Origin of the sequence: Microbacterium sp. CCH5-D1 (assembly GCF_001557335.1) — a bacterium.
Classification (GTDB): Bacteria; Actinomycetota; Actinomycetes; order Actinomycetales; family Microbacteriaceae; genus Microbacterium; species Microbacterium oxydans.
Genome location: NZ_LSJW01000056.1, coordinates 1 through 41,897, shown reverse-complemented (window position 1 = coordinate 41,897; position 41,897 = coordinate 1). Strand labels below are relative to the sequence as shown.

At 68.8% G+C, this 41,897-nt stretch carries 46 protein-coding genes, 1 tRNA gene and 1 pseudogene; 25 read left to right on the top strand and 23 right to left on the bottom strand.

From position 1 onward, the window contains the following. The coding region (locus AX744_RS03725) for a DNA recombination protein RmuC (RefSeq protein ID WP_061015437.1) at positions 1–916 on the top strand (916 nt) is incomplete at its 5' end. 32 nt (positions 917–948) lie between these two features. On the opposite strand, the gene AX744_RS03720 is transcribed toward AX744_RS03725, so the two are convergent. Together AX744_RS03720 and glpX are read right to left on the bottom strand one after the other, a co-directional pair. Beyond that, a complete protein-coding gene (locus AX744_RS03720) occupies positions 949–1,233 on the bottom strand; it encodes a hypothetical protein (protein ID WP_046749613.1) in 285 nt (94 codons plus the stop codon). 180 nt (positions 1,234–1,413) lie between these two features. Then, on the bottom strand, positions 1,414–2,400 hold the full coding sequence (glpX, locus tag AX744_RS03715) for a class II fructose-bisphosphatase (protein WP_045262743.1): 987 nt from the start codon (positions 2,398–2,400) through the stop codon (positions 1,414–1,416). Between the two features lie 185 nt (positions 2,401–2,585). Between glpX and fbaA the strand changes: the two genes are divergently transcribed. Then, the gene (fbaA, locus tag AX744_RS03710; protein ID WP_046749615.1) at positions 2,586–3,614 is read left to right on the top strand and encodes a class II fructose-bisphosphate aldolase; all 1,029 of its coding nucleotides are present in this window, start codon (positions 2,586–2,588) and stop codon (positions 3,612–3,614) included. A 93-nt stretch (positions 3,615–3,707) separates the two neighbouring features. Here fbaA and AX744_RS03705 read toward each other — a convergent pair whose 3' ends face one another. The 3 genes from AX744_RS03705 to AX744_RS03695 form a co-directional block, all read right to left on the bottom strand. Continuing rightward, complete coding sequence (locus AX744_RS03705) at positions 3,708–4,262, bottom strand: DUF6264 family protein (protein ID WP_061015435.1); 555 nt, start codon at positions 4,260–4,262, stop codon at positions 3,708–3,710. Between the two features lie 235 nt (positions 4,263–4,497). After that, a complete protein-coding gene (locus AX744_RS03700) occupies positions 4,498–5,289 on the bottom strand; it encodes an IclR family transcriptional regulator (protein WP_046749617.1) in 792 nt (263 codons plus the stop codon). Positions 5,290–5,291: 2 nt separating this feature from the next. After that, positions 5,292–6,344: a 4-hydroxy-3-methylbut-2-enyl diphosphate reductase gene (locus AX744_RS03695; protein WP_374168981.1), complete on the bottom strand. Its 1,053-nt coding sequence runs from the start codon at positions 6,342–6,344 to the stop codon at positions 5,292–5,294. Between the two features lie 93 nt (positions 6,345–6,437). Here AX744_RS03695 and xseA point away from each other — a divergent pair, with 93 nt between their 5' ends. From xseA to AX744_RS03670, 5 genes are read left to right on the top strand one after another with little or no spacing between them, the layout of a single operon-like run. Then, positions 6,438–7,715, top strand: coding sequence for an exodeoxyribonuclease VII large subunit (gene xseA / locus AX744_RS03690; RefSeq protein ID WP_061015434.1), 1,278 nt, complete (start codon positions 6,438–6,440; stop codon positions 7,713–7,715). 36 nt (positions 7,716–7,751) lie between these two features. Continuing rightward, a complete protein-coding gene (locus AX744_RS03685; RefSeq protein WP_046749620.1) occupies positions 7,752–7,991 on the top strand; it encodes an exodeoxyribonuclease VII small subunit in 240 nt (79 codons plus the stop codon). Next, the gene (locus AX744_RS03680; RefSeq protein ID WP_061015433.1) at positions 7,988–8,632 is read left to right on the top strand and encodes a DUF4245 family protein; all 645 of its coding nucleotides are present in this window, start codon (positions 7,988–7,990) and stop codon (positions 8,630–8,632) included. The genes AX744_RS03685 and AX744_RS03680 overlap by 4 nt, the downstream gene beginning before the upstream one ends. Before the next feature lie 36 nt (positions 8,633–8,668). Then, positions 8,669–9,907, top strand: a complete 1,239-nt coding sequence (locus AX744_RS03675; RefSeq protein WP_061015432.1) for a kynureninase — start codon at positions 8,669–8,671, stop codon at positions 9,905–9,907. Next, a complete protein-coding gene (locus tag AX744_RS03670; protein ID WP_061015431.1) occupies positions 9,897–10,718 on the top strand; it encodes a PaaX family transcriptional regulator in 822 nt (273 codons plus the stop codon). The genes AX744_RS03675 and AX744_RS03670 overlap by 11 nt, the downstream gene beginning before the upstream one ends. A gap of 5 nt (positions 10,719–10,723) precedes the next feature. On the opposite strand, the gene AX744_RS03665 is transcribed toward AX744_RS03670, so the two are convergent. Beyond that, the gene (locus AX744_RS03665) at positions 10,724–11,209 is read right to left on the bottom strand and encodes an FBP domain-containing protein (RefSeq protein ID WP_058630742.1); all 486 of its coding nucleotides are present in this window, start codon (positions 11,207–11,209) and stop codon (positions 10,724–10,726) included. 296 nt (positions 11,210–11,505) lie between these two features. Between AX744_RS03665 and AX744_RS03660 the strand changes: the two genes are divergently transcribed. From AX744_RS03660 to AX744_RS03650, 3 genes are all read left to right on the top strand, one after another. Beyond that, on the top strand, positions 11,506–11,853 hold the full coding sequence (locus AX744_RS03660; protein WP_046747716.1) for a hypothetical protein: 348 nt from the start codon (positions 11,506–11,508) through the stop codon (positions 11,851–11,853). 164 nt (positions 11,854–12,017) lie between these two features. Beyond that, a complete protein-coding gene (locus AX744_RS20510) occupies positions 12,018–12,359 on the top strand; it encodes a hypothetical protein (RefSeq protein ID WP_174799750.1) in 342 nt (113 codons plus the stop codon). A gap of 131 nt (positions 12,360–12,490) precedes the next feature. Then, entirely contained in the window at positions 12,491–12,697 is a 207-nt protein-coding gene (locus AX744_RS03650) for a CsbD family protein (protein WP_046747714.1), read from the top strand. A 76-nt stretch (positions 12,698–12,773) separates the two neighbouring features. Here AX744_RS03650 and AX744_RS20505 read toward each other — a convergent pair whose 3' ends face one another. Next, complete coding sequence (locus AX744_RS20505; protein ID WP_017201713.1) at positions 12,774–12,938, bottom strand: hypothetical protein; 165 nt, start codon at positions 12,936–12,938, stop codon at positions 12,774–12,776. A 123-nt stretch (positions 12,939–13,061) separates the two neighbouring features. On the opposite strand from AX744_RS20505, the gene AX744_RS03645 reads away from it, so the two are divergent. The 7 genes from AX744_RS03645 (at position 13,062) to AX744_RS03615 (ending at position 18,860) form a co-directional block, all read left to right on the top strand. Then, positions 13,062–13,328 (top strand): DUF7218 family protein, encoded by a 267-nt coding sequence (locus AX744_RS03645; protein WP_061015430.1) that lies wholly within the window; start codon positions 13,062–13,064, stop codon positions 13,326–13,328. Positions 13,329–13,336: 8 nt separating this feature from the next. Then, a complete protein-coding gene (locus AX744_RS03640) occupies positions 13,337–14,452 on the top strand; it encodes a carboxylate-amine ligase (protein ID WP_061015429.1) in 1,116 nt (371 codons plus the stop codon). Positions 14,453–14,495: 43 nt separating this feature from the next. Next, the gene (locus AX744_RS03635; RefSeq protein ID WP_061015428.1) at positions 14,496–15,893 is read left to right on the top strand and encodes an MFS transporter; all 1,398 of its coding nucleotides are present in this window, start codon (positions 14,496–14,498) and stop codon (positions 15,891–15,893) included. Between the two features lie 55 nt (positions 15,894–15,948). Then, complete coding sequence (locus AX744_RS03630) at positions 15,949–16,641, top strand: DUF899 domain-containing protein (RefSeq protein ID WP_061015427.1); 693 nt, start codon at positions 15,949–15,951, stop codon at positions 16,639–16,641. Continuing rightward, on the top strand, positions 16,566–17,456 hold the full coding sequence (locus tag AX744_RS03625) for an endo alpha-1,4 polygalactosaminidase (protein ID WP_082738390.1): 891 nt from the start codon (positions 16,566–16,568) through the stop codon (positions 17,454–17,456). Before AX744_RS03630 ends, AX744_RS03625 begins: the two co-directional genes overlap by 76 nt. A 133-nt stretch (positions 17,457–17,589) precedes the next feature. Next, the gene (locus AX744_RS03620) at positions 17,590–18,657 is read left to right on the top strand and encodes an iron-containing redox enzyme family protein (protein WP_061015426.1); all 1,068 of its coding nucleotides are present in this window, start codon (positions 17,590–17,592) and stop codon (positions 18,655–18,657) included. Continuing rightward, positions 18,654–18,860, top strand: coding sequence for a CDGSH iron-sulfur domain-containing protein (locus tag AX744_RS03615; protein WP_061015425.1), 207 nt, complete (start codon positions 18,654–18,656; stop codon positions 18,858–18,860). Before AX744_RS03620 ends, AX744_RS03615 begins: the two co-directional genes overlap by 4 nt. A 13-nt stretch (positions 18,861–18,873) precedes the next feature. Here the strand turns inward: AX744_RS03615 and AX744_RS03610 are convergent, their stop codons facing one another. Next, positions 18,874–19,749 (bottom strand): heme o synthase, encoded by an 876-nt coding sequence (locus AX744_RS03610; RefSeq protein WP_061015424.1) that lies wholly within the window; start codon positions 19,747–19,749, stop codon positions 18,874–18,876. 6 nt (positions 19,750–19,755) lie between these two features. Continuing rightward, entirely contained in the window at positions 19,756–20,535 is a 780-nt protein-coding gene (locus tag AX744_RS03605; RefSeq protein WP_058630683.1) for a YggS family pyridoxal phosphate-dependent enzyme, read from the bottom strand. A gap of 78 nt (positions 20,536–20,613) precedes the next feature. Here AX744_RS03605 and gabT point away from each other — a divergent pair, with 78 nt between their 5' ends. Beyond that, the gene (gene gabT / locus AX744_RS03600; RefSeq protein ID WP_061015423.1) at positions 20,614–21,951 is read left to right on the top strand and encodes a 4-aminobutyrate--2-oxoglutarate transaminase; all 1,338 of its coding nucleotides are present in this window, start codon (positions 20,614–20,616) and stop codon (positions 21,949–21,951) included. Positions 21,952–21,955: 4 nt separating this feature from the next. On the opposite strand, the gene AX744_RS03595 is transcribed toward gabT, so the two are convergent. Continuing rightward, entirely contained in the window at positions 21,956–22,636 is a 681-nt protein-coding gene (locus tag AX744_RS03595; RefSeq protein ID WP_061015422.1) for an HAD-IA family hydrolase, read from the bottom strand. A 51-nt stretch (positions 22,637–22,687) separates the two neighbouring features. Here AX744_RS03595 and AX744_RS03590 point away from each other — a divergent pair, with 51 nt between their 5' ends. Further along, the gene (locus AX744_RS03590) at positions 22,688–23,710 is read left to right on the top strand and encodes a type I glyceraldehyde-3-phosphate dehydrogenase (protein ID WP_061015421.1); all 1,023 of its coding nucleotides are present in this window, start codon (positions 22,688–22,690) and stop codon (positions 23,708–23,710) included. Further along, complete coding sequence (locus tag AX744_RS03585; RefSeq protein WP_058630687.1) at positions 23,707–24,438, top strand: glutamine amidotransferase; 732 nt, start codon at positions 23,707–23,709, stop codon at positions 24,436–24,438. The genes AX744_RS03590 and AX744_RS03585 overlap by 4 nt, the downstream gene beginning before the upstream one ends. Before the next feature lie 61 nt (positions 24,439–24,499). Here AX744_RS03585 and AX744_RS03580 read toward each other — a convergent pair whose 3' ends face one another. Beyond that, positions 24,500–25,045, bottom strand: a complete 546-nt coding sequence (locus AX744_RS03580; RefSeq protein ID WP_061015420.1) for a carboxymuconolactone decarboxylase family protein — start codon at positions 25,043–25,045, stop codon at positions 24,500–24,502. 123 nt (positions 25,046–25,168) lie between these two features. On the opposite strand from AX744_RS03580, the gene AX744_RS03575 reads away from it, so the two are divergent. Next, positions 25,169–26,020 carry an AraC family transcriptional regulator gene (locus AX744_RS03575; RefSeq protein WP_046747657.1) on the top strand — a complete coding sequence of 284 codons (852 nt, stop codon included), beginning with the start codon at positions 25,169–25,171 and terminating at the stop codon, positions 26,018–26,020. Between the two features lie 30 nt (positions 26,021–26,050). On the opposite strand, the gene AX744_RS03570 is transcribed toward AX744_RS03575, so the two are convergent. From AX744_RS03570 to AX744_RS03560, 3 genes are all read right to left on the bottom strand, one after another. Further along, a tRNA-Cys gene (locus tag AX744_RS03570) sits at positions 26,051–26,121 on the bottom strand. Positions 26,122–26,134: 13 nt separating this feature from the next. Continuing rightward, complete coding sequence (locus AX744_RS03565; RefSeq protein WP_061015419.1) at positions 26,135–27,382, bottom strand: aminotransferase class I/II-fold pyridoxal phosphate-dependent enzyme; 1,248 nt, start codon at positions 27,380–27,382, stop codon at positions 26,135–26,137. Continuing rightward, positions 27,382–28,743, bottom strand: coding sequence for an aminotransferase class I/II-fold pyridoxal phosphate-dependent enzyme (locus AX744_RS03560; RefSeq protein ID WP_061015418.1), 1,362 nt, complete (start codon positions 28,741–28,743; stop codon positions 27,382–27,384). Before AX744_RS03560 ends, AX744_RS03565 begins: the two co-directional genes overlap by 1 nt. 99 nt (positions 28,744–28,842) lie before the next feature. On the opposite strand from AX744_RS03560, the gene AX744_RS03555 reads away from it, so the two are divergent. Then, positions 28,843–29,628, top strand: coding sequence for a DNA/RNA non-specific endonuclease (locus AX744_RS03555; protein ID WP_061015417.1), 786 nt, complete (start codon positions 28,843–28,845; stop codon positions 29,626–29,628). A 15-nt stretch (positions 29,629–29,643) separates the two neighbouring features. Here the strand turns inward: AX744_RS03555 and AX744_RS03550 are convergent, their stop codons facing one another. The 4 genes from AX744_RS03550 to AX744_RS03535 all read right to left on the bottom strand — a co-directional run bounded on the left by AX744_RS03550 (position 29,644) and on the right by AX744_RS03535 (position 33,605). Continuing rightward, complete coding sequence (locus tag AX744_RS03550) at positions 29,644–30,732, bottom strand: alkene reductase (protein ID WP_061015416.1); 1,089 nt, start codon at positions 30,730–30,732, stop codon at positions 29,644–29,646. Between the two features lie 79 nt (positions 30,733–30,811). After that, positions 30,812–31,327 (bottom strand): MarR family winged helix-turn-helix transcriptional regulator, encoded by a 516-nt coding sequence (locus AX744_RS03545; protein WP_058630691.1) that lies wholly within the window; start codon positions 31,325–31,327, stop codon positions 30,812–30,814. Between the two features lie 66 nt (positions 31,328–31,393). Next, positions 31,394–31,849: a MarR family winged helix-turn-helix transcriptional regulator gene (locus AX744_RS03540; protein WP_061015415.1), complete on the bottom strand. Its 456-nt coding sequence runs from the start codon at positions 31,847–31,849 to the stop codon at positions 31,394–31,396. Position 31,850: 1 nt separating this feature from the next. Then, a complete protein-coding gene (locus tag AX744_RS03535; protein ID WP_218867287.1) occupies positions 31,851–33,605 on the bottom strand; it encodes an MDR family MFS transporter in 1,755 nt (584 codons plus the stop codon). Between the two features lie 93 nt (positions 33,606–33,698). Between AX744_RS03535 and AX744_RS03530 the strand changes: the two genes are divergently transcribed. After that, a complete protein-coding gene (locus tag AX744_RS03530) occupies positions 33,699–34,589 on the top strand; it encodes an alpha/beta fold hydrolase (RefSeq protein ID WP_231728730.1) in 891 nt (296 codons plus the stop codon). Between the two features lie 25 nt (positions 34,590–34,614). Here AX744_RS03530 and AX744_RS03525 read toward each other — a convergent pair whose 3' ends face one another. Continuing rightward, positions 34,615–35,385 carry a glycosyltransferase family 2 protein gene (locus AX744_RS03525; RefSeq protein ID WP_061015414.1) on the bottom strand — a complete coding sequence of 257 codons (771 nt, stop codon included), beginning with the start codon at positions 35,383–35,385 and terminating at the stop codon, positions 34,615–34,617. 85 nt (positions 35,386–35,470) lie between these two features. Between AX744_RS03525 and AX744_RS03520 the strand changes: the two genes are divergently transcribed. Next, positions 35,471–36,067: an HAD family hydrolase gene (locus AX744_RS03520; RefSeq protein WP_061015413.1), complete on the top strand. Its 597-nt coding sequence runs from the start codon at positions 35,471–35,473 to the stop codon at positions 36,065–36,067. 14 nt (positions 36,068–36,081) lie between these two features. Here the strand turns inward: AX744_RS03520 and AX744_RS03515 are convergent, their stop codons facing one another. After that, positions 36,082–37,890 carry an oleate hydratase gene (locus AX744_RS03515; RefSeq protein WP_061015412.1) on the bottom strand — a complete coding sequence of 603 codons (1,809 nt, stop codon included), beginning with the start codon at positions 37,888–37,890 and terminating at the stop codon, positions 36,082–36,084. A gap of 124 nt (positions 37,891–38,014) precedes the next feature. On the opposite strand from AX744_RS03515, the pseudogene AX744_RS03510 reads away from it, so the two are divergent. After that, a pseudogene (locus AX744_RS03510) lies at positions 38,015–38,365 on the top strand (SAM-dependent methyltransferase); the annotation flags it as partial. A gap of 29 nt (positions 38,366–38,394) precedes the next feature. Here AX744_RS03510 and trpS read toward each other — a convergent pair. The 3 genes from trpS to AX744_RS03495 all read right to left on the bottom strand — a co-directional run. Continuing rightward, entirely contained in the window at positions 38,395–39,435 is a 1,041-nt protein-coding gene (gene trpS / locus AX744_RS03505) for a tryptophan--tRNA ligase (protein ID WP_061015411.1), read from the bottom strand. Positions 39,436–39,624: 189 nt separating this feature from the next. Next, complete coding sequence (aspS, locus tag AX744_RS03500) at positions 39,625–40,926, bottom strand: aspartate--tRNA(Asn) ligase (protein WP_061015410.1); 1,302 nt, start codon at positions 40,924–40,926, stop codon at positions 39,625–39,627. A gap of 77 nt (positions 40,927–41,003) precedes the next feature. Further along, positions 41,004–41,897, bottom strand: an 894-nt coding sequence (locus tag AX744_RS03495) for a DMT family transporter (protein WP_231728729.1), incomplete at its 5' end; no start/stop codon positions are given.

The following is a 41,897-nucleotide window of genomic DNA, read 5'->3' as shown; positions in this document are numbered from 1 at the left end:
GACCACCGAGTCCCTCGCGGGAGCTCTGCGCTCCAGCGCCACGAGAGGCGTGTGGGGCGAGACGCAGCTCCGCCGTGTCGTCGAAGCCGCAGGCCTCACCCGACACATCGACTTCGACCTGCAGGCGACGATCTCCAGCGACCGGGGCCAGGGCCGTCCCGACATGGTGATCCGGCTCGCGGGTGGGAGCTCGATCGCGGTCGACGCCAAAGTGCCGCTCGACGCGTACCTCGAGGCATCTGCGCTTCCGGGCGGCGACGCCCAGGAGCCTCAGCGTCGAGCATTGATGCAGAAGCACGTGAAAGCAGTCCGAGCACACATCGACGCCCTGGCGAAGAAGGCCTATTGGGCGGGGCTCGATGCGAGCCCGGAGTTCGTGATCTGCTTCCTGCCGAGCGAATCGCTGCTGGCCGCCGCGATCGACGAAGACCCGACGCTGCTCGACTACGCATTCGGCCGACGAGTCGCGCTCGCCTCCCCCGTCAACCTCTGGGCCGTGCTCAAGACCGTAGCGTTCACCTGGACACAGCAGGAGGTCTCGACCGAGGCTCGCACATTGCTCGCGCTCGGCACACAGTTGTACGACCGGCTGGGAACCCTGGCCGGACACGCCGACGATCTGCGCCGCGCCCTGGAGCGCACCGTCGACAGCTACAACCGGTTCGCCGGTTCGCTCGAGACACGCGTGCTCGTGACCGCTCGCCAATTCCCCGGGGTCGACGCGTCGGCGCTCTCGACCGCCCCCGCGGTGACGACAGGGGCGGCCAGACGATTCACGGCACCGGAGCTGATCGCCTCTGAGGAGAGCACCCACGAACCGGAGTCAGGCGACGCGGTGGCTGACGCGGCGCGCGACGAGTCGGCACTCCGCGCAGACGTGGGCGACGTGCGGATCAGACTCGACGAAGAACGCTGATCCAGCGCTCACCGAGCAAGAGGGCGCCGTGATCAGGCGATACCGGGAACGCCGCTGAGCAGCAGGATCACCAGACCGCTGGTTGCCAGGAACGCGCCGATCATCCACCATGCGCTGAGCTCGTGCCCCTCATCGCGCCGGACGCGGAAGAGAACATCCGCACGTCGGGCCGGGTCTACTGCCGGTGCGACGGGGGCCACGGTCGGGGGCTTCGGAGCGGATTCCGCGTCCGCGCTCACCCGGAGGATGCGCCCTGTGTTCGTCGTGACGATCCTAGTCGCGGCGGCTTTCGAGCCGCTCGTATGCTGCGTTGTCATCTGTTCGCCCTCCTGTGCCTGCGGTGCCTGGCGGCTCCGTCGACGGCGACAAACCCAGTGACAATTGTGACACGGGGGGCCGGCGAACCGTGGATCGTCGGGGTGTGAGGCGATACCGGCTCGATAACGATGCCGACGGCCTCAGCGCCGACGATCACACGACGGCGAACACGAGAAGCGTCAGAGCCACTTCGAGACGAGGTGCTCGGACGCGATGCGACGGAGCGTCCCCGAGGCGCCTCTGAGCACGACGCTCTCGGTGTACACATAACCGCGCTCGCGCCGGACACCCGCGACGAGCTGGCCATCGGTGACACCGGTCGCGACGAAGATCGTGTTGTTGCCCTGCACCAGATCGTCGGCCTCGTACACCTTGTCCATGTCGAGCCCCGCGTCGATGCCGCGCTGGCGCTCGTCGTCGTCACGCGGCCAGAGCCGACCCTGGATGTGGCCGCCGAGCGCCTTGATCGCACAAGCCGTGACTATGCCCTCGGGGCTGCCTCCGATGCCGACGCACATGTCGGTGCGGGCGTCGTGGCGTGCCGCATTGATGCCGCCGGCGACGTCTCCGTCACTCATCAGACGGGTGCCGGCGCCGGCATCGCGGATCTCCTGGATGAGCTGCTCATGACGCGGACGGTTCAGCACCGAGACGACGATCTCGTCGACGGGCTTGTCGAGAGCGCCGGCGAGCTTGCGGATGTTCTCCCCGATGGGCAGACGGATGTCGACGACACCGACGCCGGCGGGCCCCGTCACGAGCTTGTCCATATAGAAGACGCTCGAGGCGTCGAGCATGGTGCCGCGGTCCGAGACGGCGATCACCGACAGGGCGTTCTGTCGACCGGCAGCGGTCAGTGAGGTCCCGTCGATGGGGTCGACGGCGATGTCGCACAGCGGCCCTCGGCCGGTTCCGACGATCTCGCCGTTGAAGAGCATCGGGGCGTTGTCCTTCTCGCCCTCACCGATGACGACCCGTCCCTGGAAGTCGACCGTGCCGAGGAAGGCCCGCATGGCGTCGACAGCCGCGCCGTCCGCAGCTTCCTTCGCGCCGCGACCGATGAACGGCACAGCGCGGATGGCCGCAGCCTCCGTCGATCGCACCAACTCCATCGCCAGGTTGCGGTCGGGACGAAGCGGGCTCAGATCAGCAGTAAGACTCACCATGCGGTCAGCCTAGCCATCGTGAGCTCCGAATCCGCCGCTTTTCGGGCACGATCCGCCGAAGGAATCGCTGTTCTTAACAGCTACGCAGAAGCGGACGTGCTCGCCCCCGGCCGCGACTGCGGTATCGGCGCGTGCGCCCCGATAGAGTGGCAGCTGTCCCGGCTTCCCCTATCGCAGGAGTTCTCATGCCCGTCGCCACCCCGGATCAGTACGCCGAAATGCTCGACCGCGCGAAGGCCGGCGGCTTCGCGTACCCCGCATTCAACGTCTCCAGCTCGCAGACGATCAACTCCGTCCTTCAGGGCCTGACCGAGGCCGGCTCCGACGGCATCATCCAGGTCACCACCGGTGGCGCCGACTACTTCGCCGGCCACACGGTGAAGGCTCGCGCCACGGGCGCTCTCGCATTCGCGCGCTTCGCCACCGAGGTCGCCAAGAACTACCCGATCACCGTCGCCCTGCACACCGACCACTGCCCCAAGGACGCACTCGCGGGCTTCGTCGAGCCGCTGATCGCCGCTTCGGAGGAAGAGGTCAAGGCCGGTCGCAACCCGATCTTCCAGTCCCACATGTGGGACGGCTCCGCTGTTCCCCTCGCCGAGAACATCGAGATCGCGAAGGATCTGCTCCCCCGCATGAAGGCCATCAACGCCATCCTCGAGGTCGAGATCGGCGTCGTCGGCGGCGAGGAGGACGGCGTACAGCATGAGGGGTCGAACGAAGCTCTCTACACGACCTTCGCCGACGTCGACCAGGCTGTGCAGGCGCTGGGTCTCGGTGAGCAGGGGCGTTACATCGCGGCCCTCACCTTCGGCAACGTCCACGGTGTCTACAAGCCCGGTGGAGTGAAGCTGCGTCCCGAGCTGCTCGGCGAGATCCAGGCGGAGGTCGCCGCGAAGTACAACACCGGCCCCAAGCCGCTCGACCTCGTGTTCCACGGTGGCTCGGGCTCGACCGATGAGGAGATCGCCCTCGCGGTCGCCAACGGCGTCATCAAGATGAACATCGACACCGACACCCAGTACGCCTACACGCGTGCCATCGCCGACTACATGTTCAAGAACTACGACGGCGTTCTGAAGGTCGACGGCGAGGTCGGCAACAAGAAGCAGTACGACCCGCGTGCCTGGGGCAAGATCGCCGAGTCGGCCATGGCCGCCCGCGTGGTCGAGTCGACCCGCCAGCTCGGCTCGTACGGCCAGTCCAAGAGCTGATCGGTCGCGAGACACAGAAGGGGCCCGGCATCCTGCCGGGCCCCTTCTCGTTCTCCGTGGAAGCTGCGCCCGCGCAGACCTCACGGAACGTCCTCAGGGACGCGTCATCTGCTCGAGGTGCGCGATGAACGCCGGATCGCCCATCATCGGCACGGCGATGCAGACCGACACCACACCCATGGTCACGATGGCCCCGACGATCGGAACCCACCACGTCACACGTCCACGGCGGAGGCGACGGATCGAGAGCGCGGCGGTGACCGACCACCCGACGGCGAGCAGGATCGCGGCGATCGTGCCCCAGGTCCTCGCGGACGCGAAGTTCGTGAACTCGCCTTCGATGCCGATGATCTTCATCGTCTGGTTCATGACGCTCGGCAGGTCCAGGTACGACAGCCCGGTGACGACGACATTGATCAGTCCGTACGCCAGCATGGCGATCGTGGCGAAACGATCGAGCGGGTGCGCCCGCTTCGCGGGGGAACCGCCCGAGGGGCTCGACGCCGCGACCGCTCCCGGCACGGCCGGCGGTGGTGACGCTGCAGCGGCTGGAGCGATCACAGGCTCATCGATCGGAGGCAGACCCGCGGCCCGTCGCTGCTCCTCCGGGGTCGCGAGTTCTCCGTACTGGGGCCGCTGATCGCTCATCTCGCCATGCTAACGGCATACCCTCATGCCGCCTCCCAGCAACTGCGTGCCGAAAACGATAGCGGCCCCGGAGAAGTGGGGACTTCTCGGGGCCGCGGACGTGAAGCGCTGGGGACGCTTCTCATCCAGGTCGACCGCCAGCGCTGGGGACGCTCGAGGCGGTCGGTAGCGCTCTTGTATGCCGCTACTCCCCCCATAGTAGGAAAACGCATGCCGCCGCGCCAGGGGTCTGACTTCAGATAGTGAAATCCTCGTCGGATGACCCGCTGTCCAGAGCATCCGCGCCGAGTTGCAGCGAGAGGCGCCTCGCGGCGACCTGCAGCTTCGACACCAGCTCCCTGTCGACCACATCGCGCTCGGCGTTCAGCGAGATCGCGAGCGACGCGGTGACGCCAGGGGCGATGACGGGCACAGCAAGGCAGGTCGCACCGATGGCGTACTCCTCGTGGTCGACAGCCCACCCCGGCGAGCGCTCCAGCTGTGTGAGCAATGTCCTGCGATCGGTGATCGTACGCGGGGTGAGCTCAGGCAGCCGATGGCGGGACAGGTAGTCGAGGCGATCCTCCTCCGAGAGGTCGGCGAGGATCTGCTTGCCCAGCGCAGTCGCGTGGGCGCTGGACTGCAGCCCCACCCAGAGCTCGATCCGAGGGTTCCGGACCGCGTCGACGATGTCGACCAGATGCATCTCCCCGTCGTCGAAGCGCGACAGGTAGGCCGTGGCTCCCACCTCCTCGGTCACCTCGCGCAGCGCCGCGCGCACTCGAGCGAGGAACACGCCCCTGGAGCCGATCTGCTGCTGGAACGACGGAAACCGACTGCCGAGCACCACGCCGTCCGGCTCCGACGACAGATACCCCTCATGCACGAGCGTGCGCACCAGGTTGTAGGTCGTCCCCGGCGTCAGTCCGGTGATCGCCGCGAGCATCTTCGGCGGAAGCGGGCGTGGGGAGTTCGCGACGATGTCGACCAGTCGCAGAGCGCGTTGCACCGACCCGATGAGGGTGGGCTCCGCCTCCGCGGCGCTCAACGCTACGCGCCTCCTCCGGATGCACGACCGCCGAGAGCCCGGGCGTCCCGCTGACCGGCAGCGTCCTGACGCAGTTCCTTGGGCAGGGAGAACATCAGATCCTCCTCAGCGGTCTTCACCTCTTCGACATCGCGGTAGCCGGCGTCGCCGATCGCATCGAGCACCTCGCGGACCAGTACCTCGGGCACGGATGCTCCGCTGGTCACACCGACCGTCTCGACGCCGTCGAGCCACTCCTGCTGGATCTCCTCGGCATAGTCGACGCGGTAAGCGGCCTTCGCTCCGTACTCGAGGGCGACCTCGACCAGACGCACGCTGTTGGACGAGTTCGACGAGCCGACCACGATCACGAGGTCTGCCCCGGCGGCGACCTTCTTGATCGCGACCTGACGGTTCTGCGTGGCGTAGCAGATGTCGTCCGACGGCGGATTCTGCAGTTCGGGGAATCGCGTGCGCAACCGGTTGACCGTCTCCATCGTCTCGTCCACCGACAGCGTGGTCTGCGACAGCCAGACGACCTTGTTCGGATCCTTCACCACGACGGTGTCGGCTTCTTCGGGAGAGTTCACGACGGTCACGTGGTCCGGCGCCTCTCCAGCCGTGCCCTCCACCTCTTCGTGCCCGTCGTGACCGATGAGCAGGATCTCGAAGTCGTCGCGCGCGAAGCGCACGGCCTCGCGGTGCACCTTGGTGACCAGAGGACAGGTGGCATCGATCGCGTGGAGTCCCCGATCGGAGGCCGCGTTCACGACCGCGGGTGAGACGCCATGGGCGCTGAAGACGATGTGTGCACCCTCGGGGACCTCGTCGACCTCTTCGACGAAGATCGCACCCTTCTCCTCGAGCTCGGTGACGACGTGGATGTTGTGCACGATCTGCTTGCGCACGTAGACGGGGGCGCCGTAGCGTTCGAGAGCCTTCTCCACCGCGACGACCGCGCGGTCGACACCCGCACAGTAACCGCGCGGGGCGGCGAGCAGAACACGCTTGTGTCCGGCCACCGGGTTATCCTGAAGCCGCCCGGCCGCCGCACGCACTCGTGGGAGGCGGGGCACGGGGAGATGAACGGCAGTCGAAGTCACCCTTGAATTCTACCGTCGCGCAGCTGTGCACGGCCGGGGAGGTTCGAGGGCAGGGAACGGGAGCGGATGACAGTCTTCGAAGCGACGACGGGCCAGGGCGAGACGCCGCCGGCCGACTCGGTCGCACCCCGCGATTCCACCGCAGACGCCCCCACCTCCGTCACCCGCCTCAACGCGACGATCCGCGACTTCATCGCGCGGTGGAACACGGTCTGGGTCGAAGGCGAGATCACCTCGTGGAACGTGCGAGCCGGCAACGTGTTCGCGCGCCTGAAGGACACCAGGTCCGACGCGCAGATCTCCATCCGCGTGTGGTCGAGCGTGCGTGCGCGCATCCCGTCCGACATCGGCGTCGGCGACCATGTGGTCGCCGCGGTCAAGGCCGACTACTTCGTCAAGGCGGGCGACTTCAGCTTCGCCGTCTCCGCGATGAAGCACGTCGGGCTCGGCGATCAGCTGGAACGCCTCGAGAAGCTCCGCGTGCAGCTGCGGCAGGAGGGGCTCTTCGATCCTTCGCGCAAGAAGCGCCTCCCCTTCCTCCCGCACGTGATCGGCCTCATCACGGGCGAGCGCTCGGACGCCGAGAAGGATGTGCATCGCAACGCCGAGCTGCGCTGGCCGCAGGTGCGCTTCCGCACCGAGTACGCCGCCGTGCAGGGGGACCGCTGTGTCCCGGACACCCTCGCCGCGCTCGCTCGGCTCGACGCTGATCCCGAGGTCGACGTGATCATCATCGCCCGCGGCGGCGGCGACCCGCAGACGCTGTTGGGCTTCAGCGACGAGAGACTCGTGCGAGCGGTCGCCGCGGCATCGACGCCTGTGGTGAGCGCGATCGGGCACGAGAACGACCACCCGCTTCTCGATGACGTCGCCGATCTCCGCGCCTCGACACCGACCGATGCCGCGAAGCGCGTCGTGCCCGACGTGGGAGAGCAGCGAGCCCTCATCGCGCAGCTGCGGTCGCGAGCGACCTCACGGCTCACCCAGCGCCTCACGCACGACATCGCCCAGCTGGAGCAGCTGCGCTCGCGACCGGTGCTGCGCTCGCCCGCACCGATCATCGATGCCCGCGCCCAGGAGACGTGGCTGCTGCTCGGGCGTGGACGGGACGCCGTGAACCGACAGCTCGACGACGCCGGGCGCCGCACGGGAGAACTCCGCGCATCCCTGCGAGCCCTCTCCCCCGCGGCGACCCTGGCTCGCGGCTACGCGATCGCCCACCTCGACGGTGGTGTGATCCTCCGCGATGCCACCGACGCTCCCGCCGGGAGCGGCCTCACGATCACGCTGGATCGTGGATCGCTGGCAGCCCGCTCCGAGGGCGAGATCCCCGAAGGGGACTGAGCAGAGCGTCGGCATCGATCGACGTAAGATGGAGGAGTGAGCGCCCTGAACGACACCCCCGTGGACACGCTGTCGTTCGAGGCGGCCCGTGACGAACTCGTCAAGGTGGTCGCAGAGCTCGAGCAGGGCTCCCCCACACTCGAGCATTCGCTCGCGCTGTGGGAGCGCGGAGAGGCGCTGGCCGCACGCTGCGAGGAGTGGCTGCTGGGAGCGAAGCGGCGTCTTGACGCTGCTCGTGCCGCGGCTTCCGATGCCGACGACGCCGGAGAGTCATGAGCAAGCAGCCCCCCATCATCGCCGAGCTCGGCCGTCCGGAGACACCCGACGAGACCGCCGCCAGGAAGGCGGCGTCGAGCAAGGCGTACCGATCGAGCCAGACGGTGCGGAACCTGGTCGCAGCGCTTCTCGTGACACTCGCCGTGGTCGCCGTCATCATCTTCGCGGTTCCCCGCGGCGCACCCGTCGAGCAGAAGCCCCTCGACGTCGCCGCGGTGGCCGAGGGGGTGGAGTCCTCGATGGACCGCCCCGTCCTCATCCCGGAACTCGGCGACTTCTGGCGCGCGAACGGGGCCGAGATGCAGGGTGGCGCGACCGTCGTCTGGGAGGTCACGCTCGCCCCCAAGTCGGACAAGGAGCGCGGGTTCATCAAGGTGGACCAGGCCTTCGACGCGGATTCGTCCTGGGCTCCGCAGCGCTTGAACGGCATCGCGCCGACCGACACGGTGCGCATCGGCGGGCTCGACTGGGACGTCTACAAGCCGGGTAGCGCGGAGTCGAACGCCAACGTCACCTACGCCATCGGCACGCAGGCCGGCGTCGACTACATCCTGCTCTACGGCTCACGGTCGGCCGATTCCACGGCCGAACTCGCCGAGAGCCTCATCCCGCAGATCCGCACCATCTCGGAGACCCCATGACCCACCCCCTCACCCCCGCCGACCTGAAGGTGTGACATGACCACGACTCCCGACGCCTCCCTGCTCGAGCACGCTCGCGCCCTCGATGGGAACGACCCGCTGCGCGCTCACCTCGACGCCTTCTCCGAGGCACCGGGCGTCGACGCGTATCTCGACGGCAACTCGCTCGGGCGCCCGCTGCGCGACATGCCGGAGAAGCTCGCGGCCTTCGTACGCGACGACTGGGGCACGCGGTTGATCCGGTCCTGGGACGAGCAGTGGATGGCGCTGCCGATGGAGCTGGGTGACCGCATCGGACGCGTCGCGCTGGGCGCCGCGGCCGGCCAGACCGTGGTGGCCGACTCGACGAGCGTGCTGATCTACAAGCTCATGCGTGCCGCCGCTGCCGCCGACCCCGCGCGCACCGAGCTCGTGATCGAGGCGGGCAACTTCCCCACCGACCGCTTCCTCGCCGAAGGCGTCGCGGCGGAGACCGGGATGACGCTGCGCTGGATCGAGCCCGACCCCGTGCACGGGGTGTCGGTCGCCGATGTCGAGGCCGTCCTCTCCGAGCGCACCGCCCTGGTGTCGCTGAGCCACGTCGACTACCGCTCCGGGGCTCTGGCCGACATGCCGGGCATCACCGCGGCTGCGCACGGCGTCGGCGCCCTGATGATGTGGGACCTGTGCCACTCGGCCGGCGTGATCCCGATGCAGCTCGACGAGTGGGGTGTCGACATGGCCGTGGGCTGCACCTACAAATACCTGAACGGCGGGCCGGGCTCGCCCGCCTTCGCTTACCTGCGCCGCGGTCTCCAGGGCGTGCTGCGTCAGCCGATCCAGGGATGGTGGAGCGCGGCGGACATCTTCGCGATGGGACCGGAGTACGTGCCTTCCGGCGACATCCGCCAGCTGCTCAGCGGCACCCCTCCCGTCATCTCGATGCTGGCCATGCAGGGGATGCTCGACCTCATCGAGCAGACCACGATCGCGGGCGTCCGGGCCAAGTCGCAGTCGTTGACGGATCTCGCGGTCCGCGCCTACGACGAGGTGCTCGCTCCTCTCGGCGTCCGCCTGCTCAGCCCTCGCGACGCCGAGCAGCGGGGTGGCCACGTGACGATCGGTCACCCGGACTTCCGCGAGGTCACGCGGCGGCTGTGGTCCGACGGCATCATCCCCGACTTCCGGTTCCCGGACGGCATCCGCCTGGGTCTCTCCCCCCTGAGCACCTCGCACGTCGAGACCGTCACCGGTGTGCTCGCCGTACGCGATGCGCTGGAGTCCGGTGACCTCTGACATCGCTCCCGCCCCCGTGCTCGACGACATCGACGCACGCCCCGGCAGCATCGCCTCGTTGCTGCGGACCTTCATCGGCGTCTTCCTCCGTCCGCTCGGCGGGTGGATCTCCGCCGCCGACCTGGTCGCGTTCGCCGGTGACCTCGGCATCGACGCTGCCGCGGCGCGCACGGGTATCGCACGCCTGAAGCAGAAGGGGCTGCTGCTCGGCGCACGGGAGGGGCAGATCGGCTACCGGCTCAACCCGGCGGCGATCCCGATGCTGGAGCGCGGCGACAGGCGCATCTTCGAGATGCAGGAGATGACCGACGCCGACCCCTGGTGCCTGGTGTCGTTCTCGATCCCGGAGAGCGCCAGGAGCGTGCGCCACCAGCTGCGGCGAAGACTGCAGTGGATCGGAGCGGGCATCGTGTCCCCCGCCCTGTGGATCTGCCCCGGCCACCTTCAGGCCGAGGTGGAGCAGATCCTCGACGACCTCGACGCGCGTCGGTGGGCGACGCTGTTCCCCGCATCGACCCCGCTGCCCGCCGGCACCCTGGTCGACGCGGCAGCGCAGTGGTGGGATCTGGAGGCGCTGCGCGAGGAGCACCTCGCCTTCCAGAACTCCCTCACGACGCTGCCCCGCGAGCCGTTCGCCGCATACGTGCAGCTGATCGACCGCTGGCGGGTGCTGCCATACACCGACCCGGGGCTTCCCCCGTCGATGCTGCCGCCCGGCTGGCCCGGTCGTCGCAGCTTCGACGAGTTCGCGCGTCGGTCGGCGGAGCTGGCGGCACCCGCCTGGGCGCACGTGCGATCGAGGGTGTCCTAGCCCGTTCAGCCCGCCACTGCGGCGAGGAAGCCCGCCACGTGCTCCTGCAGCCGGAGGATGCGCAGGTCGCGGGCGAACTCCCGGTCGAACCCCTGATAGGCCAGCGGCGGCAGGATCCGCACGTTGCGGTTGCAGCCGAACTCGGCACAGGTGAGCACGCCGACGGTGTCGCCCTTGCGCCCGGCGGGTCCCGCCTTCCGGGCCACGTACAGCTGCACATCATTGCGGAGCGTCACGTCTTCACACCAGGAGCACTGCGCCCTGGCGATCACACGCTGCTCAGCGCGCTGCAGGAAGACGCCGACGGGTGCGTCGTCGATCCAGGTGACGACGTAGGCACGGCGGGGCATCTTCGGGTCGGCCCAGCCGAGGAAGTCGAGACGGTCGAAGTCGATCTCGGCGAAACCGGGCGGCAGGGTCAGGTCGGACACCTCTTTGCGGGAGGCGTTGAGGAAGGAGGCGCGGATTGCGCGCTCGTCGATGGGACGCATGAGGGTGAGTGCTTTCAGAGAGGTCGCCGCGAAGGCGAATCGACAGGAGGAAGGCCCGGCAGTGACCACCGGGTACGACACGGCACCGGGGACGGGGATTCCGCCTCCGGTGGGTCCTCAGCCTCTGTCTGCGGCGCGGAAGGCGCCTGCAGCTCCGCTCTGCGCCGCGAGGGCGCTCATCGACGACAGCACCCGGCGAGCTTACACCCGTTTGTTTCCGTCCGTGTCGGCTCCTCTGGGGGTCGCAGGACGACCGACCTAGTCTTTCCGGAACGACGAACGAGAAGGAGTCCCCCGTGTCCACGCCGCTGAACCGCCTTTCGCCCCTCCCGGTGCGCGAGCGTGCAGCGTGCATGTGCAGTCACGGCGGCCGGTGCTCGTCCTTCGCCCCCGGCCACGCCCTGCACCTCATCCAGGCGCGGATCGCCTCGGCGACGCCGTCCGAATGGATCGATGCGCTGGTCGAGCAGGCCGACGCCGTCTCCGGCGACCTCGTCGTGCGCACGCTCGACGGCGAAACGCACACGCTGTGGAACGGCGCAGGTGCGGCACTCGAAGCTGCTGCGGGAACCCCGGTCGCGTTGCACCAGCGCTACGGAGTGCTGGCCGTCGGCGGCACGCAGTTCAACGTCGCGACCGTCTGATCACTCGCACCCACCTGCGACGGCGTCACCGCCGGACCGGCTCGTCTCAGGCGCTCGCCATCAGCATGTCCTTCATGGCGGAGCAGGCGTCCATGCACGCCTCGCACGCCTGAGCACACATCCGGCACACCTCGCTGTCGTCCGCGTGCCGAGCGCAGGCATCCATGCACGCCTTGCACATCGCGATGCAGGCGTTCAGCATCGCCATCATCGAGGCAGGGGTCATCCCCTGCATCCGCATCATCGACCGCATCATGGTGTTGCACATGTCGGCGCAGTTCATGCAGGCCGGTGCGCAGTCCATCAGCTGCGTCGAGCACACCGTGCAGGCCTGCTCGCAGGCGGCGCACGCATCCATGCACGCCTGCATGACCGCCATGTCCATCATCTGCATGTCGGGCATCGACTCCATGTTCTTCGACATGGCGCCCATCATCATCGAATCCATCGCACACCGCTTCCTGGTCGAGTCCGCGGGCAGGACCACCCGCCTGGCGCCAGGCTAGTCCTTCGACGCCCGTGCGTCGATGGCGTCGGAACATTGTCATGTGCGCGGCGGATTGTCAATCCCGTGGCCGCTTCCCTCGGGACATGAGAGCCTCGGAGTCAATCGATCCGACGAGGAGAGGAGCACCACATGAGTGCTGCAGACGACATCAAGAACGCCGCCGAGAAGGCCGCCGGAAAGGTCAAGGAAGGCGTCGGAAAGCTCACCGACAACGAGAAGCTCGAAGCGGAGGGCAAGGCCGACCAGGTCAAGGCCTCCGCGAAGCAGGCCGGGGAGAACGTGAAGGACGCCGCCCAGAAGACGGGCGAGAACGTCCGGGACGCGTTCGAGAAGTAACAGGCCCCGGACACCGAAGAGGTGAGGTCCGCCGATGGGCGGGCCTCACCTCGATGGGGTCAGACCTACTGCGTTGTCAGACCTTGCGGCTGCCGCTGATCGCTCGGATCAACCAGGCGATCACCGCGATCGCGAGGAGGACGAGTCCGACCCACAGGAGGAACTGGAGCGACTGCACCAGTCCTCCGGTGATCGCGAGGATCACGGCGACGACGATGACGATGATCAGGAGGATGTTCATCGGTCTTTCCCTTCTTTCGGCAGGCGCGGACGCCCGACTGTGGTGCCTTCACGCTATCCGCGGAGGGACTTCTGTCAGAGGGGGTTGACTTCGGCCCCCCGAGTGCGCGAAGGAGGAGATTTCATGCCAGGACGACGCAACAACTCGCTGAAGGATCCCGAGCTGTATGAGGAGCTCAGGGACGACGGCGCCTCGAAGGAGAAGGCGGCGCGCATCTCGAACGCCGCGGCGAGGGAAGGTCGCAGCGCGGTCGGCCGACGCGGCGGGGAGCACGGCGACTACGAGGACTGGACGGTCAAGGAGCTGCGCGCGCGGGCGAAGGAGCTCGGTCTGACCGGTTACAGCGGCAAGCGGAAGTCCGAGCTGATCTCCGCGCTCAGGAATCACTGAGGACGGGGATGCCCCGCTTCGGCATCGAGGAGGAGTTCCTCTTCCTCGATGAGCACTCGCTGGCGCCCGTGAGTCTCGCCGCCGGCACACGCGAGCGCATCACCCGCCTCAGCACGGGAGGCGAGGTCACGCAGGAGTACCTGACCTCGCAGATCGAGTGCCTCACCGAACCGGTATCGACGGCTGAGGCCGCCACGGAGCAGCTGTCGCACCTGCGCGGACTCATCGGGTGGCACGCCGGCGACCAGCACGCCATCGCCGCCGGCACCGGCACACCGTTCGCCACGACGCGCTCCTCAGCGGTGTCGCCCTCACCGCACTACGACAAGGTCGCCGCGCACCTCGGACACCTCACGCGCGATCACGAGGTCAACGGTCTCCATGTGCACGTCGAGGTCACCGACGACGAGGAGAGGGTGCGTGCGCTCGACCGCGTGCGCGGGTGGCTCCCCGTGCTGCTGGCCCTCACCGGCAACAGCCCGTTCGTGCACGGCCGCGACTCCGGCTTCGCCAGCTGGCGCAGCATCCTGATCCGTCGGCTGCCCTCGTCGTGGACGCCCCCGCACTTCCGCGACTACGACGCCTACCGCGCGGATGTGCAGCGACTCATCGACGTGGGTGCCATCGCCGATGCGGCCTCGCTGTCGTGGTCGGCGCGGTTGTCGGAGCGGTATCCGACGGTCGAGCTCAGGGTCTTCGACGCGCAGCTCTCTGCCCAGGACGCGGTGTTCGCAGCGCTCCTCTCCCGCGCGATCGTGCTCACCGACGATCTGCCGCACGCGGACATCGGCGTGGACGGCATCGACGCCTCGATGTGGACGGCCGCGCGGCACGGCATGGCCGCCCGTCTGCTCGATCCGGCGACCGGGAAGGCGGAGGACGCGTGGCTGCTTGCCGACCGGCTGCTGGCAGCGATCGCTCCCGCGCTCCGCGAGCTCGACGACGAGGACAGGGTCCGCGACGGGATCGCCCGGCTGCGTGCGTCCGGCACGGGCGCTGATCGCCAACGCCGGGCCGCCGCGGATGGCGGGCCGTCGAAGCTCGCCGAGCTCCTGCGCGCAGGGACGCCGCCACCGCTCCCGGCGGATTCCCCTGGACTCACGGTCTCCACGCCCACACCATGAGGCGCCCGGCCCCGACGTCGGCCACCGGGAGTAGTGTCGCCCTGTGGCCACCTTCGCCCCGCTCCAAAGACTCGTCATCTCGATCGCGGTGCTCGCGTCGTTCGTGACCTTCCTCGACGGCACGGTCGTGAACGTCGCACTCCCGGCGATCAGTCGCGAGCTCGGCGGCGGCATCACCACCCAGCAGTGGGTCGTCGACGCCTACCTGATCACGTTGAGCGCCCTGATCCTGCTGGCCGGATCGGTGTCCGACGCCTATGGCCGGGTGCTCGTCATGCGCATCGGACTCATCGCCTTCGGGATCGCCTCGATCGCCGTGGCGGCGGCTGTCGATCCGCTCATGCTGATCGTCGCCCGCGCCGCGCAGGGCGCCGCCGGTGCCCTGCTCGTGCCGAGCTCGCTCGCCCTCATCACGGCCACCATGCGGGCCGACGTGCAATCGCGCGCCATCGGCGTCTGGACGGCCTTCACCACGGGGGCGCAGCTGGTCGGTCCGCTGCTCGGGGGACTGTTCGTCGACTACCTCTCGTGGCGCTTCGTGTTCCTCATCAACGTCATCCCGATCGGGATCACCCTGCTGCTCCTCGCCCGGTTGCATCTGCCGGAGCACCCCCGCGGCGTCAAGGTCGACTGGTGGAGCGGGGTCCTGTGCGCGATCGGGCTCGGGGCCGTCGTCTTCGCACTCATCGAGCAGCCCAACATGGGGTGGCAGTCGCCCGCGATCTGGATCCCCGCGATCGCCGGCGCCGCATTGTTCGGACTGTTCCTGTGGCGGCAGCAGCACTCCGCCTCGCCGCTCATGCCGCTCTGGCTGTTCCGGGTGCGCGACTTCGGGTGGGGCAACCTCGCGACGCTCTTCGTCTACGCAGCACTGTCGCTCAACGGCTTCGTGGTCGGGGTCTACCTGCAGCAGGGCGCAGGACTCAGCGCCACCGCCGCGGGCCTGGCGAGTCTGCCGATGACGATCCTGATGATCCTGATCAGCTCGCGTGCCGGTCAGTGGGCCGGCAGGTGGGGACCCCGCATCTTCATGACGGTCGGCCCGTTGCTGATGGCCGTCGGCGCTCTGATGCTGCTCCTCGTGTCCGCAGACTTCGACTACTGGTGGCAGGTTCTGCCGGCGATGATCGTGATGGGTCTCGGCCTCTCGCTCACGGTCGCACCGCTCACGGCCGCGATCCTCGGTGCCATCGACGAGAACCATTCGGGCATCGCCTCGGCCGTCAACAACGCGGTATCTCGTGTGGCCGGGCTGCTCGTCGTCGCGATGCTGTCGACCATCGTCGGCGGCACTCTCGACCTCGACGGGTTCCACAGCGCCGCCTGGGTCACGGCCACCCTGCTCGTGATCGGCGGCGTGGTGTCGTGGATCGGCATCCGCCGCAATCCGAGCGAGGCGCTCCCCGCCGACACCGCATCGACGGGACCGCTCCCGCATTGACCGTGTCCCCGGCCGCGCGCAGACTGGACGCATCGCTCAGCATCCGGAGGTCACCGTGAGCACAGCACAGCCCCTTCCCCCTGTCGTCGACGCCGAGACCTGGCGCCGTGAGCTCGACGAGTTGCGCGTGCGCGAGAAGGCCGCGACCAGGGAGCTCGACGCGATCGCCGCGCAACGACGACGCCTGCCCATGGTCGAGCTGCCCGACTACACGCTGGTCGGCGCCGAGGGTCCGGTACGCCTGGCCGACATCTTCGACGGACGATCCCAGCTGATCGTCTACAACCACATGTGGTCGGACGGCAGCGAATGGCAGTGTCCCGGCTGCACCGGCTTCACCTCGCAGTTCACGCGGCTCGACGTGCTCGAACGCTACTACGACGCGCGCTTCGTGATCGTGACGAACGGTCCGATCGAGGAAGCCCTGGCCTACCGCGAACGCGTGGGCAACCGCATGCAGTGGTACTCGAGCGCCGACAGCACGTTCGGGGCCGATGTGGACGCCCCGCCGAACGCGGGGTTCGGCGTGAACGTGTTCCTGCGCGACGGCGACACCGTGTACCGCACCTGGCACACCGACGGCCGCGGCACGGAGCGGCTGAGCTACCTGCAGGGTCTTGTCGATCTGCTCCCCTACGGTCGACAGGAGCAATGGCAGGACGTTCCGGAGGGATGGCCCCAGCATCCGACCTATGCGCAGGGCATGGGGTCGAAGGAGATCGCGGAGCTGTACGGAGCGGCACGCTGAATCGGCTGCTCCGGAGTGCCTGGCCAGCGGCCGGCGTCGCCCTCCTCCTCGCTCTCGGCGGGTGCGCGGCGCCCGCGGACCCGCCGTCCTCCGTCGCCCTTCCTCCCTCCGGCGCCACGCCGGACTATCAGCTCGGCGGGGCCTACGATCCGCCCTCCGGCGTCGGCGTGGTCGGGCGCGACCGCACCGCGGAGCCCGCGGCCGGTGTGTACTCGGTCTGCTACGTCAACGGATTCCAGACACAACCGGGAGAACTCGACACCTGGCCCGATGATCTGCTGCTGCAGCGCGACGGACATGTCGTCTTCGACCCGGACTGGCCCGACGAGGCGCTGCTCGACACGTCGACCGCGCAGCGCCGGGAGCAGATCGCCGACACCGTGATCCCCTGGATCGAGCACTGCGCGGATGACGGGTTCGATGCCGTCGAGTTCGACAACCTCGACTCGTACTCGCGGTCGAAGGGAGCCCTCTCGCTCGATGACAACCTCGCGCTGGCCGCACTCCTCGTCGAGGCGGCGCACGATGTGGGGCTGGCAGCGGGACAGAAGAACGCCGCCGAGGATGCCCCCGCGCTGCAGGAGCACGCCGGCTTCGACTTCGCGGTGACCGAGGAGTGCGCGGCGTACGAGGAGTGCGCGGCGTACACCGATGTCTACGGCGAGCGCGTGATCGACATCGAGTACACCGATGAGCTTCCGCGGCCCTTCGCCGAGATGTGCGCGGACGACGCCTCGCCGGCATCGATGGTGCTGCGGGACCGCGACCTCGTCACCCCCGACGACGACGGCTACGCATTCGAGTCCTGCCGGTAACCGGCTCCGTGCGTCCGCGCGGGCTTCCATGCCTGCCCCGCTTGCCCGGTCGATGTGCGCTCGTCAAGTCCCTGGCCCGATCTCATCCGAGCCCGCAGGATACGAGGGTCCGCATCGATCAGGAGCACGACACATGACCTCTTCCGCCACGGCGACCGTACCGTCACCCGCACCGGCATCCGCACCGAGACTCCCCTTCCACGACCGCGGCCCGGTGAGCCGCGCCGTCATCTCGCATCTCACCGGAGTCGATCGTCACGCCGACCACGCCGCTCTCGCCGAAGAAGCCGCAGCGGCCTGCGCTGACGTCTCCCGTGACGACGACATCCAGCTCGCCCTCTTCGTGCTCTACGCATCCGCCTACGGATCACTATCGGCACTCGATCCCGAGCTCGAGTGGGACCCGGCGCTCCTCGCGACCCGCCGCACGCTCGAGTCGGCGTTCGAGCGGGAACTGCGCGCGAGAATCCCGATGCCGGAGCTGCCGGAGCCGACCGTGGACGCCGTCGGGCGGGCGCTCTTCGCACTCGCCGAAGCGGACACCGGCCCGAGCCTCTCTCGTTACTTCGTGAAGAAGGCCACGAAGTCCCAGGCGCGGGAGATGCTCATCCAGCGCTCGGCGTACACGCTCCGCGAGGCGGACCCGCACTCCTGGGCGATTCCCCGACTCGACGGACGGGCCAAGGCGGCTCTGGTCGAGATCCAGTCCGACGAGTACGGCGGCGGCCGACCGCACCGCGTGCACGCCGCCCTCTTCGCGCGCGCCATGCGCGCAGCCGGCCTGGATGACACCTATGGCGCGTACGTCGACGATCTCCCCGCCGTCACCCTCGCGTCGCTCAACATGATGTCGATGTTCGGACTCAACCGTCGGCTCGTCGGATCGATCGTCGGTCATCTGGCCGCCTACGAGATGACCTCGTCCATCCCCTGCCGCCTGTATGCCGACGGTCTGCGCCGCCTGGACTTCCCCACCGACGTCACGGCGTACTTCGACGAGCACGTCGAGGCCGACGCCGTGCATGAGCAGATCGCCGCCCGAGACCTCGCAGGCAGCCTCGCCGAGGACCACCCGGAGCTGCTGCCAGACATCATGTTCGGTGCAGCCGCCTGCTTGACGGTGGACGGATGGGGAGGCGCACACATCCTGGAGGCCTGGTCGGCGGATTCCTCGTCGCTGCGCACGAGGGCGTCATCATGAGCGCGGACCACGAACCGGCGACGATCACTCCGTACCCGGACGGTCCGCTGCTCGTCCGCGGTGCCGTCGAGCTGCACGCCGCCGACGGCACGCCGATCCCCTCCCACCGCCGCACCGTCGCGCTGTGCCGCTGCGGACTGTCGGCCCTCAAGCCCTTCTGCGACGGCACACACAAGCCCGCAGGCTTCCGCACCGAGGACTGAAGGGGCCGCGCACTCAGGGCGTCAGCAGAGGATCGACGCCCACCGCGAGGAACAGTGCGGCGAGGTAGACGATCGACGCGCGGAAGACGAGCATCGGGCGCAGCTCGCCACCCCGCCGAGCCCGTGACCGCATCAGCGACGCGGACACCACGAACCCCGCGCCCGCCCCCAGAGCCACCGTCCAGTACAGCGGGCTCACCTCCGCGACGAAGGGCAGGATGAGCGAGCACACGACCGTCACCACCGCGAAGCCGATCACCCTGATGGCGACGAACGACGGCGGGCGCGTGGCACCGAGCATGGGGACGCCGGCCCGGCGGTAGTCGTCTCGGTAACGGATCGAGAGCGGCCAGTAGTGCGCAGGCGTCCAGAAGGACACCACCAGGAACAGGATCACCGCCGGCCATTCGAGAGCGCCGCGCACCGCGGTCCAGCCGACGAGCACGGGCATGCACCCAGCGACCCCGCCCCAGACGATGTTCTGCTCGGTGCGACGCTTCAGCAGCAGGGTGTAGAAGACCACGTACAGCACGAGGCCGGCGGTGGACAACGCGGCGGGCAGGGGGCCGACGAAGGTGAGCATCCACCCCACGGAGGAGATTCCGAGCACGGTCGCGAAGATCAGACCGGCGCGCGCGGACACGACGCCCGTGACCAGGGGGCGCCGGGCCGTGCGCTCCATGACCGCATCGCTCTCGCGCTCGAAGTACATGTTGAACGCCCCGGCGGAACCGGCACTCAGTGCCCCGCCCACGAGCACCGCGCCCAGGAGAGCGATGTCGGGCCGTCCGTCGGCGGCGAACACCATGACGGGGATCGTGGTGACGAGGAGGAGTTCCAGGATGCGGGGTTTGGTCAGTTCGAGGTAGGCGCGAACGGTCCGCAGCACGTGTCGTCAGCCTTCCGGCCAGTAGTGACTGTCGGGCAGCGCGCGGGCACCGAAGATCGCCTGTCCGACGCGCACGCACGTGGCGCCCTCCTCGACGGCGATCTCGTAGTCCCCGGACATCCCCATCGACAGCTCGCCCGCCCCGATGAGGTCGGGCGCGTCTTCTCTGGCCTGGTCCCGCAGCGTGCGCAGCAGCGAGAAGCACTCGCGCACCCTGGCGTCGTCCGGGGTGAGGATGGCGAGGGTCATCAGTCCCCGCACGCGGAGCGTCCCATAGGAGGGCAGTGCCTCCAGGAACGCGGGAAGCTCCTCCGGTGGCATCCCGAACTTGGAATCCTCGGCCGAGGTGTTCACCTGCACGAAGACGTCGAGGCTGCGGCCGGCGGCCTGCAGACGTCGGTCGAGCGCCTCGGCCACCCGCAACCGATCGAGAGCCTGGAACTCGGTGGCGAACGCGGCCACATCTCTGGCCTTGTTGGTCTGCAGGTGCCCGATGATCGACCACGACACATCGAGGTCGGCGGTCTCCCCGTTCTTGCGCACCGCCTCCTGCACCTTGTTCTCGCCCAGCAGCCGCATGCCCGAGCGGATCGCGACGCGGACGCGCTCGGTCGGGACCGTCTTGCTCACCGGGAGCAGGGTCACCTCACGCGGATCGCGCCCCGCCCGCCGCGCTGCCTCGGCTATGCGCGATTCGACGCTCGCGAGGTTATGCCGGAAGTCGTCGACGGTGACCGCCGTGGGGTAGCGCTCGTCGGCGCCGATCGGTGCATCCAACTTTGACATAGGTCAAACACTAACATAGTCTTAGGCCGTTTCGTCGGCGATGTCCGCCGCTCACCACTGCTCACCGAAGGAGCCCCCATGTCCGCGCCCCGCGTGCTTCCCGATCACTCCTCCGCCCCGTTGCTGCTGACCGATGTGCCGGGACCGCGCAGTCGAGCCCTCCACGAGCGACGCAGGCAGACCGTCGCCCGGGGAGTCGGCAGCGTGCTGCCGGTGTACATCGCGCACGCGGACGGCCCCTGGGTCACCGACGTGGACGGCAATCGCCTCCTCGACCTCGGCAGCGGCATCGGCGTCACCACGATCGGACACGGGAATCCCGCCGCCGTCGCGGCCGCCGCCGCGCAGCTCGAGCAGGTGACGCACACGCTCTTCACCGTCACGCCCTACGAGGGGTACGTCAGGCTGGCCGAGCGCCTCTCCGAGAAGACCCCCGGCGATCACGAGAAGCGCTCGGTGTTCGTGAACTCGGGCGCGGAGGCCGTCGAGAACGCGGTCAAGATCGCTCGCAGGCACACCGGCAGGCGCGCGGTCGCCGCCCTCGACCATGCCTTCCACGGACGCACCAACCTCACTCTCGCCATGAACCACAAGGCCGCATACGGCACCGGATTCGGCCCCTTCTCGTCCGACATCCACCGCGTACCCAACTCCTACCCGTACCGGGACGGCCTCTCCGGGGAGCAGGCGGCGGAGCGCACGATCGCCCACCTCGAGCAGCGCATCGGCACCTCCGACCTGGCCGCCGTCATCGCAGAGCCGATCCAGGGCGAGGGCGGGTTCGTGGTCCCCGCCGACGGCTATCTGCCCGCACTGCAGGACTGGTGCACGCGCAACGGTGTGGTGTTCATCGCGGACGAGATCCAGACCGGGCTCGGACGCACGGGGACGTGGTTCGCGAGCGAGCACTTCGACGTCGTCCCCGACCTCGTCCTCACGGCCAAGGGCATCGCAGCAGGACTCCCGCTCGCGGGCGTCACCGGACGCGCCGACATCATGGACGCCCCCGACCCCGGCGGCCTGGGCGGAACCTTCGGCGGCAACCCCGTCTCCATCGCCGCGGCCCTGGCCGTGTTCGATGAGCTCGAGCACGGCCCCTTCTTCGCGGAAGCCCTGCGCATCGGAGGCAGCCTCCAGCAGCACCTCACCACGCTCGCCTCGCGCCACCCCTTGATCGGAGATGTGCGCGGGATCGGCGCCATGTACGCCTTCGAACTCACCGATCCCGCCACCTCGCACCCCGCCGCGGGAGCCGCCTCCGCGATCGCGGCCTACGCGGCCCAGCACGGCATCCTGCTGCTGACGGCCGGCAGCGACGCGAACGTCATCCGATTCCTGCCGACTCTCACGACCACCGACGATCAGATCGAGGTCGCGGTGGACGTGATCGACCGAGCACTGGCGACACTCGCCTGACGACTCAGCCGGGTGCACCCGTCGCGTCGATGACGAGTGCGCCCTCCCGCCAGCGCACACGGTGGAGGTCGGGCACGACCAGGTCGGGGTCGCCTCCCGACGACGCCGCTCCGACCCCGACGACGAACCCGGCACCCGCCGCGCGCGCCGAGCGGATCCCCGGCACGGAGTCCTCGAACACGATGCAGTCGTCAGCGCGGCGCGCCAGCAGGTAGGCGCCGAGAAGATAGGGGTCGGGTTCCGGCTTCCCCCGGGGAACGTCTTCCGCCGCGACCAACGCCGGTGGAAGCGCGATACCGGAGCTGCGCAGCCGCGCCAGAGCCACGGCGCGGTTGCTGCTCGTCACCACCGCCCAGCGGTCGCGCGGAAGCGCACCCACCAGCCGCGACGCTCCTCCGACCTCCCGGGTGTGCGCGGCCGCCTCGACCTCCAGCGCGACCAGTTCCGCCGTGGCCTCTTCCGCGGCCTCCCGCCCCACCAGGCCGGCCACGACCTCGCTCGGCCGCATGCCGTGCGGCGCATCGCGCAGGAAGTCGAAGGAGGGAGCATGCCGGCGGGCCCAGGCATCCCAGGCGGGCGCTGCGGCCAGGACCGAGTCCACGAGGACGCCATCGCAGTCGAACAGCAGTCCGGCCGGTCCGAACTCCCAGGAATCCCCGCTGCGCACGTGTGATAATTTTGGCATAGGCCAAAGCTAGCACCGGCACGGGGGGACCGCGCCGCGGAGGGGACACCAATGCCTAAGAGAATCGCCATCAACGGACTGGGCCGAATCGGCCGCAATCAGCTCCGACTTCTGCTCGCGCGTCGATCGGAGCTCGACCTCGTCGCCGTGAACGACCCGCGGGGGCCACGCGCCATCGCGGATCTCCTGCGCAGCGACGGCAGCAGTGGGCCGTCGACGCGCGGCGTGCGGTACGACGACGACCACCTCTTCCTCAACGGACACGCGGTCCGCATGCTCTCCGAGCGCGATCCGTTGCGGCTGCCCTGGCGTGAGCTCGGAGTCGACATCGTCATCGAGGCGACGGCGTCCGTTGCGGGGGCCGACGACGCACGCACGCACCTGAAGGCCGGCGCGAAGAAGGTGATCACGACGGTTCCGACTCCGGACGACGACGGCACCATCATGCTCGGCGTCAACGAGCACACCTACGACCCGGCCCGACACCACGTCATCTCCAGCGCGTCCTGCACGACCAACTGCCTGGCCCCGGTCGCCAAGGTCTTCCACGAGGCGTTCGGCATCGACTCCGGACTGATGACGACCATCCGTGCCGAGTCATCCGACCTCCAGGTGCAGGACGCCCCCCACGCGGACCCGCGGTCCGCGATGGGGAAGGAGGCGAAGGGCGGAAAGATCACGCCGCGCAGTGGAGGAGCCGCGTCCGCGATCGGTCGCGTCCTGCCCGAGCTCGACGACGGCCGACTCGACAGCTACACCCTGCAGGTGCCGGCCATCAGCGGTTCGATCACGCATCTCACGGTCACGGCGTCCCGACCGGTCACCGCCGATGAGGTCAGGACCGCCTACGAGACGGCCGCGGAGGGCCCGCTCAAGGGGATCCTGCGCTGCGCCGACGATGAGATCGCGGTCGCCGGCACCGTGATCGATCCGCATTCCTCGATCCTCGACGCCGGTCTGATCCGCGTGATCGGCTCGCAGGTGAAGATCTCCGCCTGGTACGACGACGAGTGGGGATACTCGCACCGTCTCACCGAGCTGACCGAGTACGTCGCAGAAAGGCTGTCCGCATGACGATTCCCGAGCCGCGCGAGCGCACGGCGCTCGCGTTCCGCCACGTGCACTTCGAAGACCTCGGCATCCTCGGGCCGCTCCTGCGCGAACGCGGCTTTCGCGTGGAGTACGTCGACCTCGGCACCGAGGCCATCGACATCGAACGCGTGGACGATGCCGATCTCATGATCGTGCTGGGCGGCCCGATCGGCGTGCACGACGCCGATGGGTATCCGCTCCTGCACGCCTCGAAGGAGGCCGTCGCCCATCGGCTCCGCTCCGGCAGGCCGCTGCTGGGGGTATGCCTCGGAGCACAGCTGATCGCCGACGCGCTGGGGGCGCAGGTGCACGCGACCGGTCAGGTCGAGATCGGCTACGCACCGCTCGATCTGACCGAGGACGGCCTCGATTCACCGCTGCGCGCACTCGACGGCATGCCCGTGCTGCACTGGCACGGAGACGCGTTCACGATCCCGGCCGGATCTCGCCGGCTGGCGTCCACCCCCGGGTTCCCGAACCAGGCGTTCAGCACGGGCACCGTGCTCGCCCTGCAGTTCCACCTCGAGGCCGACCACCGCGCGATCGGGAGCTGGCTGATCGGCCACGCGCACGAGCTGCATCACAACGGCATCGACCCGCGCATCATCCGCGAGGACGCCAGAGCCTACGGACCGGAACTCGAGAGGGCAGCCCGTTCCGCCATCGCGACATGGTTGGATTCCGTCGAACTGCCCGCTCCCACCGCCTGACCGCGACGACGACGAAGGGGCCGGGTCCCTGCGGACCCGGCCCCTTCGTCTGCGACAGCGCTCAGCTCGCGCGACGAAGAGCCACGCTCGGGAAGTCGATCGGGACGTCGAGAGCGATGTTCACGTAGTTCGTGAACAGGTTCAGCGCGACCTGGGCGATCGTCTCGACGATCTGCTCGTCGGTCCACCCCTGCGCGCGCACCGCGTCGACATCCGCCGACGACACCTGACCGCGCTCCTCCACCAGCTTGAGCGCGAACGTGAGCAGCGCCGCGGTGCGCGGGTCGTCGGACTCGCCGCTCTGCGCGGCGGTGAGGGCCTCACGGCTGAGGCCCGCCTTCTTGCCGAGGGCGGTGTGCGCGGCGAGGCAGTACTGGCAGGAGTTCCGGTCGGCGACGGCCACGGCGATCTGCTCGCCGATGGCCGGACCGAGCGAGCCGCCGCCGAAGGCGCCGAACGCCCCCCACATGCTGGTGAGAGCCGCGGGAGAGTTGGCGACGGCGCGGAACATCGCGGGTACGGCCCCGAAGGCGCCGGCGATCTGATCGAGCTGTTCCTTGACGTTTCCGGTGGCGTTGTCGCGGTCGATGAGAGGGACGTTGGGCACGGGATGCTCCTTCGGTTGTCGAGTCGGCCCGGATCCGAGCCGACTCCAGTCTTTCGACAACGACCGGACGATGCGCACCATAACGTCTTGCTTTCATGACATATCGTCCTGGATACTGGGAGCGTGTCCGATATCGATCGCCTCTCTCCCCTCCTCGAGCGGTTCCGCGTGCGCACGCGGCTGTTCCACAACGGGCCGCTGTGCGGCACGACGGTGTTCCCGGCGAGCGGTGGACACGGTTTCCTGCACGTGCTGCGACGAGGCGAGATGGAGGTGACGCATCGTCGGGCCGACGGCAGCAGCGAGCGCGCGCTCATCTCACGGCCGAGCCTGCTGTTCTTCCCGCGGCCGGTCGACCACTCGTTCCTGAACGCGCCGACCGAGGAGTCCGACTTCGCCTGCGCGACTCTCGATTTCGACGGCGGCGCGACCCACCCGCTGGTCCGCACACTGCCATCGTCGATCGTGCTGCCCCTCGATGAGGTCGAGACTCTCGGCCCCGCACTCGACCTGATGTTCTCTGAGGTCGACAACGTGCGGTGCGGACGCCCGCTGGTGGCGGACCGCATGTTCGAGGTCGTGCTCATCCAGCTGCTTCGATGGATGCTCGATCACGCAGAGCAGCTCGACCTCGCACCGGGGCTCATCCCCGGCCTCGCCGACGAGCGGCTCGCCCCCGCGCTCGTCGCCATGCACGAGGAACCGGGGGAAGCGTGGAGCCTGGAGTCCCTCGCCCGCACGGCGAACATGTCGCGCAGCGCGTTCGCCGCGCGATTCAAGGAGGTGCTCGGACGCTCGCCCGGCGACTACCTCACCGAGTGGCGGCTCACGATCGCACAGGAGCAGCTGCGTGGCGGCATGTCGGTGAGCGCGGTCGCGGCGCAGCTCGGCTACGCGAGCTCCTCCGCCTTTTCTCGGGTCTTCGCCCAGCGCATCGGACACTCGCCGAGGACGTGGCTGACGCTGGCCGCCTGAGGGTGTGCGTTCCGGCGCCGGGCCGTTGAGAGGTGGAGGCAGGAATCGAACCTGCGTGCACGGTCTTGCGGACCGCGACCTGGCCACTCGGTCACTCCACCGGGTCGGACGAGCTCAGCGCTGAGGCGGTGAGTACCCGTCCAGGAAGGCACCGAGACGTCGGAGTGCATCGGTGAGCACATCGGCCTCCGGGAGGAAGGCGATGCGGAGGTGATCGGGAGTCTGCAGATTGAAGGCCCGCCCATGCACGAGGAGGATCCGCTCGGCGTCGAGGAAGTCCAGCACCAGCCGCTCGTCGTCGACGATGCCGTGCACCTCCGGGTCGAGGCGGGGGAACAGGTACAGTCCCCCGCCCGCCACCTGCACGTCCAACCCGGCAATCCCGCCGAGTGCGTCGAGTGCGGCATCCCGCTGCCGCGTGAGCCGTCCGTCCTGCGCGACCAGCTCGTCGAGCGAGGCATCATGGGTCAGCGCCGCGGTGATCGCGTGCTGCGCCGGAACGGAGGCGCACATGCGCATCGAGGCGAGCAGACGCACCCCGGAGAGGAAGGGATCGTCGGAGTGGAATCCGGTCGCGGTCATCCACGCGGCGCGATAGCCCGCGACCCGGTGCGTCTTCGAGAGTCCCGCGAAGGTGACGCAGGGCACGTCAGGAGCGACCTGTGCAGTCGAGACGTGCTCGAACCCCGGGTAGACGACGCGGTCGTAGATCTCGTCGGAGAGCAGCAGCAGGCCATGCCGCCGCGCGAGCTCGGCGATCTGCTCGAGAACCTGTCGCCCGTACACCGCGCCGGTCGGGTTGTTCGGGTTGATCACGACGATGGCCGCAGTCCGAGGACCGATCGATGCCTCCATCGCCGCGAGGTCCGGCGCCCACCCCTCGGCTTCGATGCACGGGTAGTGCACCGCCCGCCCACCGGCCAGCACCGTCGATGCCGTCCACAGCGGGTAGTCGGGACTCGGGATCAGCACCTCGTCGCCGGGCTCGAGCAACGCCTGCAGCGTGAGGCCCACGAGTTCCGAGACACCGTTGCCGACGGTGATGTCATCGATGGCAAGCGCGGGGAAGCCCGGGCGGAGGGCATAGTGCGCGCTGATCGCCTCGCGCGTCTCCGGAAGCCCCGCGGACTCGGAGTAGCCGTGCGCATGGGGCAGGGCTGAGCGGAGCGCCTCGACGATGGCCGGAGGAGCATCGAACCCGAACGGTGCCGGGTTGCCGATGTTGAGACGGAGGATGGACTCCCCGCGCTTCTCCAGCTCGGCCGCCCGGTCGGCGACCGGGCCACGCAGGTCGTACAGCACACCTTCCAGGCGCGAAGAGCGGCCGATGCGCGATTCGGCGCCCCGAGGCCGGCCGGCCATTATGCGTCCGCTCCGGACGAGTGCGACCCGCCGGCCACAGCCACGAGATCGTCCACGAGTCGCTGAGCCTCGGCATCATCGAGGGCGTGCACGGTCAGACGGAGATGCGTGGAGCCCTGCGCGCTCTCGGTGTCCAGGGCGAACTCGGAGCCGGGCCGCACGAGCCACCCGCGCGACGCGAGACGTCGACCGACCTTGGTCGCATCGTCGCGGACATCGACCCACACGTTGAGGCCACTGTCCGCCTGCGCCTGGACTCCGCGCGCATCGAGCTTCGACACGAAGGCGTCGTTCCGTCCGGCATAGTGCTCGCCCGCTGCGACGATCGACCGCTGCACCTCGTCATCGCGCAGCATCGCTGCCGCAAGCCGCTGCATCACATGACTCACCCACATCGTTCCGGGGCTGAGCCGCAACGCGAGACGTCGCGCGGTCACCGGATCGGATGCCGTGACCGCCAGGCGCATGTCCGGCCCCAGGAACTTCGACACCGAACGCACCAGCGCCCACCGCTGCTGCGTCGGCGCGATGATGCTGGCGTAGGGCGTGGGGTCGAGCAGCGAGAAGTGGTCGTCTTCGATGACCAGGACATGAGGATGGTCGGCGAGGACTTCGCGCAGCGCGAGAGCCCTGGCCGCGCTGGTGCCGACGCCCGTGGGGTTGTGCGCGCGAGGGGTGCAGACGATCGCGCGCGCACCGCTCTCGAGCGCCGCCCTCAGGCCCGCGACGGTCATGCCCTCGCGATCGACCGGGATGGCGACCGGCACATATCCGGCGAGCCGCGCCGTGTGGATGCTGGAGAGGAAGCACGGATCCTCGAGGCCGACCCGGTCGCCCTGCACGAGCGTCTGCGCGAGGAGACGCTCGACGGCGTCCACCGCTCCTGCGGTGATCGACAGCCGGAACGGACGCGGGTGATCGGCGGCGATCCAGTCGGTCGCCCATTCTGCCAGGTCGGGGTCTATCACCGATTCGCCGTAGAGCACGTGCCCCGGAGTGACCGTGGCGAACGCGGCCGCGAGGTCGGGAAGACGCGCGGCATCGGGGTTGCCGCTGCCGATGTCGCGCAGCACCGAGCCCGGGGTGAACCCCTCGTCATGATTCTCCGCCGGCCCGAGCACTGTGGTCCCGGTGCGACCGCCCGTGGCGGCGATGCGCGCGGTGACCAGCGATCGATAGGCGGCCAGCACCGTGTTCCGGTTCACGCCGAGGCGGGCCGCGAGGGAACGCACGGGCGGCAGCTGATCGCCCGGAGCATAGGCCCCGCGCTCGACGAGGTCGCGCACGCTCTCGGAGATCTCCGCAGCGGTCGAGCCCACGATCGCCTCCGAGACTTCTTCACGATCGGGTGCCTGAGCCATGCTTCGACCGTAGGGGATCGTTTGACCTATGTCAAAACTCGACCCGTAGTTTTCGAGATCGAACGGGTGCGCGTCGGAGGCCCGGTGCACGATGGGACCATGAGCGACGGCTACGACGCGGAGTTCCTCGGGACGCCCCTCCCCCTCCCGCGCCCTGCGCACGACGTGCGCACACTCCCTTACCCCCGGTTCACGGTGCTGCTCGACCCTGAGCGGCGCCTGGCAGCGGTCACGGCCGTGAACATCGACGGCGCCACGTTGCAGAGCCTCCCCCGCACCGGCGACTGGCGGCTGGACGAACGCCTGCGGCCCGACGAGCAGACCGGGCCCGAGGTGTACGCCCGCAACGATCTCGACCGCGGACACCTCGTGCGCCGACGCGATCCGGGCTGGGGACCGCCTGCCACCGCCCGCGCGGCCAGCGAAGCGACCTTCTTCTACCCGAACGCGGCTCCGCAGGCGGCCGGGTTCAACCAGTCCAAGGAGCTCTGGCTCGGCCTGGAGGATCACGTGCTCGCCTATGCGGAGAGCACCGACCAGCGGGTGTCGGTGTTCACCGCGCCGGTGCTCGAGGACAGCGACCCTCCCTACCGCGGCATCCGAGTGCCGCTCCGGTTCTGGAAGGTGGCGGCCTGGCGAGGACCGGATGGGCTCGCCGCAGCCGGCTTCGTCCTCGATCAGTCCGACCTGGTCGACACCCGCGAGGAGCAGAAAGCCGTCCCGCCGCTCGGCGGCTTCCGCACGTTCCAGGTGCCGATCATCGACATCGCCGCCCTCACCGGCGTCGACCTCGGCGCACTGACCGAGGCCGACGTGTTCGCGCGACCGGGCGCCCGTGAGACGGGATGGCTGCCCCTCGACACGGCGAAGGACATCGTGCTCTGAGGCGAGCGCGCCGCGTCAGACTCCGGCGCGGACCGACTCCAGCGACGGGTAGTCGGTGTACCCCTCGGCCGTGCGACCGTAGAACAGCTCGGGGCGCGGAGGGTTGAGCTCGGCCCCCTGGGTCCAGCGCTCCACCAGGTCGGGGTTGGCGATCACGGGACGGCCGGCGGCGACGGCATCCGCCCACCCGTCGTCCACGAGGCTCTCGGCGGCATCCCTGGTCGTGTCGATCCCGAAGCCGGTGTTGACGATCAGCGGCGCACCGGCCGTGCGGCGGATGTGCTGCACGAGCTCGCCGGCGGGGTCTACGTGGAGCACGTCGACGAACGCGAGACCGAGAGGTGCGAGCCCTTCGGCGACCGCGGTGTAGGTCGCGTGGACGTCTGCGGCGTCCTCTTCCAGCACACCCTGGATGTTGTGCTGCGGCGAAAGGCGGATGCCGGTGCGATCGGCTCCGATCGCCGCAGCGACGGCCTCCGTGACCTCGATCGCGAAGCGTGCCCGGTTCGCGGGTGATCCGCCGTAGCCGTCGTCACGCGTGTTCGACACCGGAGACAGGAACTCGTGCACGAGGTACCCGTTCGCACCGTGCACCTCGACGCCGTCGAAGCCCGCGGCGATCGCGTTGCGCGCCGCCTGGGCGAACTGCTCGACGACGACGGGGATCTCCTCGAGGGTGAGCGCATGCGCGACCGGGAGATCGGCCTTGCCCTGCGGCGTGCGCGTCTGTCCGGGGGCGGCGAGCGCGCTCGGGGCCACGACGCGCGCCTCGCCCGAGATCGCGGGGTGCCCCACGCGTCCCCCGTGCATGAGCTGCATGACGATGGTTCCGCCCTCGTCGTGCACGGCGTCGGCGATCTGCTTCCATCCGTCGATCTGCGCCGGGGTGACGATGCCGGGCTGACCAGGGTACGACTTGCCCTCCGCAGCCGGCCAGGTGCCTTCGGAGATGATCAGACCCTGCCCCGCACGCTGGCGGTAGTACTCCGCCATGGTCTCGGTCGGCACACCCTCGTCGTCTGCGCGGGTGCGCGTGAGGGGCGCCATCACGACGCGGTTGGACAGCTGCAGGGCGCCGAAGACGGCGGGTTCGTAGAGAGTCACAGTGGGAGACAAGGCACGGGCGGAGCGCTGTATTCCCTCCGGCATCTCACCTCGCCGGCCGTCTCACCTCGCCGCCGCCTCACCTCGCGACAGGCGCCTCTCCGCCCCCGAGCCCGGCGAGCAGGTCGGCGAAGTGGTCGAGGTCGGCCGCGGTCCAGTTGCGCAGCCGCTCTCCGATGCGTCCTTCATACTGCGAGCGGGCGAGGGCCACGCGCTCCTGGGCGAGATCGGTCGCGACGAGGACGCGAGCCCTGCGGTCGTCCGGGTCCGGCACGCTCTCGACGAGTCCCAGCTGTTCGAGCTGGCGCACCTGACGACTCACCGCGGACTTGTCGGTCTGCAGGCGCTCGATGATCGCACCAGCCGAGGTCGCCTTGCCCGTCGCGATGGAGGTGAGGACCTGATATCCCAGGGGCTGCAGATCGGGGTGGACGGTCGCCGCCGCCTCGCGCCAGCCGATGCGGATCCGCGCGAACAGACGGCCCAGCTCCTGCTCGACCCTGGTGACGGCCTGATCGAGATCTTCGTCGCCGAGCCGATCCGTCGTCGAGGCGGATGCAGGGCGATCGGCAGGGGCGTCGGGAGAGGCGCTCATGCTCGCCAGTGTACGGCGAAGCCCCGCTATCGATCGTGACAGCGGGGCCTCGGCTCAGACTTCGCCTCAGACTTCGGCGAGCAACCGGAAGGCCTTGGACGCCGCCCGGATCTCCTCGGGAGTCAACTCGTCGATCACGGCCTGAAGGCGGGTGCCGTACTCGCGGCGGACCTCGGCCAGCGCGGTGCATGCCACGGGGGTCGCGCTCAGCACCCGGAGGCGCCCATCCCGCTCATCAGGGCGGGACTCGAGCAGCCCGAGCTCCTCCAGCATCCGCATCTGCCGGCTGATGACCGACTTGTCCATCTCGAACCGCTCCGCGATCTCGTGCGCATTCGCGGTTCCCGCCCGGTCGATGAAGGTGAGCAGCTTGTAGCCGGCCACCTGCAACTCCGGGTGGACCCGGGCCGCGGACTCCCTCCACAGCGACCGGGTCCTCGCGAAGATGAGGTTCAGATGCGCCTGGAGGTCACCGAGCGCACTGTCGACGTCCGCCGACTCCACCGCTCCGGGGGCGAGCATCTCAGCGCTCCTGGTCCCGATCTTCGCGCTCGAGCACCCGTACCGACCCGGTGGTGGGGGACGCCGACTCCGCGCCGTCGATCCGGATGGATCCGGTGGCGAGTGACGCGCCGACCTCGGCCTCGGAGACCTCGATCACCGATTCCTCGGCCTGCTCGAGCATCTGCTCCGCGGCGTTCTTCGTCGACAGCGGCTTGTTCTTGATGAACGCGATCGCGATGATGGCGATCACGGCGAGCGGAATCGCGATGATGAACGCATCCGCGATGCCGTGCCCGTAGGCACCCTCGACCATCGCGCGGATGGTGTCGGGCAGCTGGCCTACCTTCGGCACGTCTCCGGAGGCGAGGTGCTTGAGCGCCTCGATCTCGGCAGGTGTCGTCGGCACGAAACCGTCGAGCGCATCGGTGATGTAGTTCGCGACGCTCGTGGACAGCAGCGACCCCATCACGGTGACGCCGATCGTGCCGGCGATCGTGCGGAAGAAGTTCACGTTCGACGACGCAGCGCCCAGCTGCTGCGGCGCAGTGTCGTTCTGCACGATCAGCGTGAGGTTCTGCATGACCATGCCGAGTCCGGCACCGAGCACGAACATGTAGACGGCGACGAGCGGGAACGGCGTGTCGTAGCGCAGGGTGGCCATCAGGCTGACGCCGATGGTGGCGAGGACCGAGCCCGTGAGCATCCAGCCCTTCCACTTGCCGAAACGGCTGACGAGCTGTCCGATGATGATCGACGCACCCATCTGGCCGATGATCATCGGGATGGTCATGAGGCCGGACTCGGTGGGCGTGGCACCGCGGGCGAGCTGGAAGTACTGCGCGAGGAACACCGAGGTGGCGAACATCGAGACGCCGATCGCGATCGAGGCGATGACCGACAGGGTGAAGGTGCGGTTGCGGAACAGCGACATCGGCACGATCGGTTCCTTGACGAAGAACTCGACCGTGATGAACGCCGCGATCGCGACCGCCGCGGTGACGATGAGCATGATGCTCGTCGAGGAGTCCCAGTCGAACTGGTTGCCGCCCATGGAGACCCAGATGAGCAGGGTCGAGACGCCGACGGCGAGCAGCACGATGCCGAAGTAGTCGATCGACACCTTGGTGTCACGCTGCGGCTTCGGCAGGTGCAGCGTGAACTGCAGCAGCACGAGGGCGAGGATCGCGAACGGCACGCCGACGAAGAAGTTGGAGCGCCAGCCCCACACGTCGGTGAGGAGTCCGCCGAGCAGCGGGCCGCCGATCGTGCCGAGGGCCATGATGCCGCCGACGACGCCCATGTACTTGCCGCGCTCGCGCGGGGAGATGATGAGCGCGACGGCGATCATCACGAGCGACATGAGGCCGCCCACGCCGATGCCCTGGATGACGCGAACGGCGATGAGCATGTTCGTGTCGGTCGAGAAGCCGGCGATCACGGTTCCGACCGTGAAGAGGATGAGGGAGATCTGGACGAGCACCTTGCGGTCCACGAGGTCGGCCAGCTTGCCCCAGATCGGGGTCGAGACGGCGGTGGCGAGAAGGCTCGCGGTGATGACCCAGGTGTACTGGGACTGGGTGCCGCCGAGGTCGGCGATGATGACGGGCATCGAGGTCGACACGACCGTGCCGGAGAGCACGGCGACGAACATGCCGACGACGAGGCCGGAGATCGCGGTGAAGACCTCGCGAGCCGAGCGTGTCTCGGAAGCGGGGATGGGGGTCTGTGTCACGGGGTAACGCTCCTGCGTAGAAAGTTGATCGAGGTCAACCATACGCCTTTAGTTGCCAAAGTGCAACTAAAGACGTATGCGACGCTGCGGCGAGCGCACCTCCCCCGCGAACACGCCGGGGAGTACCTTGTGAGCGTGTCGACGGATTCGAGGAGTGGCCGGGCGCTCGGTGCCCCTGCAGACCTCGACGCGGCCATCGGCGACGTCGATTGGACGGTGCCACCTGCGGGCTCGCAGCGGTCGACGTTCTCCGCACCGAGCGGAGACTTGTCGGTGATCTCCCTCGGCGACCCCGCGAATCCGCGCGTGGTGCTGGTGCCGGGAGCGACAGGATCGAAGGAGGACTTCGCCCTGATGCTCCCCCTGCTGGCGGAGGCGGGGTACTTCGTGCAGTCGTTCGACCTGGCGGGGCAGTACGAGTCGCACGCCGCCGGTGCGAATGCGAGGTACACCTATGAGCTGTTCACGGGCGATCTGATCGCCTTCCTCGAGGCAGGGACTCGCGCGCACCTGCTGGGGTACTCCTTCGCCGGCACGATCGCCCAGGTCGTCGCCGTCCGCCGTCCTGACCTCGTCCGATCCCTCACCCTGCTCACCACTCCCCCCGGTTCCGGCAACGTGTTCGCGAGCATGAAGTGGCTGGGGCCGCTGGCGCCCATCGCGAGTCCTCGGCGCGGCGCTGGACTCATGATCTGGGGGATCGTGACGAACAAGAACCGCGTCCCGCCGCGGCGACTCGAGTTCGTGCGCTCACGGTTCGCCCTGACGAGCCGTCGCAGTGTCGACGAGATCGTGGGACTCATGATGGTCGCGCCCGACCTGCGCGACCGCGTGCGGGCGCTGCCCGTGCCCAAGCTCGTCGTCGCGGGCTCGCACGACCTGTGGCCCCTGGCCGCGCATGAACGGTACGCGCACGACATCGACGCGGAGTTCCGCGCGTATGCGACGGGGCACAGCCCGAGCGAGACGACACCGCATCAGCTCACCGCCGACCTGCTCGATCTGTACTCCCGCGCGCGCGACTGACTCGCCGCACGCGTCACCGCCCGCTTCACCGGCCGACGGACGATCCACCCGATCGGTCGACCTCGCGACGCGCCTGCCGTCGAAGGCGCAACGACTCCGGCGACAGATGCAGGCGCACGGTGGGTACGACGTAGCTCAACCGCCGCCGGAGCGACGCCCAATCCTGGAACGGTCGGGCCGACACCTCGACGACGAGGTCACGGTCACGCAGCACCGTCATCTCCGGCCGCACGTGGAACGACAGATCGAAATCATCGTGGATGTTGGTCTCCTCGCGGTGCACCTCGGCGCTCAGCGTGCGCCAGACCGCGGCGCGCATCGCCATGTTCGACCCGTAGAGCGGCGCATGCCCGAGGACGGGCGCCATGGTCGCGTACATGCCGCCGATGTAGAGGTGCTCCCCCATCCAGTGCACGAGCGGCGTCGATCCGTAGAAGCGCGGGTCGCCGGTGAGGAAGTCGACGTCCGGGCGCTCACGGAAAGTCCGCTCGATACGCTCCACCCAGTCAGGGTGGGGGCGGGAGTCGGCGTCGAGCCTCGCGATGATGTCGCCCGTGGCTGCGTCATAACCGGCCGCCGATGCTCGGGGTATCCCCGGGATCGGCTCGCTCACCACCCGCGCGCCGAACCTCTCGGCCACGTCGACCGTGTCATCGCTGCTGCCGTTGTCGACGATGACGATCTCGTCGGCGTGCCGGGTCTGCCGCGCGAGAGCGGCGAGACACACCTCGAGCAGCCGGGCGTCGTCGCGCACGGGGATGACCACCGAGACGGAGCGCGGGAACACGGACACCATCGTTCTCCTCCCCCTGGACCGGCGGTTTCCAGACACAGTCTCCTCTGTGGACGGCCGAGCGCGGCGATTGAGCGAGGATGGTCGGATGATCCGTGTCGTCCTGTTCGACCTCGATGGCGTGATCCGGCACTTCGACGCCAGGAACACGGCGACGATCGAGCGCCGCTACGATCTCGCCCCCGGAGACATCGAGCGCATCGCCTTCGCCCGCCCGCTGATCGACGAGGTCACGACAGGGCGGATCACCCGAGCCGAGTGGGTGCGCCGTATCGGCGCGCGGGTCGGGACGGCTGCTGCCGAAGAGTGGAGCGCGCAGCCCGCGATGATCGACGACGGCGTCCTGGAGCTGATCGACGACGTCCGGGAGACAGGAATCCGCACCGCCGTACTCACCAACGGCACGGACACGATCCCGGCCGAGATCGCGGCCCACGGCATCGCCTCCCGGTTCGACGCGGTCTTCAACTCCGCCGAGATCGGATACGCGAAGCCCGACACCCGGGCGTTCCGTCACGTGCTCGACGCGCTCGACGTGAAGGCGGCCGAGGTCTTCTTCACCGACGATTCGGCGTCGAAGCTCGTGGGAGCGCAGCACCTCTCGATGCACACCCATCACTACGACGGAGTCGACGACCTGCGCGCTCGACTCGTCCAGGCGGGCGTGGACGTCGCAGGCAGCTGAACCACCCCCGCGCCTCACTCGACGGCGTCATCCGCTCGCTCGCGCCTCGTCGTGCCGCCGTGCTCCGGGATCAGACCGAAGTCGGTCAGGAGCTCTCCCATCTGCGTGTTGTCGAGTCGGTCGAGCAGCTTGCCCTTGACGAAGTTCGGACCGGGGATGTGCACCGCTTCGCCATCGCGCAGCCGTGCGGTCGCCTTCAGCAGATAGCGGATGTCGTACGTCGAGTTGAACACCTCCGGCACCCCGCGCTCGATGTCGAGCAGTTCGTAGGTCGCCTCCATCGCTGTGCGCACCGAGTACTCGGTGGTGAAGATCGTGTCACGCGTCGTCTCGGCGAACTGCCCGAGGAACGCGAAGTTCACGCTGCCCTCCGGCACGACCTGCGGGCGATCTCCGGCCTTGCGCGGCAGGAAGAACGAGGTGACATACGGCATCATCACCGGAACCGTCTTCGCCCCCGACGCCGCCAGTTCCGGGATGTCTTCGACAGGAACCCCCAGGTGATACAGCCATTCCTGCGCGATCTCCTCTCCCGTGCAGTCCTGCATCGGCTTCTTGACGAAGTCGCCCGGCGTCTCGACGAACAGCGCGTACACCCACACCACGATCTCGTTCGGCTTCTGCGACTTGAAATGCGGCTGCCGGTTGACCGTCCAGCTCAGCAGCCAGGAGGAGTCCTTCGCCGTGACGATGCCGCCCGTGACGACCTTGCCGGAGAACGGGTCCCGCTGGGCGATCCGCTCGATGTAGGCGGGGATGCGCTCGTCGATCGTGGTGACGGTCGCCGACTCCCACTTGGTCTTGGGGATGTCGTTGCAGAACACCTCGGGGTGCCCGAAGTCGGGCGACTTCGCGGCGACCTTCTTCCAGAAGTCCCACGCCGGAGCAGGACCGTCCTTGAGCTTCGCGGGCGTGTGCTGGTCGCCGTTGTCGGAATTCTCGGTGAGCGAGCCGATCGTCATCAGACACAGGTCGTCGGGGCCGAGGTCGACCCCGCCCGCCTCTCCGTCGGCGATCCAGTCGATGCGCGTGGCCTGCTTGCGGTCGTCCGTGATGTCGAAGCGCACGTCGGTGACCGTGTGGTGGAAGCGGAACTTCACACCGTGACCGTCGAGGAACTTCTGCATCGGCAGCACCAGCGACTCGTACTGGTTGTACTTGGTGAACTTGAGCGCGGACAGATCCGGCAGCCCGCCGATGTGATGCATGAACCGGTGCAGATACAGCTTCATCTCCAGCGCGGAGTGCCACTCCTCGAACGCGAACATCGTGCGCCAGTACAGCCAGAAGTTGCTCGCGAGGAAGTCCTCGCCGAACACCTCGTCGATGCGCTTGCCCTCCATCTGCTCGCGCGTGGCGAGAATCACATCGATGATGTCCTTCTGCGCCTTCTCCGACAGCGTGAACAGCTTGTTCGTGTGGGCATCCTGCCCCTGCTTCTCGGTCACCCGGCAGAGCGAGAAGTTCGGATCGTCCTTGTTCAGCCAGTAGAACTCGTCGAGCACGCTGGCGTCCTCGATCTCGAGAGACGGTACCGAGCGGAAAAGGTCCCAGAGGCACTCCATGTGGTCCTCGAGCTCGCGCCCGCCACGGATCACGAAGCCTTTCTCCGGATACTTGATGCCGTCGAGCGCTCCACCGGGAAGACCGAGTTCCTCGAGGATCGTGATCCGCTCCCCGGCGATCCGGCCGTCGCGGATCATGAAGATCGCCGCAGCCATCGCGGCGAGCCCTCCCCCGACCAGCCATACGGTCTTGTCGTCAGCACCCTCGGGCTTGCGTGGCCGCGCGAACGCCTCGTAGTTGCCGTTGCTTCGATACATGCCGATCTTCCTTCCCACCCACCGGTCGATTCGCGACCAGTAGACAGGAGCGCCGCGACGAAGGGAAGAGGAAGCCCGTCATCTCACCCGCAGAGGGCGAGGCTGGGAGAATCGACGCACACACGGCGGCACGTACTTCGCCCAGCACGTGGGTCCGGCGAGCGCGTTCGAGCTGATCGAGTTCTTCCTGGGGCCGCAGCCCGACGCGCGGCGGGGTCGTCATCCCGACGACGAGGTCTCCGCCGCAGAGGCCGCCGGTCTCCAGGTCGTCGATGTGCGCACCGCTCGCCTGCGCATCGAGATCCATGACGTCGCCGCCGTCGTCTATCTGCTGCGCAAGGTGATCTGGTGGGTGCCGGGCTTCACCGTCGACGACAATCTCGACCGGCTCCGCGATCTGCACGACCTCATCCAGGAGGGTGGACCGTTCGTCGCGCACTCGACCCGTCACCTCATCGAGGCCCGCCGCCCTTAGCGGACTTGCGCTCCGCTGCCGGCGCCGCGTCAGTACACGGTCCCCATCGCCGCACGCACCTCGTCGAGGGTGACGTCCGCGATCGCACGTGCGTGCTCGTTGCCGCGCTGCAGAACGGAGCGCACGAGGTCCCCGTCCGCCGCGAGTTCTCGCCGTCGGGCCCGCAGAGGCGCCAGGAAGTCGTTCACCGCCGTGGCGGTCAGCGCCTTCAGCTCGCCGCTGCCACCGTCGCCGATGGCAGCGGCCAGCTCCTCGGGCACGGCGCCCAGGCACAGAGCGGCCGTCGACAGCAGCGCCGAGACGCCGGGTCGGTGCTCCGGGTCGAAGGTGATCCGCCGATCCTGATCCGTCCGCGTGCGTCGGATCACGGCGACCGTCTCATCCGCGGTCATCGACAGGGCGATCGCGTTGCCGTAGCTCTTCGACATCTTCCGACCGTCCAGCCCTGGAACCTCTGGGGTCGCGGTGATCAGCGCATCCGGAACGGGGAAGATCGCCCCGTAGCGTTCGTTGAACCTCCGGGCGATCACCCGCGTCATCTCCACGTGCGGCAGGTTGTCCTTCCCCACCGGCACCAGGTTCCCCTTGCAGAAGAGGATGTCGGCGGCCTGATGCACCGGGTAGGTCAACAGCAACCCGCTCAGGGCGCGCCCCGACGCCTCGAGCTCGGACTTGACCGTGGGGTTCCGGTGCAGTTCGGCTTCGGTGACGAGGCTGAGGAACGGCAACAGCAGCTGGTTCAGCGCAGGGATCGACGAGTGCGTGAAGATCGTCGTCCGCTCTGGATCGATCCCCGCGGCGAGGTAGTCGAGCACGGCGCCGTGCACGTTGTCGCGCACGTGCGCCGTCGTATCCCGATCGGTGATGACCTGGTAGTCGGCGAGCACGAGGAACGTCTCGACCCCGGCATCCTGCAGCCGTACCCGCTCCCGGATCGTGCCGAAGTAGTGCCCGAGGTGCAGCGCCCCGGTGGGGCGCTCCCCCGTGAGCACGCGGAACCTCTCCGGATGCCGGGCCACGGCGTCGGCGACCTCCGTCGAACGGTATGCGGTCGCGGTGAACGAATCCATCTGTCTCTCCCTGAATCGGGAGCCGCACGGAGTTCACGGGTGCTGTTCACGAACTGCCGCGCAGCCCATGAACATACGTCAACCGGCTGCTATCGCAGCCACCACCATGCAGAGCGGTTGATCGTCATGGAACATGATGCTATCGCGCACCGCGACCACGAGTTCACGGAGCGAGCCCCCGGTGACCGCTCAGGGCGTGAGCCGGTGCAGGTCGCGCGGGAACAGCGTCACCTCCCGGATGTTCGACGCCTCGATGAGCCGCGACACCCAGCGCTCCAGCCCGATCGCGAAGCCGCCGTGCGGGGGCATGCCGTGCGCGAACGCGGAGAGGTAGGAGGCGTAGGCATCGGGCGACTCACCGCGCGCCTCGATGGCGGCGACGTAGTCGGAGTGCCGGTGCAGTCGCTGTCCGCCGGTGACGAGTTCGAGCCCACGGAAGATCAGGTCGAAGCTGTTGCTCCAGCGCGGGTCGTCGCTCTGGGGGTGCGTGTAGAACGGGCGTTTGCGCATCGGGTACCCCTCGACGGCGAGCACGTCGCTGCCGTACCGCTCCCGCGCCCACTCCCCCAGCGCGCGCTCGTGCGCCGGCGCGAGGTCGGGCTCGTCTTCCGGGGCGCCGACCCGTCGAAGCGCGTCCTGGAAGTGGATCACCGGGATCTCGTCCGGGATCGCGGGGAGCGCGATGTCGAGGCGCTCGACGGCGTCGCCGCTCTCGGTGCGGATGCCGTCGATCATGCCCGCCAGCACCCGATGCAGCAGCGCGAGCACGTCGCGGTGGTCGTCGATGAAGCCGAGCTCGGCGTCGAGCGACACGTACTCGGCGAGGTGCCTCACCGTGTCGTGCGGCTCCGCACGGAACACCGGGCCTGTCTCGTAGACGCGCTCGAAGACGCCGACGAGTTGCTGCTTGAAGAACTGCGGGCTCTGCGCGAGGTACGCGGTCGAGCCGAAGTAGTCGACCGGGAACACGTTCGCCCCCGACTCCGTCACGGAGTCGACGAGCTTCGGCGTCTGGATCTCGGTGAATCCCTCGGCGTCGAGCGTGCGACGGAATCCGCGCAGGCTCGCCGCAGCCAGCTCCCACTTCGCCCGCTGCGCAGGGTGGCGCCAGGTGACGGCGGCATGGTCGAGCACGGTCGGCAGCGCCGCGTCGAGCGTGGGACGCCAGAGCTCGACGGCCGGCGTGCGCGCAGGTTCGGAGAGCAGGGTGATCTCCGGCGCCGTCACCTCGATCCCGCCGGGGGCATGGGCGTTCGCGGTGGCCGTGCCTTCGATGCGCACGACCGTCTCCTCACCGGGCAGACCATCCACCGGCAGCTGTTCGGGTCGGAACACGATCTGCGCGAGCCCCGTGCGGTCGCGCAGGATCAGGAACGACACGGTGGCGAGTTCCCTGCGCCGATGAACGTGACCCAGGAGCGTGATCCGGGCACCATCGGGCATGGTGGAGAGTTCCGTGGCGAGCGTGCGGGCGGGGTCGGATGGCGACATGATTCCTCCAGGTGGCGAAAGCCCTGGAGGTGCGGGCGGGGGCTAGATCGCGGTGCCACCACACCTTCGCCGATCGCTCATCGGCCTCTCGTCGATACGCCGGACGCGCGGGAGCCGCTCGCCCCGAGAGGCCGAGGGTCGTCACTCCTCGCAGCTGCCGCCGCCAGCGTAGCATCGGGCTCCGGCTCGCTCACATCCCTCCCGCCTCGCGTCTCGCTCACCAGCACGGCCGCGACACCCGCCGCGCAGAGTCCGAATCCGAGGAGGGTGACGCCGGTGAGCGGCTCGCCGAGGAGGAGCGCCCCCGCTGCCGCGGTGGTCGGTGCGACGAGGAACAGCAGCGCGTTGAGCGCTGTGATGCCCACCCGGCGGAGCAGCCACCAGTACAGCCCGTACGCGGCGAGCGTCGGAGAGGCGGCCGCGAACCCTGCTGCCAGCCAGAACGATACCGACGCCGGAGGAACGAGAGCCCCGGACACCGCGGCGATCGGCACGAGCGCCACGGTCGTCACCGTCACGTGGATGGCCAGGGTCAGGAGGGTTCCGGTGCGCGGAGCCGAGCGCCGTTGCAGGAAGGTGCCGACGATCAGGCACGCCATCGCGAGAGCGGGCCAGACGTAAGCGGCGGGATGCGCCTCTGAATCGTCGAGCTGCGACCGCACCACCAGCAGGACACCGCCGGCTCCGACCACGAGCCCGAGCCACTGCGCACCGCGCACACGCAACCCGAGCAGCGGCCCGACGAGGACCGCGACGATGAGCGGCTGCACCGCATCGATCAGCGCGGTCGTTCCGGTCGCGACCCCCGCGGCGATCGCCGCGTAGACCGACACGCAGTACCCGAACTGCGCGAACAGGCCGATGAGCGCCTGCCGCCCGAGATCCGCCCGGCTCACGCCTCGCGCTGCCCCTGTGGCGGCGACGGCCACGAGCAGGACCACGGCCAGCGGCACGAATAGCCAGACGAGCAG

Excerpts from the sequence above, each read along its gene's own strand:
- AX744_RS03545 (WP_058630691.1), bottom strand. The coding sequence starts at position 31,327 with ATGAGCGCCTCTCCCGACGCCCCTGCCGATCGCCCTGCATCCGCCTCG.
- aspS (WP_061015410.1), bottom strand. The coding sequence starts at position 40,926 with ATGTCGCCATCCGACCCCGCCCGCACGCTCGCCACGGAACTCTCCACC.
- AX744_RS03590 (WP_061015421.1), top strand. The coding sequence starts at position 22,688 with ATGCCTAAGAGAATCGCCATCAACGGACTGGGCCGAATCGGCCGCAAT.
- AX744_RS03720 (WP_046749613.1), bottom strand. The coding sequence starts at position 1,233 with ATGACAACGCAGCATACGAGCGGCTCGAAAGCCGCCGCGACTAGGATC.
- AX744_RS03675 (WP_061015432.1), top strand. The coding sequence starts at position 8,669 with ATGACCACGACTCCCGACGCCTCCCTGCTCGAGCACGCTCGCGCCCTC.
- AX744_RS03645 (WP_061015430.1), top strand. The coding sequence starts at position 13,062 with ATGCCAGGACGACGCAACAACTCGCTGAAGGATCCCGAGCTGTATGAG.
- AX744_RS03515 (WP_061015412.1), bottom strand. The coding sequence starts at position 37,890 with ATGTATCGAAGCAACGGCAACTACGAGGCGTTCGCGCGGCCACGCAAG.
- AX744_RS03605 (WP_058630683.1), bottom strand. The coding sequence starts at position 20,535 with ATGTCAAAGTTGGATGCACCGATCGGCGCCGACGAGCGCTACCCCACG.
- AX744_RS03615 (WP_061015425.1), top strand. The coding sequence starts at position 18,654 with ATGAGCGCGGACCACGAACCGGCGACGATCACTCCGTACCCGGACGGT.
- AX744_RS03620 (WP_061015426.1), top strand. The coding sequence starts at position 17,590 with ATGACCTCTTCCGCCACGGCGACCGTACCGTCACCCGCACCGGCATCC.
- AX744_RS03540 (WP_061015415.1), bottom strand. The coding sequence starts at position 31,849 with ATGCTCGCCCCCGGAGCGGTGGAGTCGGCGGACGTCGACAGTGCGCTC.
- AX744_RS20505 (WP_017201713.1), bottom strand. The coding sequence starts at position 12,938 with ATGAACATCCTCCTGATCATCGTCATCGTCGTCGCCGTGATCCTCGCG.
- trpS (WP_061015411.1), bottom strand. The coding sequence starts at position 39,435 with ATGGATTCGTTCACCGCGACCGCATACCGTTCGACGGAGGTCGCCGAC.
- AX744_RS03535 (WP_218867287.1), bottom strand. The coding sequence starts at position 33,605 with ATGGTTGACCTCGATCAACTTTCTACGCAGGAGCGTTACCCCGTGACA.
- glpX (WP_045262743.1), bottom strand. The coding sequence starts at position 2,400 with ATGGTGAGTCTTACTGCTGATCTGAGCCCGCTTCGTCCCGACCGCAAC.
- AX744_RS03680 (WP_061015433.1), top strand. The coding sequence starts at position 7,988 with ATGAGCAAGCAGCCCCCCATCATCGCCGAGCTCGGCCGTCCGGAGACA.
- AX744_RS03555 (WP_061015417.1), top strand. The coding sequence starts at position 28,843 with ATGAGCGACGGCTACGACGCGGAGTTCCTCGGGACGCCCCTCCCCCTC.
- AX744_RS03625 (WP_082738390.1), top strand. The coding sequence starts at position 16,566 with ATGGCCCCAGCATCCGACCTATGCGCAGGGCATGGGGTCGAAGGAGAT.
- AX744_RS03525 (WP_061015414.1), bottom strand. The coding sequence starts at position 35,385 with ATGGTGTCCGTGTTCCCGCGCTCCGTCTCGGTGGTCATCCCCGTGCGC.
- AX744_RS03650 (WP_046747714.1), top strand. The coding sequence starts at position 12,491 with ATGAGTGCTGCAGACGACATCAAGAACGCCGCCGAGAAGGCCGCCGGA.
- AX744_RS03595 (WP_061015422.1), bottom strand. The coding sequence starts at position 22,636 with ATGCCAAAATTATCACACGTGCGCAGCGGGGATTCCTGGGAGTTCGGA.
- fbaA (WP_046749615.1), top strand. The coding sequence starts at position 2,586 with ATGCCCGTCGCCACCCCGGATCAGTACGCCGAAATGCTCGACCGCGCG.
- gabT (WP_061015423.1), top strand. The coding sequence starts at position 20,614 with ATGTCCGCGCCCCGCGTGCTTCCCGATCACTCCTCCGCCCCGTTGCTG.
- AX744_RS03520 (WP_061015413.1), top strand. The coding sequence starts at position 35,471 with ATGATCCGTGTCGTCCTGTTCGACCTCGATGGCGTGATCCGGCACTTC.
- xseA (WP_061015434.1), top strand. The coding sequence starts at position 6,438 with ATGACAGTCTTCGAAGCGACGACGGGCCAGGGCGAGACGCCGCCGGCC.
- AX744_RS03565 (WP_061015419.1), bottom strand. The coding sequence starts at position 27,382 with ATGGCCGGCCGGCCTCGGGGCGCCGAATCGCGCATCGGCCGCTCTTCG.
- AX744_RS03705 (WP_061015435.1), bottom strand. The coding sequence starts at position 4,262 with ATGAGCGATCAGCGGCCCCAGTACGGAGAACTCGCGACCCCGGAGGAG.
- AX744_RS03585 (WP_058630687.1), top strand. The coding sequence starts at position 23,707 with ATGACGATTCCCGAGCCGCGCGAGCGCACGGCGCTCGCGTTCCGCCAC.
- AX744_RS03560 (WP_061015418.1), bottom strand. The coding sequence starts at position 28,743 with ATGGCTCAGGCACCCGATCGTGAAGAAGTCTCGGAGGCGATCGTGGGC.
- AX744_RS03640 (WP_061015429.1), top strand. The coding sequence starts at position 13,337 with ATGCCCCGCTTCGGCATCGAGGAGGAGTTCCTCTTCCTCGATGAGCAC.
- AX744_RS20510 (WP_174799750.1), top strand. The coding sequence starts at position 12,018 with ATGCACGCCTTGCACATCGCGATGCAGGCGTTCAGCATCGCCATCATC.
- AX744_RS03665 (WP_058630742.1), bottom strand. The coding sequence starts at position 11,209 with ATGCGTCCCATCGACGAGCGCGCAATCCGCGCCTCCTTCCTCAACGCC.